This window comes from Paraburkholderia bannensis NBRC 103871 (assembly GCF_000685015.1).
Lineage (GTDB): Bacteria > Pseudomonadota > Gammaproteobacteria > Burkholderiales > Burkholderiaceae > Paraburkholderia > Paraburkholderia bannensis.
The window spans coordinates 1-55,565 of the sequence record NZ_BAYA01000035.1; the positions used below are offsets into that span (position 1 = coordinate 1).

Genomic DNA, 55,565 nt, shown 5'->3' on the forward strand with positions numbered 1-55,565 from the left:
AAGCCATTCACGCGCGCTTTCAAAATAGCGCGCGTGATACCATCGGTTTGTCTCCCGCCGCGAGATTCGCCCCGGATCTTGCGGCTTTTTTATGAGCGAACCGATCATGATGCTTCACGGCGACAACAAACTCGACCGCATCGACTTGCGCATTCTTTCGCAATTGCAAAAGAAAGGCCGCATGACGAATGTCGAGTTGGCAGAAGCCGTGGGACTGTCTCCCAGTCCGTGCCTCACGCGCGTCAAGCGACTGGAAAAAGCCGGCTATATCGCGGGTTATGGTGCGCAAATCCAGATCGAGAAACTCGGCGACGTGCAGATCGTCTTTACCGAAGTCACGCTAGCCGATCATCGGCGCGAGGATTTTGCGAAATTCGAAGCCGCGATCCGTCCCGTCGACGAAATCGTCGAATGTCATCTTGCGAGCGGCGGCTACGATTATCTGCTCAAGTTCGTCACGCGCAGCGTGCATCACTATCAGAGCGTGATAGAAGGCCTGCTGGAACGCGATATCGGCATCGAACGCTATTTCAGCTACGTCATCATGCGCACGCCATTCGTGAAGAATGGCTGGCCGCTCGAAGCGCTGTTCAATTCGAAACCGGATTCAGGCGTTTGAGCCAGCCGGTGCGCCTGCATTGAGCCATTCGACCGGCGTACGCCCAAGCACACGCTTGAAATGACGGCACAAATGGCTTTGATCGAAGAAACCCACTTCGGCGGCCACGAGCGAAGGCGAGACGCCGCGACGCAGCAGGCGCTGTGCATGGCGCACGCGCACGATACGCACATATTGCTGCGGCGATACGCCGACCTCGCCGCTAAAGCGCGCCGCGAAGCGCGAAATGCTCAGGCCTGCCGCGTCGGCGAGATCGGCCAGCGTAATGGGCTCGGCGAAACAGGCATCGATGAAATCGAGCGCGCGTTGCACCGCGTGCGTCGTCCCCGAGGACGACGCTTCATCCGTGCGCCGCGCGGCCGAAGGCATTGGAACATTGAGCGTAGCGTGCATACGAATCAAGCGGCCGGCACCGATTGCGGCGCAGCTTGAGGGCCGCCTTCGGGCGATTGATATGCCGCGAACCGGCGAATATCGAACATGTCGATTGGCGTGGAAGACGCGCCCGTGTCGATCAATTCGGCCATCGTGTCGCCCACGCCTGGCCCGAGCTGAAAGCCGTGACCGCAGAAACCGAACGCATAGAAAAGGCCGCTCGTGGTGCCGCTCGCACCCATGATGGGCCGGTCGTCGGGCATATAGCCTTCTACGCCGCTCCAGACGCGAATGATATTGAGGCGCTTGAGCGCGGGCGCCACGCGCTGCGCCTGGCGAAACTGCAGCAGCGTGCTTTGCGGCAGCACTTTCGCGCGACGCGCGTCAAGAAACGCGGGCCCGCGCGCGCAGCCGCCAATCACGATATTGCCGCGCGCCACCTGCCGGAAATACACCACCTCTGCAATCTGCGGCGACGACACGCCAACCGCGGGCGCGATGCTGTAAGGCACCGGCTCGGTCACGGCCATTTGCGGGCCATGCACGGCAATGGGCACCGGTTCGCCGAATTGCTCGCTCAACGTGCTGCCCCACGCGCCCGCCGTAATCAGCAGAACAGGCGCGTGAAACGTGCGGCCGTCGGCACTGGTCGCGCGAAATTCATTGCCCTCTTTTTCGACGGAGACAATATCGGTGTTCTCGACGATTTGTGCGCCGAGTTTCGCAGCGGCACGCCCGAATGCGGGCGCGGCCAGACGCGGATTCGCATGACCGTCGATCGGCGCATACGACCCGGCCAGCACTTCAGGGCCGATAAACGGGAAGCGCTTGCGCAAGGCCTCGCCGTGCAGCATTTCCAGATCGAGACCGTATTGCTTCGCGTCGCGCGCATAGGTCTCGAACATATCGGCCTGCTCGGAGCGATAACACACGCGCAAATGCCCCGACATCAGAAATTCGGCGTCGTGGCCAATCAGTTCAGGCATGCGCAGCCAGATTTCACGCGAGCGATTGGCCAGCGGCAGCTGCCCCAATAGCCGCCCTTGGCGGCGCACGTTGCCGAAATTCGTGCCGCTCGCCTGCTGGCCGATCAACTGGCGTTCGAGCAGGATCACCGATTTGCCGCGGCGACGCAGGAAAAACGCAGCGGCGGAGCCCATGAAGCCGCCACCCACGATCAATACATCGGCTTGCGCGCGTTTCACTCCGTCTCCTCCACAGTCGCAATAGCCAGCGGCTTCACCGGCGCTTGCCCGCGCAGACGGCCCACTTGCTCAAGCGGCACGCACGCGGCAGCCGCAATGATTTCCGCACCGGCGTGGCCGCAATAGCGCCCCTGGCAGCGGCCCATGCCGAGACGGCTCAGCGCCTTCGCACGGTTCGCTTCCTGCGCGCCCTCGTCGCGGATCACGCGGCGCAGCTCGCCCGCTGTGATGCCTTCGCAGCGACACACGATCGTTTCGTCCGGCAACTTTGCCGCCTGATTGGCGGGCCACACAAAGGCCTGTGCGAGCCCTTCGCGAAAGCGCTCCATGCGGCGCTGCTCCTTCTTGAGCGCATCGAGCACATCGGCCCGAGGTTCGCGGCCCAGATCGATCAGCGCCGCATACGCGGCGAGACGCCCGGCGTTTTCCGCCCCATCCGCGCCCAGCACGCGCACGCCGTCGCCCGCCAGATAGACGCCGGGTTCGCTGCTGCGTCCCAGTTCGTCGATTTTCGGCAGCCATTGACGCGTCTGCGCATCGAAGCGGAACGCACAGCGCGCGAGATCCGCCAATTGCGTTTCCGGGCGCAAGTGATAGCCCATGCCGATCGCGTCACAGTCGATTTGCTCGATCGCGCCGCTGGCATGGCGAAAACGCACGGCTTTCACGCCGTCATCGGCCGTGCCCATGATCTCTACGGGTTCGATGCCGTTGTACATCTTCACGCCCGCTTTCTTGAGCGATGCAACGAGCGCACTGCCCTTGCGCAGCACATCGAATCGCGCCAGCAATTTAGGCAACGCACGAATGCGCGCGCTCGCGACAGAGGTATCAAGCACAGCGGCAACCTGCGCGCCGGCCTGCACGTATTGGCTAGCCACGAGATACAGCAACGGCCCGGTGCCCATGAACACCACTCGCCGGCCAATCGAACACGCCTGCGATTTCAGGGCGATTTGCGCCGCGCCGAGGCTATACGTGCCTGCGAATTGCCAGCCCTTCACGGGCATCAGGCGATCTATTGCACCGGGACACAGAATCAGCGCATCGTACTCAAGTGCGCTGGCGTGGCCGTCCCGCACGATATGCAGCTTGCGATCCCACACATTCCACGCCAACGTCTGCGGCCGATAATCGATCTGCGCGCGTACACGCGCAAAGGTTTCGTGCAGATCCTGCGCGCGCGCGGCCTCGGTGCCGTAAAGCTTCGCATAGGGACGCGTAAAACCTTCCGGCTGGCGTCGATAGATCTGTCCACCGTCGCGGCGGCCTTCGTCGATCAGCGTGGGGCGGACACCTGCGGCCAGCAGCGTCTGCGCACAGCGCACACCTGCGGGCCCGGCGCCGACGATCACAACGCGAGGTTCGCCCATTGCGCCTCCGGTTGAGTGGTGAGAATGCGCATGCCGGGCTCGACGACGGTCGTGCACGCGCGCAACCGTTCGCCCTCATCGCTCCAGACCCAGCAGTCCTGGCACGCGCCCATGAGGCAATAGCCGGCGCGCTTTTCCTCGCCGAATTCCGACTGGCGCACGTGGCGCACGCTGCACAGCATCGCCGTGAGCAGCGTGTCGCCTTCGAGCGCCTCCACCGCGTGACCGTCGATCACAATCGCCACCCTGGCGCGCCCGGTTTCGCCGAGCCGCACGAATCGTCCGTTCATGCCGCCGCTCCCGCTGCGCCTTGCGGTGCGATCTGTGCTTCGCCGCGATTGCCCAGCACATGGCGCAGGAATTCACGCGTGCGCGCCTCGCGCGGCGAGCACAACACCTGCTGCGCGCTGCCTTGTTCGATGATGTGGCCGCCGTGCAGGAAGCACACGCGGTCGGCAACTTCGCGTGCAAAGCCCATTTCATGCGTGACGACCAGCATCGTCATGCCTTCCTTCGCCAGCGTGCGCATCACATTGAGCACCTCGCCGACGAGCTCCGGATCGAGCGCCGAAGTCGGCTCATCAAAGAGCATGGCCTTGGGTTTCATCGCAAGCGAACGCGCAATCGCCACGCGCTGCTGCTGCCCACCCGACAGCTGATGCGGATAATAATGAAGCTTGTGACCGAGCCCGACCTTGTTGAGCAGTTCCTCCGCGTCGCGCTTAGCCACGTGCAGCGGTTCCTTCTTGACGTGCACCGGCCCTTCCATGACGTTTTCGAGCGCGGTGCGATGCGGGAACAGATTGAAGCGCTGGAACACCATGCCCACCTGCGTGCGCAGATGATTGATCTGGCGCGAGCGCTGTTCGACGCGCTGGTCGAGCAGCTTGATTTCGCCCGCATCGTAGGATTCGAGCGCGTTGATACAACGCAGCAGCGTCGACTTGCCGGATCCGGAGGCGCCGATCAGGCACACCACCTCGCCCTGCTCGATCTTGAGCGAGATGCCGTTGAGCACGGGCGTCGCGCCGAAGGCCTTGTGAACATCGGTAATTTCGATCATCGCAACCTCACTTCTTCGCCTTGTGCTTGCCGAAACGGCGCTCTAGATGCCGCGTCATGCTCATCAGCGGCAGGCTCATCAGCAGATAGCCGATCGCCACGAGCGTGTAGACGGTGATGTTCTGGAACGTGGATGCTGCAATCAACTGCCCTTGCCGCGTCATTTCCGCAACCGTGATGGTCGAGGCGAGCGACGAGTCCTTGAGCATCATCACCAGCGTATTGCTGTACGGCGGCAGCGCAACCTTGACGGCCTGCGGCAGGATCACGCGCACCATCGTTTTCACGCGGCCCATGCCGATCGATTGCGCCGCTTCATACTGGCCGGGATCGACGGCCTCGATGCCCGAGCGGATGATTTCCGCCACGTACGTCGAATAACCGAAGCTCAAGCCGATGATGCTCGCCTGCAAGGCCGAAACCTCGATGTGGAAATCCGGCAAGACGAAATAGATATAGAACAGCAGGACGATCATCGGCAGGCCACGCACGACGTTGATCATCGCGCTGACCACCGTCACCACCGCCGGGTAGCGCGACATCTTGAGCAGCGCCCACACGAGCCCCAGGGCCGTGCTCAGCAGCAGGCAGCCAATCGTGATGATGATGCTCATCACGGCGCCTTGCAGCAGGATCGGTACAAAATCGACTATGTCGTGCCAACGCATGGTGTGCCTTATGCTTTCGTTCGCGAACGCAAGAGCGCCCGCTGGTCATGTGCCGCGCCGCAAAGGCGGGCCGGCCCGGAGCGCGGAGGCAGTGGGGAGGTGCCTGCCGTGCCGCGTCCGGTCGTTCAGTCGCGCATCAGCCCGCGAGGTGCCACTTCTTCAGGATCTTGTCGAGCGTGCCGTCGGACTTCATCTTCGTGAGCGCGTCGTTCACCTTGGCGAGCAGCGCCGTGTTGCCCTTCTTCACGCCCACGGCGATATCGAACTTCTGCATCGGCACGTAGTCGTCGTCCACGCGCGTGCCGGCCATCGCGCCCGCCGCTTCCTGGGCCTTGAGAATCGGATAGTCGTTGAATCCCGCGACGATGCGGCCGATCGCGACATCGCGCGTCATGTCTGCAGGACTGTCGTACATCTTCACTTCCTTGAAGATGCCGAGCTTGACGAGCTGGTCGCCGTAGTCGGTGCCCGTGGGCGCGCCCACCGACATGCCCTTCATGTCCTGCACCGACTTGTAGTTGGTCTTGTTCGACTCCTTCACGATGATGCCTTCGCCGAAGGCCGTGACCGGCTGCGAGAAGTCCACCACTTCGGCGCGCTTGGGCGTGGGCGTCATGCCCGCGACGATAATGTCGATCTTGCCCGAGACCACGGCCGGGATCAGCGCCGAAAACGGCACGGCCTGATACGAGACGTCGAAGCCCTCGCGCTTGCCGATTTCGCGCACGACGTCGGGCATGATGCCTTCGATCTTTTGCGTCTTGACGTCGAGGAAGGTGGTCGGCGCGCTCGACGGCGGCGAGCCTGCGGTCACGGTGGCGGTATCGGCATGGGCCGCGCCGCACAGCAGCGAAAATGCAGCAGCGGCAACGGCGGCGGAAGCGAAGGCAAGTTTGTTACGCGACATGGTCTGGTTTCCTTGGGGACTGTCTGGACTATCTGGACTGTCTTTGCGTGTGCGCCGCGACTGCTGCGGCGCATGGCATCGGCTCAATGAAGCACATCCTGCAACCGGTAATACGCGCCGACGAGCGGCAGAAACCAAGCGCGCCCGAAATGTCCGGGAATCGCAGGCCATTCGAGCGTTCGCCACGGGTTGCGCGAGGCGGCGCCGAACATCACTTCGGCCATCACGCGGCCCATGTGCACCGACATCTGCACACCGTGGCCGCTGTAGCCCATCGAATAGAACAAACCTTCGTGCTCGCCCGCGCGCGGCAGGCGGTCGGCCGTCATGTCGACGAGGCCGCCCCAGCAGTAATCGAGGCGCACGTCGGCGAGCTGCGGGAAATACTGGAGCATGCCGTCGCGCAGGATGCGGCCGCTCTTTGCGTCGGAACGCGGATTCGACATCGCAAAGCGCGCGCGGCCGCCGAACAGCAGGCGATCGTCATGCGTCGGCCGGAAGTAGTTGCCGATCTGGCGCGTCGTCACATACGAGCGGCGCGTGGGCAGCAGTGCGTCGAGCCGGTCTTTGCCAAGCGGCTGAGTCACGACGATGAAGCTGCCGACCGGCGCGATGCGGCGGCGGAACCATTGCAGCGGCCCGGTCTGTGAAGCGCCCGTCGCCAGCAGCACGCGGTCGGCGCGCAGCGTGCCACGCGCGCACTGCACTTCGTAGGCGTGGCCGCCCAGCGGCTTCAGGCCCGTCACGGCGGTTTCCTCGAAGATCTGCGCACCGTGACGCGCAGCCGCTTCGGCCAGCCCGACGCCGAACTTGCCCATGTGCAACTGCATGCCGTTGCGCTGCACGAGGCCGCCATAAAAGCCGTCGGAAGCGATCTCGTCGCGAATGCGCTCGCGCGAAATCAGTTCGACATCCTCATCGACATCGCGCTTGAGCGCTTCGAACGTCTTCGCGAGCGATGCGTAATGATGCGGCTTGGCAGCGAGCTTGATCTTGCCGCTCTTGCGCAGGTCGCAGGCGATCTGCTCTTCCTCGACGATCTGCGCCACCGACTTCACGGCTTCGGCATAGGCGCGATAGAACAGCGAGGCGCGTTCCTTGCCGAGCTTCGCGGACAGCGCCGCATAGTCCTGCGCGACGCCCGTGTTGCAATGGCCGCCGTTACGACCCGACGCCTGGCCCGCGATGCGCCCCGCCTCCAGCACGGTCACCGACATGCCGCGCTTCGCGAGCGCCAGCGCTGCCGAGAGCCCGGTAAAACCGCCGCCCACCACGGCCACGTCCACGCGGCCGGCAAGCGGCCCCTGGGCGGGCTTCGTAAAGCGCGGCGCGGTATCGAGCCAGTACGAATCGAGCTTCATCGTGTTGCGTTCCTGATCACCGACAGTGGATGCGAGGCGGCTGTGCTTACAGGCCGAGCTGTTCCGCGAGATGCGGCAGGCTCTTCACTTCGTTGACCTGGTAGTACGGCGTAAGCGGCTCGTGAGCGCGGTTCACGAAGGCCTTGTGCTTGATGCCCATGTCATAGGCCGTCATGAGGTCGTAGCGGAAGCTCGACGACACATGCAGCACGTCTTCCGGATTGCAGTCGAGCTGATCGAACATGTATTCGAAAGCTTTGCGCAACGGCTTGTACGCTTGCGCCTGCTGCGCCGTGTAGACCTTGTGGAACGGCGCACCGAGCTTCGCCACGTTGCTGTCGATCTGTTCGTCGGCGGCATTCGAGAGAATCACCAGCTTGTACTTGCTGGCAAGACGCGCAAGACCTTCGGGCACGTCGGCATGCGGGCCCCACGTGGGCACCGCGTCGTAGATCTTCAGCGCGGTGGCTTCCTCGAACGGCACGCCCGTGCGCTCGCACGTGCGGCGGATCGAATTCACCACCACGTCGCGATACGGCTTCCATGCGCCAAGAATTTCGTCGAGACGATAGCCGCGGAAGAACTCCACGAACTCATTCATCTTCGCGCGATCGAGCTTGTCGCCATAAAGCTGGCGCGCGGTCTCGCCCATCTGGAAATTCGTCAGCGTGCCGTAGCAGTCGAAGGTGATGTACTTCGGCTCGAAATCGATCATGGTCTGCATCCTGTCGTCGTGGCGAACCTGTATCCAGGCTCTATTCAAGTGAGAACGGCGAGCTGCGCATGAGCGCCAACTATTCAGTCATGCTGACGAAATCGGCGCGGCCCGTGGTTTCGGTCAAGTGTCCTGCGATGTTTGCCTTGAAGCGCTGCGCGCAATCCGTGTTCATCCAGATGAACCCTGCGCGGATCGTGCGCTAATACGGCGAAGTGAAACGAAGCTCAGGCGGTGTCGAAATCGATCAGCACGCTCTTGTGGCGCATGCTGGCCTCAAGCGCCTGGCGCCCGAGATCCTTGCCGATGCCCGATTGCTTGAAGCCGCCGGTCGGGATGATCATGTCGCCGCTGCGGCCATAGCGATTGATCCAGACCGTGCCCGCCGCGATGCGGCGCATCGCGCGCATCGCCTGGCCGATATCGCTGGTATGCACGCCCGCCGCAAGACCGTAAGTGGGGTGCGCGGCAAGTGCGATGCCCTCCTCTTCGTCTTCGAAGGTCTGCACCGTAAGCACCGGCCCAAACAGTTCCTCGCGCACCGCGGCCGTGTCCTCGGTCACGTTGGCGAGCAGCGTCGGACGGTGGAACCAGCCGCCTTCCGTTCCTTCGAAAAAGCCCCCGCCGCACAGCACTTCAGCGCCCTGCGCGCGGCTTTCATCAATCAGCGTTTCAATGCGCCTGGCCTGCGCGCCGCTGATGATCGGCGAATAGCGCGTTTCGCTCGACCACATCGCGCCGGGCGCGATCCCTGTCAATTCGCGTTGCACCGCTTCGATCAGCGGCGCGGCGATCTGCTTGTGGACGATCAGGCGCGTGCCCGCCACGCATGCCTGGCCGCCGTTTGCGGTAAAGCCGCGCGCCACGCAGCGCGCCGTATGCGCGAGATCGGGCACCTGCGCGAACACGAGTTGCGGGCTCTTGCCGCCCAGTTCCAGCGTAACCGGCTTGGTGCCGTGAAACGCTGCTTCGCTCATGATCGCGGCACCCGTGCGGGTCGATCCAGTGAAACTCACCTTCGAAATATCGGGGTGACGCGTGATGGCCGAACCCGTGGTCGCACCACGTCCGTTCACGACATTGAAAATGCCGGGCGGCATGCCCGCCTCGATCGCGAGTTCAGCAAGGCGCAGCGTGGAAAAAGGCGTCATCTCCGAGGCCTTCAATACGACGGCATTGCCGGCCGCAAGCGCAGGGCCGCATTTCCATGAACACATCGAAAGCGGGAAATTCCACGGCGTAATCGCACCGATCACGCCATACGGCTCAGAAGCGACGAAGCCGAGACTGCCTTGACGCGTCGCCGCGATATCGCCGCCGAGCTTGTCGGCGAGTTCGGCGAAAAAGCGGATCGCTTCGGCAGTGAACGGCACATCCGAGGCATAAGCCTCAGCGACGGGGCGCGTGGAGCTGAGCGCTTCGAGCTGCGCCAGCGCGACGACGTTCTCGTCGATCAGTTGCGCCCAGCGCGTGAGCACACGGGCGCGTTCACGCGGCGATCGCGTACCCCAGCCGCTCGTTTTCCACGCCTGCAAAGCGTTGGACACGGCGTAATCGACTGTCTGCGCCGACCCATCGGGCACGTAACCCAGCAGCCGGCCATCTGACGGACAATGCACGGCGATCGGCGCTTCATCGGTCTGATAGTACGCACCGCCAATGAAATGGCCTTGCGGCAGCGTGATGGCGGACGGATCGAAATCCAGAGACGGAGTAGTCATGCTCGGCCTGTTCGAAAACCCGGTTACGTCGGCGCAGCGGCGCTTGTAATACAGGTTGGCGCTGCGTTGCCGCTTCAGCATGTGGTGGTTCGCTGCCCCGGAGGCAAAATGAACAACCACGCGATGAAGTTCATTATAGTGAACAGAAGACGCCTGACTAGTGGTCAAAAATAAAATCTGCGAAAAGCTTTTCATGCGTAGTGCTTACGCGAGAATCGAGCCAGGGCGAACCCGCATGACGCAGAAGAATGGAGAGGCAGGCGGCGCGCGTTCATTCGCCCAGCGACGACGTGCTTAGGGCGTGAACGCTTCGCAGCGCAAGGGAACGGCAAGGAAACGGAGAGGAACAGCGAAGAAACAACCGGAAAACAGCGAGGAAACTGGGGGAGTGAAAGCTGACGCGGCGCCGATGAATGTTCAATCCAGGCGCCGCCTGATGGCTTAAAGATGAATGACAGGCGGACGCGTATTCATGATCCACAGCAGCCGCGCCGTCTTGCCGCTTTCATTCTTGACGCTATGCGGCACCGTGCTCTTGAACTGGAAGCTGTCGCCCGCCCGCAATTCCGCACGCTGATCGCCCACATTCAGGATCACCGTGCCTTCCATGACGAGGCCGCACTTTTCGCCCACGCCGACCAGCACTTCTTCCGACCCCGAACCCGCCGGCAGCATGATCACCATCATCTGCAGATCGTGCTCGCCGTGCGGCGACAGCAGTTCCTTCTGCATGCCGTTCTTGCCCACTTCGAACAGCGGGCGCTCAGCCGCCCGGCGCACGAAATCGCCGGTCAGCGGGTCGGACGGCGCGTCGTCCTCTTCCAGCAGCGCACTTAAAGGCACGTCGAGCGCCTGACGCAGGCGTTCGAGAATGCGCACGGACGGATTGGCCTTGTTGCGCTCGACCTGACTCACGGTGCCGACCGATACGCCTGCGCGCAACGCGAGTTCATTGACGGACAGGCCGCGCGCGTTGCGCAGCGCGCGCAGTCGAGCGCCGACATCGGCATGGCTCGGCAGCGCGGCAACTTTCTTGCTGGACTGGGTTCGCATGAGATTCCTGTTGTATTCGGTGCCGGACGCGCGAAACCGGTTCGTGCCCTATCGCCAGTGCACGATTCCGGTGCATGACGACAGTGCGGCGCGTCGCGTGCGCAGCAGCGGGTGCGCGCACAATGGCAATCATTATATTGAAACTTGTCGAAATGCGATGAACAATAAAAAAGCCGCGTGCTTGCCGTTTGCGCGGGCGCAAGACAGGAAGATCGTCCTATGAAGCCCGTGCTGCTCATGCGACAGTCGAATCTGAACATGCCGTCCATATGCCGTTTTATAGGAGTCCGCTGTGTCCGAATCCGCCCTCAAGTCCGACCTTCACTATCGTCGTTTCACCGCCGACGACATCGACGCCGCACATGGCCTCTCCGTCGCGGTTCGCTGGCCGCATCGCCCGGAAGACTGGCGCTTCGCCGTCGAGGCGGGCGCCGGCTTCGTGGCCGAGGAAAATAACACGGTGATTGGCACGGCGCTGTGCTGGAAGTTCGGCGCGAACCGCGCGACGCTCGGCATGGTGATTGTGTCGCCCGATCAGCAGGGGCGCGGCATCGGCCGCAAGCTGATGGAACTCGTGCTCGATGAGCTTGGCGATCGCGTCACCTTCCTGCACGCGACGCCCGCTGGGCAGCCGCTCTACGAAAAGCTCGGCTTCGCTGCGTGCGGCGCGCTCACGCAGCATCAGGGCCATGTCGAAGCCGCGCCCGCCGTCGTGCTGCCGCAAGGCGAAGCACTGCGCGCCGTGACCCCCGCCGATCTGCCCGCGCTGATCGATCTCGCGTCGCGCGGTTGCGGTCTCGATCGCAGCGCGACGCTGCCCGCCCTGCTTCAGGTCGCGCAAGGCGGCGTGGTGCTGGAGCGCGACGGCGAGATCACGGGTTTCGCACTGGCGCGCCGGTTTGGCCGCGGGTATGCGATCGGCCCAGTGGTTGCCGCGCCTTGCGACGAGCACATGCGAGCGAAAGCGCTCGTTTCGCACTGGCTCGCGCAACATGTGGGCGACTTCGTGCGCATCGACGTGCCGGGCGGCGCGGGCATTGAACCGTGGTTGCCGGGCGTCGGCCTCGTCCCCGTGGACTCGGTCGTCAAGATGGTGCGCAACGCCGGCGCCGCCGAGCACAGCGGCGAGCCCGACGCGGCCTGGCGCGCCTACGGCATCATCAATCAGGCAATGGCCTGACGCACCATGACCGTGCTCTACAAGGCCGATCCGGTGCGTGGCGCGCAATGGGCCGCGCTGTTCGCGCAGCGCGCGCCGGACGTGCCGTTTCGCGTATGGCCGGACATCGGCGACCCGGATGCGATCCGCTATCTGGTCGCATGGAATCCCGGCGATCTCGTGCGCACGTTGCCCAACCTTGAAGCCGTATTCTCGGTGGGCGCGGGCGTCGATCAGCTCGATCTCGCGAGCGTGCCGGCGCGCCTGCCTGTCGTGCGCATGATCGAACCGGGCATCGTCGATGGCATGGTCGAGTACGTGAGCGAAGCCGTGCTCGCGATTCACCGCGACCTGTTCGATTACGCACTCGCGCAGCAGGCCCGCGCGTGGAAGCCGCTGCCGCTCATGCCTGCGAGCGCCCGGCGGGTGGGCGTGCTGGGATTGGGCATGCTTGGCGTAGCCGTGCTGGAACGCCTGAAGAATTTCGGCTTCGATTGCGCAGGCTGGAGCCGCTCCGGGCACACGCTGGACGGCGTTCGGTGCTACGCGGGCACCGCAGAATTCGATGCGTTTCTTGCCCGTACTGACGTGCTCGTCTGCCTGCTGCCGCTCACCGACGCCACGCGCGGCCTGCTCTCGCGCCGCGTGTTCGACGCCCTGCCCGCTGGCGCGTCAATCGTGCATGTGGGACGCGGCCCGCAACTCGTCGCCGACGACCTGCTTGACGCACTCACGCGCGGCCAGCTTCACAGCGCCGTGCTGGACGTGACGGATCCCGAGCCCTTGCCGCCCGCCCATCCGTTGTGGGCGCAACCACGTGTGCGCATCACGCCGCACATCGCCAGTGCAACCCGTCCCGACACCGCCGTCGACAGCCTGATCGACAACCTGCGCCGCCATCGCGCGGGCGAGCCGATGATCGGCCTGATCAATCGCCAGCTAGGTTACTAATCATCCTGAGCCTCATCTTTAACCCGCTTTACACGACCGATCCCCCGAACATTCACACGGAAGCACGCCGCATGAGTTTCGACCTTGAAGGCTCTGCCCGCGCGTTGATTCGCACGGACAATTTCATCGGCGGCCAATGGGTCGCCGCGCAAAACGGCGCACGCTTCGCCGTCACCGATCCCGCCACGGGCCGCCTCGTTGCCGAAGTCGCGCAAAGCGGCGCAGCCGATGCGTACGCGGCCGCCGACGCCGCCTCGGCTGCGTTGCCTGCCTGGCGCGCGACGCTGCCGAAGGAGCGCGCCGCGATGCTGCGACGCTGGCACGCCGCCATCGTCGCGAACGAAGCCGCACTGGGCGCGCTCATTTCGCTGGAACAGGGCAAGCCGCTGGCCGAAGCGCGCGGCGAGGTCGCCTATGGCGCGTCCTACGTTGCATGGTTCGCCGACGAAGCCACCCGCATCTATGGCGACGTGATCCCCACCCAGCAGCGCGGCAAGCGCATGAGCGCGGTGAAAGAGCCCGTGGGCGTAGTCGCCGCGATCACGCCGTGGAATTTCCCGCTGGCGATGATCGCGCGCAAGATCGCGCCCGCCCTCGCCGCCGGATGCACGGTCGTCGGCAAGCCCGCCGAGGACACGCCGCTCACCGCCCTTGCGCTCGTGCAACTCGCACACGACGCGGGCGTGCCGCCCGGCGTGCTCAATCTCGTGACGGCCTCGCGCGAAGCGACGCCAGCAACCGTCGATGCATGGCTGGCCGATGCGCGCGTGCGCAAGATCACCTTCACGGGATCGACGCCGGTGGGCAAGCATCTCGCGCGTGAATCGGCGGGCACGCTCAAGAAGCTCTCGCTCGAACTCGGCGGCAATGCGCCTTTCATTGTGTTCGACGACGCCGATCTCGACGCGGCCGTCGAAGGCCTGATCGCCGCGAAATTCCGCAACGGCGGACAGACCTGCGTGTGCCCGAATCGCGTCTACGTGCAGCGTGGCATCTACGAAGCCTTCGCCACGCGCTTGCGCGCACGCGTGGCCGAACTGCGCGTCGGGCCAGCCAGCGATCCTGCATCGCAGATCGGGCCGATGATCAATGCACGCGCCGTCGACAAGATCGCGCGCCACGTGGACGACGCCGTCCAGCATGGCGCGACCGTGCTGGTGGGCGGCCAACGTCTCACGGCACTCGGGCCGCACTACTACGCACCGACCGTGCTCGGCCACGCATCGCACGAAATGGCGCTGTGCGGCGAAGAAACCTTCGGCCCGGTTGCGCCGCTGTTCGCATTCGATCAGGAAGACGAAGCGATTGCCGCTGCCAACAATACGCCCTTCGGCCTGGCCGCCTATTTCTACAGCCAGGACCTGCGCCGTATCGAGCGTGTGAGCAATGCGCTCGAAGCGGGCATCGTCGGCATCAACGAAGGCGCGCTCGCGTCAGAAGCCGCACCGTTTGGTGGCGTCAAGGAATCGGGCTACGGCCGCGAAGGCTCGAAATACGGCCTCGACGACTATCTGTCGATCAAATATCTCTGCCAGGGAGGTCTTGCATGAGCATGGACGCCTATCCGATTGAAGTCGCCTTCCCCGATATTTCCGCGCATGCCCAAGGCAATAGCGGCGTGGCCTATGTGCACACGTTCGACTCGGGCGTGGCGGGCCCGCATGTGATGGTGAATGCGCTTACGCATGGCAATGAAGTATGCGGCGCAATTGTCGTCGACGAATTGTTGCGCGCGCAACTGCGTCCGCGACGCGGCCGGCTTACGCTGGCTTTCGCGAACGTGGATGCCTACGCGCGTTTCGACGCCGCGCAGCCCGACAAGGCGCGTTTCGTCGACCAGGATTTCAACCGTGTCTGGACTGCCGCAACGCTCGACGATACGTCGAAGCGCTCCGCAGAACTCGATCGGGCCCGGGCGATGCGCCCGGTGATCGATAGCGTCGACCTGCTGCTCGACCTGCATTCGATGCATGAAAAGAGCGCGCCGTTGATTGTCGCCGGGCCGCTCGACAAAGGCATTGCGCTATCCGCGCAGCTCGGCGTGCCCGCCACGGTGATCTGCGACGAAGGCCATCCCGAAGGCCGGCGCATGCGTGATTACGAAGGCTTCGGCGATCCGCTCAGCGCAAAGAACGCGCTGCTGATCGAATGCGGCCAGCACTGGGAAGAGCGCGCCGTGGACGTTGCGCGCGACAGCACCGCGCGCTTTCTGCTGCATGCGGGTGTAGTCGACGCGAGCGACTTGCCCGCCGGTTGGCTCGCGCCCTTGCCCGCGCAGATGACAGTGGTGCGCGTGACAGAGCCGGTCGTCGCGAACAGCATGGATTTTCGTTTCGCGGGCCCTTATACGGGCCTCGAAACCTTCGACACGGCAGGCACGGTGATCGGCTGGTCGAATGGCGAGCCGGTGCGCACGCCCTACGACGACTGCATGCTCGTCATGCCGTCGCTTCGCCAGTTGCGGCCAGGCGTGACCGTGGTGCGGCTGGGCCGCATCGAACAACGCCTCGATCACACCTCACGTCAACAGGAATACATGCAATGAAAGTGCAGCAGATCCAGCAATCCGTGCAACTCGCAGGACTCGAAGATTGGGGCACGGCAGGCTTGCCAGGCACGGAACCTGCCCGCGTCACCGGGCGCCAGATCGTCATTCCTGGCGCCGAAGCCGTCGATACCGGTGTGTTCGAATGCTCGCCGGGCACCTATCGCCGTTCGGTGAAGGAGGCGGAGGTCATGCATTTTCTGGCGGGCTCGGGCAGCTTTACGCCCGATGGCGAAGAGACGATCCGCTTCAAGGGCGGCGACACGATGTTCTTCGAAGCGAACACCGAAGGCCTCTGGCAGATCGATGAAACGCTGCGCAAGATCTATGTGATTTTCTGATCCGGCGAATTCAGTCTCAGGCAGTCGCCCGATCCATCAGGCGACTGCCGTCGGCGCTACACCGTTAAACGTACACGGTTAGAAGCGGTGCATGATGCCGACGCGATACACCATCTGGTTCACCCCCGACGATGCCCCCGCCGACGCATCCACAATCTGCGCTTCGTCGAAATCCGTGCCCGTGTGTGCGCTGACGACGTGCTGCCAGGCGCCCTGCATGTACAGCGAAGTCCGCTTGCTCAGATCGTAGTCGAGCATGAGGCTGATCTGGTGCCACTTGGGTACGTAGCTGCCCGCCGTCGACGAGAGATGCGCCATCGTGAACGTGTAGGTCGAACCGAGCCAGAGCGCTGGCGTGAAGAAGTACTGCGCGTTCACTTCGAAGTTGTCGAATTTCCACGAATTCCAGCTTGCGCCGTTCGCCAGGCTGGTGTTTTCGAGCCACACGTTGCTGGTCGGGTCATAGACGTCGACGTGCGACCACGCGGCGGCGACCGCCACCTTCGGAAAACGATAGCTTGCCGACAGGCCGATCGTCTGCTGTGACGCCCCATCGAACAGGTCGCCGGACGTAATGGCGCCGCTCGTCGTCAGGCCCGGATTGTTCATCTTCAGATACGACGCCGCAGCCGTGAAATTGCCGTTCTGATAGTTCAGCGTCGCGCCCCACAGACGGTTGTTCGCGAATCCACCCGCCTCGTTGCTGAAGCCGTACATGGCTTCGCCGGTGAGGCCGCGCCATGTCGGCGTGACGTATTTGACGGCGTTGTTGACGCGGAAATCCCAGTCGGCGTTGTCGCTGTCGAACGGATGCGTCGCGATGTCGCCGGCCCAGTTGCCCGCGGCGGTGAGGCTGGCAAAGCCGTAGTCGTCGACGCTCGTGTCGTACTGGCGACCGAGCGTCAGCGTGCCGTAGCGATCCGACGACAAGCCCACATACGCCTGGCGCCCGAACATGCTGGAGTCCTGCCCCAGCTTGCCCGTGTTGATATTGAAGCCGTTTTCGACCTTGAAGATCGCCTTGTAGCCGCCGCCCAGATCTTCGCTGCCCTTCAGTCCCCAGCGGCTACCGGCGGTGTCGCCGCTTGCCATCGCCCATGCCGAATGTCCTCCGGCGTTACTGGTGAAATTGAGGCCCTCATCGATGAGACCGTAAAGCGTAATGCTACTTTGAGCGTGCGCGGCGCTGGCGAGGAGGAGAAACGGCGTCATGGCCGCCACCGACATTGCGGTCTTCTTGATCTTCATCGATACCCTTCGAAACGTGCTGGATTAATTGGAACGATCGTCGTTGTGCCGTCTTTGCGGCCTTGCACGACCCTGCCGTCAGTTCAACCAGCGGCAGAGAGGGCAGTCTAGGTTTAATCAAAAGGCGCTAGAAATCAGGGTTTGAAATTCTCAATTCAACAAATCGAAATCGACGTTCAATCGGCTGAAGAGCCTTTGCGCACGGGCATTTCACGGCACCCGCCGATTTTTGAACAGCACGGCGATTGTTGGAATTTCGCCAATCCCGCGCATTTTTTTAAAAAATTTTGGTCGGTTATCATTCGCCGGGCCGCTGAATCACCGGCGCTGCGTCGCTATCCGTCGCGAGCGCCACTACAGCGGGCAACGGTGCGCCCTGTTGGCTGGCGCGGGAGATCCCCGCAACAGACGCAGACCGGGCGCTCTCTTAACGCCGGCAATCTTGCCGGACGCCGCCATGCAGCCACAAGCTGCGTGACGGCCACGTCGGAGATCATCGAACATGATTGCCGTGTACGACCGCGTCCGTGAGCGGATGCTGGCAAGCGATCCGGAATTCGCGCGATTTCATCATGCGACACGCTCGACACTCGCCTGCCTGGTGACCGCGGCGCTGTGCATCGGGTGGCTGATCGGGCACCACAGGCCCATCACGTTCGCCGCGCCGGCGACGTTGTTCGCCATGATCGCGCCGCTGTTCCTGAGAGACCGGCACCTGTCAGGCTGGGTCGTCTCGTTAGGTTTGCTCTACTTCTGCACGTGCGCGAGCTTCGCGCTCTCGGCACTCGCTGCCCCGCATCCTGTTCTACGCGGCGCGCTGCTCCTGGCAATTGTGTACGCGGGCATGCTGTGCCACGCGTTAGCACCTCGCGCTGCGGGCTGCGCCTTGCTCGCGCTAGTCGCGTTCTATCTGGGGCTGTATCTGCATCCTTCGCGTGACGTGCTTCACGCCATGCTGGCGCTTTCCGCCGTCGCGCCGCTGGTGGTCGGCGGCGTGGGACGTGTGCTGCTTCCCCCAAAGGGCATCGATCCATCGCCGCGCGCGCCAGTTCGCGTCCGGGATTTCCACTCGCGCCTGTCGCATACCGTCAATGCGTGCAGGACGCGTATGCGCGACCAGCTGGACGCACTCGTGCGGCATCGCCATCATCTTGCGTGGCGGCCCGCTGCCCTTGCCGCCGTGGCCGCGCTGCTCGCCCTGCTGGCCGGCGATGAAATGTCGACCGAGCGCTCGATGTGGGCGGTCATCAGCACATTCGTCGTGTTTCTCGGCACGCATTCGCGCGAAGGCACGCTGGCTCGCGTCGGCAAGCGCCTGGTGGGCACCTTCGCGGGCGCCGCCGCGAGCGTGGTGCTCGTCGCCCTCTTCAGAAGCGAACCCTATGTCCTAGTGGCCTTGATGGCCGTATCGGTATTCGGCTGGGCTTATTTCATCCTGCACGCTTATACACGGGGCGTGTTTTTCATTACGCTGCTAGTCGGACTGGTGTACGGCCAGCTTGGATTTGCCATCGTTGCACTCGCCGTACTTCGCGTGGAAGAAGTCGTGCTGGGGTGCCTGATTGCGTTTGCGCTGTCCATGCTCTTAATGCCATCCGGTGCTCGTGCAACCATTCGTGTGCAACCGCAGTGACGTGCCGCGCCACGCTCACGCTGATTTTTGGCGGCTTAATCTCGCGCTGAAGTCGTTACTCCCACTAACCGGATTGACGAATAGCGAAGGCATGCCGTGACCGTCATTGCACAGATTTCGGATATTCATGTCCGCCCCAAAGGCCGGCTTTATCAGGAACGCGTCGACTCGAACGCGATGTTCGCCCGTGCGATCGTTGCGCTCGACGGTCTGGATCCTGCGCCCGATTTCGTACTGATTACCGGCGATCTCACCGACGAGGGGTCGCCTGCGGAATACGCCATGGTGCGGGATCTGCTGGCGCCGTTGCGATACCCGTATGCGCTCATGCCCGGCAATCACGACGATCGCGTACAACTGCGCGAAGCATTCGGCGACCATCCGTGGCTGCCACGCGAAGGCGAACTCAACTTCGGCGTCAACGTCGGTTCGATGCGCGTACTTGCATTGGACACGACGGTGCCGGGCTTTCACCACGGCGAATTGAGCGCCGCGTCGCTGGCGTGGCTGGAACGCGAGCTGGCTGCCAGCAAGGACAGGCGAATCATGATCGCCATGCATCATCCGCCGTTTTCCACGGGCATTCCGTATCTCGATCTGTACGGGTTGGCGAACGTCGACGCTTTGGCGGATATTCTGTCCCGCCACGCCAACGTGGATCGCATCGTTGCCGGACACGTGCACCGCTCGATGCAGGGACGCCTGGGCGCGGTGCCGATATTGACGTGCCCGAGCACCACCACACAGATTGCCGCCCGATTCAAACCCGATGCCGACCCGGCGTCCTACCTGGAGCCGCCCGCTTATATGCTGCATCGCTGGGGCGAGGGAAATGGCACCGGCGTATCGCACCTCTGCTACGTTGACACCTTTGACGGCCCATTGCCGTTTGCTTGAATCGCGACGAATACGCTATCACTAGCGCTCACGAAGAAGCGAATCAGAAACGGGCGAGGAAACCGTGCTTGATGTCCGTTCGTTCGATCCTGGTCGCGGCGTCGATATACACGTCCACACGGCTATATGGCGGCTTGATGTTGACGCCATCGCGACTCGCTAACGGCAGGCTGAAATTGACAAACGCGTCGGGCGAAGGAAACATCGGCATATAGAATTTTTCCGTCTGACCGGGCGTCAGCTCACCACGCGTGACGTCGTTGTTTTCGTTGAAAAAGTAACCAACCGGCTCGCGCGCGTCGGGGGCGTAATGCAGCACGATCACTGGGCGACTAAAAAACCAGCCGAGAAGTGCGAGCACGCAGGGAAGCATCCACAGTTTCAGCGAACGAAGCATAGTTGTCAGTCAGTTAGCTTAACGCGTGCATTAGTGCCGCTGCTTGGCGTAACCTTTGCCTCGCCTCCATGGCAAGGGCACAGCCACGATTTGTGCAGCAGCAGGACAGTCGTCAGGGCGTCATTATTTCGCCGGACAGGCGACAAAAAACATCTCGACGCCGCGCAGCGAAAGTGGACGCTCGTCCTTCACGAATTGAAGCGACAGATTGGTCAGTCGCTGCGACATCACGCACGCGCCTTGTGGAATGGAGTAAGTCACTTCCTGGACGCATTCGTTTTTTGGCCAACCGTTTAGCGCGGGACAGATTGTCGACGGAAGACTTCGCACCGCGCAGTTGCCCCTTCATATAAGTCAAATCAGGCTTGTCGAATGCGTAGTTCGAAAACAGCTCTTTGTGATCGCGAAGCGTCGTGAAAATCCAGTCCACTTTCTCATCGACCGGTTTGCCGCCCTGTTCGAGGTCACGGCCCGATGCAACATTAGTCAGCAAGCGGAAATCGTTCTTATCCGTGTATTTCTTGAACGCGTTCGCATCAGGAAAGCCCGAGAAAAAATGACTCTGCAAATCGTCGAGTTCTGCTTGCGTGACACAACCATCCTTAGATGCGGCGTGCGCTGCACCGCCTGCGCAAAGCAGCGCGAGAGCGAAAGCCGCGGCAATCGTTCTTGCCGTTTTACTAGCGTGTTCCATTACCTTTGGGATCTTTAGTGTGGTGCAGCTTGTTAAGGTCGGCAGCATTGGTTTCGGGAAGTTGCTTGCCTTTCGCCCATTTTGCCTGAGCAACCGGGGGATGCCACAGCCTCCCCTCATGTAAACTCAGGCAGTCCCTCGCTCCGAACCCTACCCGCTCCTCTCAGGCCGGTCGACATCGTCATGACGACTCAATTCGAAATTAGTGAAACCCTCGCCGGCGCGCTTTCACTGCGGGCCATCAAATCCTTTCTCGCGGCCGCGAAATTCAGCAGCTTTACCAAGGCCGCCAGTGCCCTGAGCGTGACGCCGGCAGCCGTCAGCAAGCAGGTGCTGGAACTGGAGGACTATCTTGGGACAGCGTTGTTCGTGCGCTCTGGCAGGGCCGTCACGTTGACCGCCGATGGCGAGATGTTCAAGGATGCCGCCCAGCTTTCGCTGATCAATCTTCATCAGGCCGCCGAACGCCTGCGCAAGAGAATCCCCGCCCGCCAGACCTTGACCGTGTGCTGTTCGCCGGCATTTTCCGCTTTGTGGCTTCATCGGCGGCTGCCTGAATTCCTTGAGGATGCGCCCGACATCGAACTGACCGTGCTGACCACGCTGAACTTCATCGCGATGGAAGCGGGCGTGCAGCCGGACGTGTACATCGCGAAGCTGGCCAGTCTGCGCGACGGATACGACAGCGAGCATCTGTTCGACGACGAAGTCTATCCGGTCTGCACACCGCAATACCTGCAGCGCCAAGGGCCGGTCGAAGCACCCGCGCAACTGCTCGATATGTCGCTGCTGGATCTCAGCGCCTACGGTCGCTCGCAGATTTCCGAGCATATCGACTGGAAGGTCTGGCTGGCGCTGCATGACGTGGACACCAGTTGGTGCGCCGACGTCCCACGGCGCCTGTTTACCAGCAACGACTACCCGGCCATCGTGCAACTGGCCCTGGCACACCAGGGCGTGGCGTTGGGCTGGCATCACCTCGTCGGACATCTGGTCGATAGCGGCACCCTCGTGCGCCCGTTGCCGCACAAGACGGTGATGAAGAATCGCGGCCATTACCTCTCCGTGCGCAAAGACAAGACGGACACCAGCGCGTGCAAGCGATTCTGCACGTGGCTCAGGCAGCAACTGGCCCTGCAAGCTTCAACAAAAAGTTGAAGGAATGCCGGAAAAAACGTCGTTTAAATTCGCCGCGAAATCGACATAAATTTCTCTTCAAGCCGCGTGGAAGCGGCAAAACGGAAGAGGAATTCAGCAGATGGGTTTCAAGAGAAGCATCCATGCCGTGGAGACGCATTCGGGCATTCCCATGCGTGTGGTCACCGGCGGCATCCCGCATATCCCGGGCGATACGGTCTACGCCAAGATGAAATGGCTGGAGGCCAATGACGACGGACTGCGCAAGCTGCTGCTGCGCGAGCCGCGCGGCTACCCGGCCCACTGCTGCAACATCATCGTCCCGCCCTGTCACCCGGACGCCGATGCGGGCTACATCATCCTCGAACAGGTCGAGTACCCCATGATGTCGGGCGGCAACACCATCTCCGTGGTCACCGTGCTGCTGGAAATGGGCATGCTTGCGATGCAGGAGCCGGTGACCGAACTGACGCTCGAAGCGCCGGCCGGGCTGATCCGCATTCGCGCCGAGTGCAAGGACGGCAAGGTCAAGAGCGTAAAGTTCAGGAACGTACCGGCATTTGCCGCGCATCTAGACGCCATGATCGATGTGCCGCATCTGGGCAAGGTGCGCGTGGATGTCGGCTGGGGCGGCATGTTCTACGCCATTGCCGACGTGCGCCAGTTTCCGGGCCTGGAACTCAAGCCCGAACATGGCAAGGAGATCGCGCGGGTCTCGGCGATGATCCGCCAGGCGGCCATTGAACAGTTGCCGGTTGCGCATCCCGACTATCCGGGCGTTGGCATCACCATTTCCCAGCTTTCGGGGCCCAGCGACGACCCACGGGTCGACTGGAAGAATGTGGTCACCATGCCTACGGGACCGCTTTCGTGGGACGATCCGGCCACCTGGACAGGTGCGATCGACCGTTGCCCGTGCGGTACCGGCACCTGCGCCAAAATGGCCGTGCTGCATGCCAAGGGGGAATTGCCGCTGAACCAGGACTTCCGGCATCAGGGCATTCTCGGGACGTACTTCACCGGTCGCCTGGAGGAGACGACCCGGATCGGCGAACACGCCGCCGTGGTGCCGACGCTGGCCGGCACCAGCTGGATCCATGGCATCCAGACCATCGTGCTGGATCATGACGACCCCTTTCCCGAGGGCTACACCCTTGGGGACATCTGGCCGAAACAGCAGGAGCTGTGAGCATGCAGATCATTTCGGCGCAGCAGATCCAGTCGGTGCTGGAATGGGACGGCGTCATCGAAGCCCTGCATCGCGGGCATACCGGGTCGCGGCCCATTGGCGACGGCTATTTCATCGGCGATGCGGATTTTGGTCTTTTCTGTCGAGGCGTGATCCTGCCGGGCAAGGGGGCTGGCGCCAAGATCGCCTCGATACATCCGGCCAATGGCGCAGCCGACCCGCCCTTGCCATCGGAGCACGCCGCGTTTCTGCTGCTCGACGAGCGCACCAAGGGGCTGGTCGCCATGCTTGACGGCCCCGAGATCACGCGATGGAAAACCGCGGCCGATTCTGCCCTGGCGGCACGCAGGCTGAGCAGGGAGAACAGCCAGGTACTGCTGGTGCTGGGCGCAGGGCCGATCGCACGGGCGCTGACGGACGCTTATCTGCACGTGCGCCCATCCATCCGTGAAGTGTTGTTGTGGAACCGCTCTCCGTCGCGGCTGGAGGCTGCACGCTCGGCGCTCGAAGCGAGAAGTATTCGCGTGCGGATTGTCGAGGACATCGATGACGCGGTCGCGTGCGCCGATATCATTACGGCCGCCACCGGCGCATCGACACCCATGATCCGGGGCAAGTACGTTCGTCCCGGTACGCATGTGGATCTGGTCGGAGGATACCGGCACGACATGCGGGAGGCCGATTGCGATGTGTTCCGGGGTGCCCGCGTCTTCGTGGACGACCGCCAGAATGCAGCGCTCTCTGGCGATATACAGGTTCCGATGGAGGCTGGGGTGATCGCGGAAAGCGATATCGAGGGCGACCTCTTCGATCTGTGCCAGATGCCGACGCTCCGCCGTTCGGCTGCAGACCGGACGGTTTACAAGAATGCGGGCGGTGCGCACCTGGACTTGATCGTCAGCGAGTATGTCGTCGAGCGCTTGAAATCCGGCAGGCAAATGTCACCGGCGGCCATCGGCCTGGATTGAAACAGGAACATTGGGGCCCGGAACCTATCGATTTTCAAAAACCCCAACTACTTAGTAATACGTAGATATTTTCTCCGGCAACGGCGAGGTGAATTGCGTTATTAGCCTGAATCTTCGGCAAACTGAACATTGATGGAACGGGTGCCTACCATGCGAAAAGTCCTTTTATCCCTACTCTTCACCACGGCCCTTGCAGGGGTGGCTGGCGAAGCTGTTGCGCAACAGGTTGTCAAGATTGGCCTCTCTGCGCCGCTCACCGGCATAGGGGCGGCGAACGGCAAGGACATGGAGAACGGCGCACGCCTTGCGATCGAAGAGGCGAATGCGCAGCATCTTCATATTGGTGGCCAGGAGATCAAGTTCGAGCTCGATTCGGTTGACGACCAGGGCGATCCGCGAATTGGTGTTCAGGTGGCGCAAAAGCTGGTGGACGACGGAGTCGTGGCGACCATCGGTTACTACAACTCTGGCGTCGCCCTGCCGTCCGCCCCCATCTTTGCGAAGGCCGGCATTCCATTGCTTGACCCGGCTGCGACCAATCCTCAGATCACGCGCCTTGGATTGACCAATGTTTTCCGGATCATCGCGACGGACGTTCAAAACTCGGGCAATGCCGGCAACTATGCGGTGACCGTCATGAAGGCGAAGCGCATTGCGACGATGGACGATCGCACGGCCTTTGGTCAGGGCGCCGTCGAAGAATTCAAGAAAGCCGTGCAGGCCGCTGGCGGATCGATCGTCACATCGGAGTATACGAATGACAAGGCCGTTGAATTTAACGCGTTGTTGACGAACATAAAGGGCGCAAATGCCGATCTCCTGTTTTTCTCCGGGAGCAACGCCCAGGCCGGGCTGATCGTCAAGCGCATGAAGCAGCTTGGGATGCACACTCAGTTCGTCGGTAGCGGAGGCATCGCGGATACCGTCTTTGTCCAGTCGGCCGGGAATGCTGCAGATGGCGCGCTGGCGTGGGAGTACGGACGCCCGATTGACGCGCTACCGGAAGGCCGGGCGTTCGGCCTGAAATACAAGAAGCGGTTTGGCATGGATATCCTCACGTTTTCACCGTTCTCATACGACTGCACGTGGATCGCCATTGACGCAATGAAAAGGGCTGGCTCGATAAAACCAGCGGTCTTTATGTCCGCGCTTCGTTCGACTCAATATGATGGCATCACCGGCCACATTGCATTCAATACGATTGGGGATTTGAGCAATCCCACCTCGACGCTGTATCAGGTCAAGAACGGCAAATGGGTTCCCGTGACGACGATTGGCGCAAGGTAAGCCGGGCGCCAGCGCGCCTTTAACAGATAACCAGGATCACAAAAAAAGGCCCGCTTGCAAAGCAAGCGGGCCGCAGAATGACAAAGATGAAATAATGCCCATGGAAGGCGTGCGAATGGTAGCGCAAATCTTTTGCGCGCCGGTCAATCCAATGTTAACCAAATCTATCGAACAACGACGCAGGCTATTCGACCGAGCAAGTGTGTCGCTTCAAATTGCGTCCTGCTCATCAGGGCGAACACCTCCCCGCGATCAAGAAACGGTAATGTGTTTCTTTTTCGCTTTTCAGCTTGCGCTCATCTCCATTGGCCCCTGCCCCACCTTTACTCAAGCTCGCTTTGCCAGGACTTCAGCAAACACCGCGTTTGCGCGCTGACCGTTGCTTTCACAAACTCCGCATTGTTTCCATCGATTTCAGACCAGCCCAGCATCGACAATGTCGACTCACGCGCGACGTGAAACGCAAAAAACTGCCCCCAGAGGCTGATCATTCGCACGATGGTCAGCGGATCATTTTCTTCACGTCCGGTAATACGGGCGACCAGCGCAGCATTGACCTTGTTCATCGGCGTACGCAGGCGCTCGCGCAACACCTGTGATCCAATTTCAGGCTCTCCACCGCCTTGCTCACGTGCAAAGAAGAGCCGTCGGTCAGTCTCGCGCCCCTTTCTGAACATCAAATCCGCAATGGCGCATTGAAGGTTGACGAAGGCGTCGATCAACTCACTCTCGGGCTTATTGCTTTTGAGCGTCTCTTGCGCCTGCACCAGAGCAGGCTCCAGAACCTGCAGGGCGTCCTCCACCATCGCCTCGGCGCAGGCCCGATAAACCCCCTCCTTGTTCTGGAAGTAGTACTGCAACGCCGGCGCGTTGACACCCGCGCGCGCCGCGATGTCCCGCGTCGACGCGCCTGCGAATCCATGCTGGCCAAACAGGGAAATGGCCGCGTCGATGATCTTCTTACGGGTTTCTTCGCCACGTGCGTAGCCACCTTCGGCCGGGTGGCGGGGGCGCCGGGATTCAGACATAGGAGAAAGCGTCAGTGAAAACTTCCAAAATATAACACTTGACAGATATTTTCCGAATGGAATAATTCGTCCAATTGGAATAAATTGGGGTTTCCACACCATGTCGACGACAGCAGACGCGCCGCAGCGCGATCGCCAGGACACAACACAAACCGCGCAAGCACGCGGTTCCAAACGCGGCATGCTTATTGGGGCCGCACTCGTGGCGGCGGTCGGCGCGGCCGGCTGGGCGGGCCACTGGTGGCTGGTTGGGCGTTTTATCGAGAGCACCGACGACGCCTACCTTCAGGCCGATAGCGTGACGGTCGCCCCCAAGGTGAGCGGCTACATCACCGATGTTTTCGTGGCGGACAACCAGGCCGTTAAAGCCGGCGACCCGCTGGTTCGCCTCGACACGCGCCAGTATCAAGCTGCGCTTGCGCAGGCCAACGCCACCATCGATGCACGCAACGCCGACGTCGAACATGCCGACGCACAGCTCACGCAACAACGCGCGAACATCGCTCAAGCGGTGGCCCAGGAGGAAGTCGCGCGCGTCAGCCTGCGCCACGCCCAGGACGAAGTCGCGCGCTACACGCCGCTCGCGGCGTCGGGCGCTGAAACCACCGAAAAGCTCTCGGAGCTCAAGAGCTCGCGCGACCAGGCGCAGGCCACGCTGGCCGCCGACCACGCGGCGGTCGAATCGGCCCGGTCGCAGATGGGCGCGCTGACGGCCCAGCTCGGCCAGGCCCGCGCGCAACTCGAAGCGGCAAAAGCGAGCGCCGCGCAGTCGCAGCTCGACCTCGACCATACGGTCGTCAAGAGCGCCATTGCGGGTCGCGTCGGCGACCGTACGGTGCGCGTGGGGCAGTACGTGCAGCCGGGCACGCGGATGCTGTCGGTCGTGCCCGTGCAGGACACCTATCTGACCGCCAACTTCAAGGAAACGCAGATCGGCCGCATGCGCATCGGCCAGCCGGTGGAGATTTCCGTCGATGCGCTGTCCGGGCACAAGCTGCACGGCGTCGTCGACAGCTTCTCGCCGGGCACTGGGGCGCAGTTCGCCTTGCTGCCTGCCGAGAACGCGACCGGCAACTTCACGAAGATCGTTCAGCGCGTACCGGTGCGCATCCGCGTGGAAACCGGCCCGCAAACGCGCAAGGTGCTGCTGCCCGGCATGTCCGTGACCGCCGAGGTCGATACGCGATCCTCGCGCGACGACGATCACCGCATCGATGTCGAGAACCATCGTGAGTAATGTAAGCAGTGCCACCGGGAGCGCGATGGGTCGCGCCGCGAACGCCCAGCCATCCCAGGGCGAGCGCGCCAGTGCCTCGGACTGGATTGCGGTCGCCGCGGGCGCGCTTGGCGCGCTCATCGCCACGCTCGACATTTCGATCACGAACTCCGCGCTGCCGCAGATCCAGGGCGAAATCGGCGCGACCGGCACCGAGGGCACGTGGATTTCCACGGGCTACCTGATGTCCGAAATCGTGATGATTCCGCTCGCCGCGTGGCTCACGCGCGTGTTCGGCCTGCGCAATTTTCTGCTCGCGAACGCTACGCTGTTCATCGGCTTTTCGATGATGTGCGGATGGTCGGGTTCGCTCGCCATCATGATCGTCGGACGCATCGGCCAGGGCTTCACGGGCGGTGCGATGATCCCGACTGCGCAGACCATCATCCGCACGCGGCTGCCTCCATCGCAGTTGCCCATCGGCATGACGATGTTCGGACTGACCGCGCTGCTCGGGCCATTGCTTGGCCCGGTCGTGGGCGGCTGGCTGGCCGAGAACATCAGCTGGAGCTGGTGCTTCTTCGTCAACCTGCCCGTGTGTCTCGCACTGATTACGCTCCTGATTTACGGGCTGGGCCCCGATCGGCCTCACTGGGAGGAATTCCTGAAGGCCGACTGGATCGGCATTATCGGGCTGGCGATTGGCCTCAGTTCGCTCACCGTGGTGCTGGAGGAAGGGCAGCGCGAGCGCTGGTTCGAGTCGCAGATGATCGTGAGCCTGACGCTCGTGTCGCTCTTCGGGATGGTGCTGATCGGCATTTCGCAGTTTGTCGCCCGAAAGCCGATCCTGCGTCTTTCGCTGATGCGCAACATGCGCTTCGCAAGCGTCAACGTGATCGTCTTCATCGTCGGCGCGGGTCTGTATGGCATTTCGTACCTGCTGCCGCAGTTCCTGAGCCAGGTGGCCGGCTATAACGCCGAGCAATCGGGCATGGTCATGCTGCTCTCCGGCATCCCCGCGATGTTGACCATGCCGATCCTGCCGCGCCTGCTCGGCAAGGTCGATATCCGTGCGCTCGTCGTCACGGGCCTGCTGTTCTTTGCATGGAGCTGCATGCTCGACACGACGCTGACGGCGCTGAGCGTCGGCCATGATTTCACGTGGTCGCAGTTGTTGCGCGGCGTGGGCCAGATCCTGTCGATGATGCCGCTGAACCAGGCCGCCATGGCCACGGTCTCCCGCGAAGAGTCCGGCGACGCGGCGGGCATCTATAACATGGCGCGCAATCTCGGCGGCTCGGTGGGGCTGGCGATTATCGGCACGTTGATCGACCGGCGCGAGACCTTCCACACGGCCGTGCTTCGCGAGGCGGTCACGAACAATTCGCTCGTCGGGCAGGAGCACATTACAGCTAGCGCGGCGAGTTTCTTCGCGCAGACGGGCGACATGGCCTACGCGAAGATGCAGGCGCTTGGGCAACTGGCTTCCCAGATCCAGGTGCAGTCGACGGTCATCACCTATTCGGAAACGTTCTGGGTGCTCGGTGTCGCCTTGCTCGCCTGCATCCCGCTCGCCTTCCTGCTCAAGAATCCGCGCCCCGGCTCCGCCCCGGTAGAAGCTCATTGAAGTCTATTGAATCGAACATGATGGCAACCTTTTCTCGACGCCCTCCCGTAAGTGCCGTCAGCGCAATCGCCGTAGCCTGCGCTGCCGCCCTGCTGGCCGCCTGTACGGTCGGGCCTGATTATCATGGTGCGCCGCCGGTGGCGTCCGAAGCGGCAAGCGCGACGACCTTCGTGCGCACTCCCGCGAAGGGCATCGTCGCCACCTCGCCTGCGCCGAATCAATGGTGGCTGGCGCTAGGCGATCCGCAACTGGATTCGTTGATCGCGGCCGCTTTCGCGCACAACCCGGATCTGCGGGCGGCCCAGGCGCGGCTGCGTGCCTCGCGCGCGCAATTGCAGCAGCAGCGTGCGGCCGAAATGCCCAAGCTAAGCGCCGACGCCGCTACGGTTCGCATGCGCGAGCCTGACCTCAGCGCGCTGTCCTCGTCCGGGTCTAGTGCGGGTTCATCGGGACGCGGCCCGCTGTCGCTGTACACCGCCGGGTTCGACGCCTCGTGGGAGATCGATCTGTTTGGCGGAACGCGCCGTGCGATCGAAGCGGCGAATGCGCAGTCCGAGGCCGTCAACGCCGATCTCGCCGACACCCAAGTGTCGCTGGCCGCCGAAGTCGCCCAGGCCTATGTGGGTTTGCGCGACCAGCAGCAGCGACTGCTTATCGCGCAGCGCACGGCTGAGCTGCAGCAGCAGAGTCTCACGCTGACGGAGCAGCGACGCGCGGGCGGCACGGCGGCCGACGTCGATGTCGAGCGCCTCACGACGCAGGTCGAAAATACCCGGTCGACCCTCACGCCACTGGCCGCCCAGGTGGAAATCTCGCTCGACCAGCTTGCCGTGCTCACCGGCAAGGCGCCGGGGGCGCTTGACGCGGAGCTCGCACAGGCACGTCCATTGCCTGACCTGCCGGCCAATGTTGCCGTCGGTGACCCGGCGAAAATGCTCGCGCAGCGCCCGGACATTCGCGCAGCGGAGCGCCGTCTCGCATCGAGCAACGCGCAGATTGGCGAGCACATTGCCGACTTCTTCCCGAAGGTCACGCTCTACGGCGACCTGAGTTATTCAGCCGCCGATCCAGGCCACCTTTTCCGCAAGGCCAATGCGACGTGGCTCGGCGCGCCCTATCTCTCGTGGAACCTGTTTGATTTCGGCCGCACGCTGGGCGCTGTGCACGGCGCGCAAGCCTCGCGCGACGAAGCCATCGCGAACTACGAAAAGACGGTATTGGGCGCGCTTCAGGACGCAAACGACGGGCTATCGCGCTTCGGCTACCAGCGCGAACATCTGGCGACGCTGATGAAAGTCCAGAAGTCTGCGGTGCGCTCGGCAGACCTGACGCGGCAGCGCTATCGCGCAGGCACCGTCAGCCTTGTCGATCTGCTGGACACCCAACGTGCTGAATTTTCGGCCCAGCAGGACGTCGTCGCCGGACAGGCGGAACTGCTCAAGGACTATGTTTCGCTGCAGAAAAGCCTCGGGCTGGGGTGGCAACCGCCACAGACGTAAACGCTTTCTTTCTCTCCAATGCCCTACCCCACACTTGTCGCGTGCCGCCACTGTGACGCGCTGTTTCGCAAGCCTCGCCTCCTGCCCGGAGGCCAGGCCGCGTGTTGCTCGCGGTGCGGCTCCACGCTCTACCGGGAAAGCTTCGCGCAGCTCGATCGCCTGTGCGCGGTCACCGTCGCCGCATTCATCACCTTCATCATCGCGCAGTCGTTCCCCATCATCGCGCTCGACGCTAACGGCATTACGTCGGAGTCGAGCCTGATCGGTGCACTCGTGGTCTTGTGGAACGAGGGCATGCATGCCGTCTCGTCGATGGTGTTCTGTGCAACGGTGCTGTTTCCCCTCGTCGAGATGGTGGCGCTGCTTTATTTGCTGCTGCCTATCCGGCGAGGCGTCGTTCCACCGGGATTCCGTTATGTGATGCACGCCATCGAGTTCGTGCGGCCGTGGGGCATGCTCGAAGTCTTCATGGTGGGCATACTTGTGGCCATCGTAAAACTGGTCAGCATCTCGCGGGTGATGCCAGAGACCGCGCTGTTCGCTTTCGCTGCGCTGACCTTGATGCTGACTGTCGTCGCGATGTTCGATTTTCGCAGGCTCTGGGATATGGCGGATTCGTTGCGCGCTCCACCAATCGGCAGTGATATCGACCGTCTGGATGACACGCCGGACAGTCGCTCCGGCGACGTTTGCCACGACTATCCGCACCGCGCAGGTTTCCAGACGCGCGACGTTACCGCCAGGGCGGCCGGCCTGGCTAGCTGCCATGTCTGCGGCCAACTGGAGTCGCAGCAGATCCTGGCGCGCAAACAGCGCTGTGGCCGCTGTAATACGCCCGTGCACCTGCGCCGCCCCGACTCTTTGCGTCGCACGTGGGCGCTCCTGAGCGCCGCGGCGATTCTCTACGTTCCCGCGAACGTCCTGCCGATCATGAATACGGCAACGCTCGCACATGATCGCGGCGACACCATCCTGAGCGGCATCGTCCACTTCTGGATGACCGGCGAATGGTTGATCGCGGCTGTCGTTTTTATCGCCAGCATCATGGTGCCGATGCTCAAGCTCTCCGCGCTCGCGCTCCTCGCCTTGACCTCGCAGCGTCGCTCCCGATGGCGCACAGCAGAACGCACGACGCTCTACCGGGTCGTCGAATTCATAGGCCGCTGGTCGATGCTCGACATCTTCGTGATCGCGCTCACCGTTTCGCTGGTGCGCTTCGGCTCGTTCGGCACCGTCACAGCCGGGCCTGGCGCCATCGCCTTTGGTTCGGTAGTCATCCTGACGATGATCGCCGCGATGCAGTTCGACCCGCGACTCATCTGGGATCCCGTCGCCAGCACGGCAAAGATCGCGCCGGTCGCCGAGGAACCCTCGAATTACACAATGGAACATCCGCATGACTAGTCCGAAAGGAACCCGCACGCCTCCCGGCGACGACCATTTTCCGGGCGTCGGCGAGCCGCAGATCGTCCAGCCCAGACGCTGGCTGCCCTCGCTCGTCTGGATCGTGCCGCTCATCGCGGCGCTGATCGGCGTGGCGCTTGTCGTGAAGTCCGTCGCCATGCGCGGCCCGACGCTCACGATCACTTTCCTGTCCGCCGAAGGGCTCGAACCCGGCAAGACGAAGGTCAAGTACAAGGACGTCGAAATCGGCTCGGTGCGCGCCATCAAGCTCTCGCCGAACCTCTCGCACGTGCTCGTGACGGTCGAGCTGACCAAGGACGCAGAAACCTTCGCCAGCAAGGACAGCCGCTTCTGGGTGGTGCGTCCGCGAGTGGGTGCAGGCGGCGTGTCGGGCCTGGGCACACTGCTGTCCGGCGCCTATATCGGCGCGGATGCGGGCCGCTCGCACGAAACCGCGAGCGACTTTACCGGACTGGAAACCCCGCCTGCCGTGACCATCGACGAGAAGGGCCATCACTATTCGCTGCACAGCAAGGATCTGGGCTCGCTCGATATCGGCACGCCGATCTTCTATCGCCGCATCCAGGTCGGCCAGGTCACGGGCTATTCGCTCGACAAGGACGGCACGGGCGTCACCGTGCAGGTGTTCGTGAGCGCGCCGTACGACCAGTACGTGGGCACGAATACGCGCTGGTGGCATGCGAGCGGCGTGGACGTGAAGCTCGACGCCAGTGGTTTCAAGGTCAATACGCAATCGCTCGCGACCGTTGTAGCGGGTGGCCTCGCGTTCCAGCAGCCGGGCGGCAGCCCGATGGGGCCGCAGGCGCCCGACAACGCCATCTTCGCGCTCGCCGACGATGAAGGCGATGCAATGAAGGAGCCAGACGGCGCGCCGTCGCGCGTCGTGATGTATTTCAACCAGTCGCTGCGCGGGCTTGCCGTGGGTGCAACCGTGGACTTCCGCGGCATCGCGCTCGGCCAGGTGACCGACATCGGTATTGAATACGATCCGAAGCAGCGTAACTTCGCCATGCCGGTGACGATGGATCTGTACCCGCTTCGTCTTGCGCGCAAGAACCGCGGTGGAGCCGCGCCGCCGCCAGGATCCCCGCAGGATCGCGAGTTTATTCAGCGCCTCGTCGAGCGCGGCCTGCGCGGGCAATTGCGTAACGGCAACCTGCTGACGGGCCAGCTTTATATCGCGCTCGATGTATTCCCGAATGCGCCGCCGGCGAAGTACAACCTCGACAGCAATCCCATGGAACTGCCGACGGTGCCGAACTCGCTCGAAGAACTCCAGCAGCAGGTCGCCGATATCACCAAGAAGCTCAATCAGGTTCCCTTCGACAAGATCGGCAACAACCTGAACGAGTCGCTCAAGAGCGCAAACGAGCTGTTCGGTAAGGTGAACGACGAGATCCTGCCGCAACTGCATGGCACGCTCGAAGAGACGCAGAAGACCTTCCATGCCGCGCAGGCCACCTTGCAGCAGGATTCGCCGCTGCAATCGGACGTGCATCAGGCCATGCAGGAACTCACGCGAACCCTGCAGTCGCTCAACTCGCTCACGGATTATCTGGAGCGCCATCCCGAATCGCTGCTGCGCGGCAAATCAGGAGACAAGCCATGACGTTTCTCCGGCCTAACCTGCCGCTTCGTTCCGCGCTGCCGGCGCTTGCCCCGGCGCTCATTCTTGCCGCGGCGCTTGCGGGCTGCGCCTCGCCCGCAAGCCGCTTCTATACGCTGAGCCCGAGCGGCGACGGTGCACGTACTGCATCGGCTGCGACGGCGCCCGTCGGCGCGGGCAACCCGGCGTGGCTCATCGAGCTTGCACCGGTCGACGTGCCGCCGCAGGTCGCAAAGGCGCAGCTCGTCGTGCAGACCGACGCCACCCAGGTGAAGGTGCTGGAACAGGAACGCTGGGCGTCGATGCCCGGCGACGAGATCCGCCGCGCGCTTTCCGGCGACCTCACCCAGCAGTTGAACACCCTCGACGTGTATGGCTCGCCGCATCCGGATAACGTGCCGGTCTATCGCGTGAGCGTGAACGTGCAACGCTTCGAATCATGGCCCGGTTCGCACGCGCTGATCGATGCGGTCTGGAGCGTGCGCGCACTCGATTCGCAGACGGTCATGACCTGCCGCAGCGTGATCGACGAGCCCGTGGGCCAAGGTTACGACGCGCTGGTAGCGGGACATCGCGACGCGGTCGATGCCCTGGCGCATTCAATTGCGCGCGGACTTCGTGAACTGGGCGATGGTCGGACAAAGGGCGCGCCCTTGCATTGTCCGGTCGAGACGCCTCCACGTGGCTAGCACTGCGCCTTCTTGAGCAGTGACAGCAGCGAATCACGACTGAGCGCGTCGTCAGAACAGACGGCGCGCTCTCGTGCAAGCACCGAACGACTGAAATGCAGCAGTGGCTGGTGAATCCAGAAATATCGAATATTCTGGGATTCAGGTTGACGAATCATCGTGCGAATCCAGGAACACGTACAGGACGGCGATTTTCGAATCGCGGACGACAATGATGTCCTCGCCGGTGTAACGGGGAGGCTCGCCGACTGGCCCGGAACCCCAGATCAAGCGCCCGCCGTTCTGTACGGCTTCGGGTTTCCGGTGAGGCGTGTAGACATAGCTCGGGTGCGAAGCGCGCAGCTTGCCCGCAATCGACGCCAGTTCATCGTGGCCGACGTAGCGGCCGATCGGTAGATACACGACGCAGTCGTCCGTGTAGAGATCCTCGATAGCCTTGCGAAGGCGTACAGGATCGCCTTCACCAAAAACTTCGCGGATATTACGCATCAGCAAATGCTCAATTAGCGTGGGATCTGGCTTCTCGATTTGTGACATGAAAACCCTCAGAAATAGCATGTCGCGACGGTGTCTAGCGACTCGCGATTGTGAGCGGGCGCGGCATTTCGTTTCGTGCCACACCCGCTGATCGAGACTGATCGGGGACTCAGACCTGTGCCTGGCCGCCGTCCGCGGTGAATTCCGCGCCGTTGACGAAGCTCGAATCGTCCGAGGCGAGGAAGGTCACGACCTTGGCGATCTCCGACGGGTCAGCCAGGCGTCCAATCGGCACCAGCGAGGCCAGGTAGCTCGCCAGCCCGTCCTGCGCTTCCTTCGTGTCGCCGGCCAGTTCCACCAGTCCGGTGGTCAGCGTCGTACCCGGGCTCACCACATTCACGCGGATACCGCGCTCCTTCAGATCCAGCACCCAGCTACGGGCCAGCGCACGGACTGCGGCCTTCGAGGCACTGTAGATGCTGAACGCAGGCGTGCCCGTCGAACCCGCGATCGAGCCGTTCAGGATCAGCGAGCCGCCTTTTTGCATCAGCGGCAAGGCCTTCTGCACCGTGAAGACCACGGCGCGGACATTGCGATTGAACGTGTCGTCGAAATGCTGGCCGGTGATCTCGCCGAGCGGGAGCATCGAGCCGCCACCCGCATTGGTGAAGACGATATCCAGGCGACCCTGTTCGGTGCGGATCTTCTCGAACAGCGCGTCGAGATCTTCGTCACGCGTGACATCACCTCGCACGCCGCGCGCGCCGTGACCGATCGTTTCGACGGCGGCATCCAGTTCGGCCTGACGGCGTCCGGTGATGTACACCTTCGCGCCTTCTGCGGCGAGATCCTTTGCTGCGGCCAGGCCAATGCCGCTCGTGGCGCCGGTTACCAGTGCTACCTTGCCTTCGAGTTTCCTGCTCATGATTTGCTCCGGGTTGTTGGGTGTTGATGGATGCAACGATAAACGTCTGCACGACGTAGAAAAACACGGTGACTGCGAATTGATTTTCCATGTGCATGGATAATCACTACACTGACAACTCATCTGCTACAGGGAGGATCAATGGATCAACTACAAGCGTTGCGTGTATTCGTGCGAATTGCCGAGTCAGGTGGCTTCAGCAAAGCGGCCGACACCTTGAACGTACCGCGCGCGACCGTCTCGAAGCTCATTCAGGAACTTGAAACGCATCTGCGCGTGAAGCTGTTTCAGCGTTCCACCCGACGGGTAGTCGTCACGGAGGAAGGTCAGGCCTACTATCAAAATGCCGTGAAGCTGCTCGCGGATCTCGAAGAGATGGATGGCCTGTTTGCGGATTCGCGCGGCAACCCGCGCGGCCGGATCCGCGTCGACATCGGCTCATCGCTCGCCAATCTGATCCTGCTGCCCCACCTTCCCGCTTTCCGCAAGCGCTACCCCGAAATCCAGCTTGACGTGGGCGTGAGCGACCGCCAGGTCGACCTCATCAGCGAAGGCGTGGACTGCGTCATCCGCGGCGGCGAACTGGAGGACACCTCCCTTGTTGCGCGCCGCCTGGCAGGGCTGGAATGGGGCACGTATGCCGGTTCCGGCTACCTCGCCGAACGCGGAACCCCGTCGCATCCCGATGACCTGCTCGCACGCCACGAACTCGCGGGCTATTTTTCATCCTTGACCGGCCGTGTCGTTCCTCTGCTTTTCCAGCAGGGTGAAGAAACCATCACCATCGATCCGAAAGGCGGCAGAGGTGTCTTTGTGAACGAAAGCACGGCTCATCTGACCTCTCTGGTAAGCGGCCTGGGTGTCGGCCAGACGTTTTCGTTCATGGCGCAGCCGTGGCTGAAAAACGGCGATCTTGTCCAGGTTCTGCCTCAATGGAAGCGCCCGCTCCACCCGATGCACATTGTTTTCGCCCAGTCGAAATACAACAGTGCCCGGCTGAAGGTTTTCGTCGACTGGGTCATCGAAATCTTCAAACCGTACGACAGCACGCCCGCTTCGCGTCGTGCTGCCTGACGCGCAGTAGCTCAAGCGTGGTGTCATGACGCGAGAATGCGGGCGGGCGTACGTTTGGCAGGTTTCACGCTACGCCGTCCTCATCTTGCGAAAAGCGAGTCGCATCTCCTGTGCAAATAGCGCGGGCTGCTCCATGGCTGCGAAATGCCCGCCTTTGTCCACTTCCGACCAGTAGAACAGGTTCGGCCATGCGGCTTGAGCCCAATCCTTCGGAGCACGATAGATTTCGTGGGGAAAGATTGTCGCGGCCATCGGCAGTTCGATGGTGCCGCCGCTGAAGCCTGACATGCCGGCCTGCGTCGCCTCCCAGTAAAAGCGGGCAGACGACGCCGACGTGTTGGTGACCCAGTACAGCGTGATGTTGTCGAGGATCTTGTCGAATGCAATATGGCCATCGGCTTGATTGGCGTTGTCCGCCCAGCCAATGAATTTTTCGTACATCCAGCTAGCCTGGCCGGATGGCGAATCCGCGAGTGCATAACCGATCGTCTGCGGCCTGGTCGCATGCTCCTTGAAGTAACCACCGCCATCGCCGGTGAACCTGGCGGCGCCATCCACCGCGGCTTGCTGCTCTGGCGTAAGATGCGCAGGCAAGGTTTGCGGAAAAACCAGCGGCCAGTTCACGTGCGCGGCAATTAGCCCGTCGGGACGGAGATGACCCAGGACATGGGTCACGCCCGTTCCCCAGTCGCCGCCCTGCGCCACCCAGCGTGTGTATCCGAGGCGGGTCATCAGCGTCGCCCACGCCTTTGCGGTGCGGACAACATCCCATCCTTTCTCTTTCGGCTGATCCGAAAATCCAAAACCGGGCATCGAAGGGACGACGACATCGAACGCATCCTCCGCACGGCCGCCATAGGCAGTGGGATCGGTGAGCGGCCCGATGATGTCGAAAAACTCGACGACGGAACCGGGCCATCCGTGGCTCAGGATGATCGGCAACGCATCAGGGTGCTTCGATTTCACATGGATGAAGTGAATTCCCAGGCCATCGATCGAGGTTCGATACTGCGGGAAACGGTTGATCTGCCGTTCGAAGCGACGCCAGTCATATTGGGTCTGCCAGTATTGGATGAGTTCTTTGGCCGAATCGAGCGGCACGCCCTGCACCCAGCCCGATGCAGTTTCCTGATTAGGCCATCGCACGTTGGCGAGCCGATGCTCAAGGTCATTGAGCACACTCTGCGGAATCGAGACGCGAAATGGCGTCACTGCTTCAGTGGCTGCGGGCATCGTAAAGATTGCCGGCGGTACATTCGCGCCTTTCACAGCGGCTTCTGCAGTGTTCAGGAATGGCAGTGCGGCAAGTGCGGAAGCCAGTTGCATCACGCTACGACGGCGCATGTCGGGTTGTGGCGCTTCGGAAGCAATATTCGTGGGTGCCATTGAGGTGTTTCTCCCGTGGATTTGGATATTGAAAATGCGTTCTGTTGTTCAGGTTCGATCAATGTCGATGGCGAGACTTTAGACGCACGCAGATTTCGGAAAAATACGCTCTTTGCCAATTCATTTTCCACAGCTGTGGATGATCCAAAGTCCTCCCGGGAGATCCGACTGACCACGGCAGCGGCGTATACAACCGTTGCAACCACAACGGAAGTATTCGAAAAATCCCGCCCTATTGCATTGAACGATCCTTAAAATTTATGAAAACACGCCGTGGCGGTTTTTTGGCGTTGCAAATTTGTTATGCACAGACATAATAGGTACTGTCCGATCCGACTCCAGCCAGCGGCGATCTATCGTTTTTCACTCAGGCTGCGTGTGCATCAGTGGCAGGCATTGCTCCGCACACGCATCCTGCTGTGTCACGCGCAATGGGGTGCGAATTATTACCAACACCTTTCGGAATTCGCGCGCCTGGGTCTGACTCGTCAGTGACTGCGATGCGCTGATCCCACTATTTAGATTGCCCTGATGAGATTCGGTGAACTAGAAATAGAGCGCGATACGCGGCAAGTCCTTCGAGGCGGAGTCGCTGTCCGCCTGAGTAGTCGTGCGTTCGACCTGCTTGCGCTGCTGCTCGACGCAGACGGAGCACTCGTTTCAACCGATGAGATCCTGGCGAGGGTCTGGCCGACCACGATCGTCGAGGAAAACAACATCCAGGTGCATATCGCCGCGCTCAGGCGCTTGCTGGGTGAAAATCGCCACCTTATCCAGACGGTTTCGGGACGCGGCTACCGAATGTCAAGGCCGCCATCCGCGGTCACGGAACCTGCCCGCACGCCGCACGACCCACGCCCTGAAGTTCCCCCTGCACTCGACCTGGGCATTCCGCATCCGGGCGGGTTCCTGTTTGGTCGACAAACATGCATCGACCGCCTGATCTGTGCGATTCGCGAGGGATCGGATTCAGTCATTACGCTGACTGGCCCGGCGGGCGTTGGAAAATCCAGGCTGGCGCAAGAAGCCGCTCGATATCTCGACGAACAGAACAAAGTCACCGTTTCCTATCTTTCGCTCGCGTCGCAGTCCAGTGCGGACGACGCGTACGCAATGATTGAGCGTGCGCTGGATCGAATCAGCGATCATCAATCAGTTGGTGGTACGGAAGGGTTCGACGGGCCCGCAGCGCTTCTCGTTCTCGACAATTGCGACCGCCTCGGCGATGCCGTGATCCGGGCCCTGTCCGACAGTGCGGCCTTCAGGCAGGCATCACGAACAGTCGTATTGCTGACGACACGTACGCCCCTCAGGATTACGGCAGAAAAGGTACTCAAGACTCGATCTCTTCTTGCAATTGACCCGTGCGAAACGATGAACGCTGCGGTCGAAATGTTCGTTGCCCGAGTGCGGTGTTTCGATCCAGAAATAGACATCACCGGCGAATTCATGGGACGTGCCCGCCATCTCGTCGAACAGATGGATGGCCTGCCACTCGCGATCGAATTCGCGGCCTACCATACGTCCATGCTCGGAATCGAATCGGTAGCGCTTCTGCTCAAGCAGAATATCGACCTGTGTAACGGCGATGTACGTCGTATGTGCGAGAGCCGGCACGCGTCGTTAAATGCCGCGCTGATGTGGACATGGCCCGATCTCGGCGTGAGACCTCATGCGATTCTGGCAGGACTGCTGGACGCGGGAGCCGAAGCCGATCTCTCTGAGCTTCGAAGCATCGCGGAGCGGTCGGGATTCAATGCGGAAAATGCGCTTGAGGCCATCAGTGAACTCGCCGAAAGTTCATGGCTCATACGCGCCTATACGGGGTTGTCGGTCACGTACAGAATTCCTTATACGGTTCAACGATTCCTTTGGCAGCAACGCGCAGAACTGGCGCTATCCGCTTCTCAGCCGGTAGATCGGCCTGTCCCGGATTCCCATTCGCTTGAACGACCGACCGCCAGAGTCAGCAACGGCGTGCCGTCCAGCAGACCTTCGGGTCGAAGTAACTCGCGCAACGGTAACGCAACCCGGGCGCGGCCAGTCAATTGCGTCGAATTGCGCAGAAAAGGAAGCTAGGGACTTGCAAGAGTGGAGATTCAAATTTTTGGGAAGCGTTGGGAATGCACGCTTTTTCATAAATTTGTCCTGTTACGATAGACATTATTATTAGTTCCATATCGTTCTATCGTGCTGGTCAATTTATGTGCAACTTGCATCTACCGCTGCCTCTGACGCCTTTCCTCGCAAAGCACGGATTCCCTCTCTCATGGCAAGCAGAGCGGCCGAATGATTGAGGTCGGCCCCCTGCGCGTCTCGATCAAGGATGGATCCGTCTTTCGGGCCGGCCAGCGTTGCCAGATCAGCAGTCGCGCGTTCGCGGTTCTCGAAGCGCTCATTTCCTCCCGCGGCTCGCTCGTCACCAAGGAGGCTTTGCTCAATCATGCGTGGCCGTCGACAATCGTCGAAGAAAACAATCTGCAGGTACAGATCGTCACGCTGCGGCGCGCACTCGGGGACGCCCGCGATCTTCTGCAAACCGTACCGGGCCGTGGCTACCTCCTGCTGCCGCAGCCCCAGGCCGCGCCGCGCCAAAGCAAGGTGTACTCGTTGGGCCTGCCGTTCGTCGATACCCTTTTTGGGCGCAGTGACGCTGTCGACGATCTTCTGCATCTCTTCAAGTCCAATCAGGTTGTCACGCTCACCGGTGCCGGGGGGATCGGAAAAACGAGCCTGGCAATCGAGGCCTGCCGCGACACAGGGGACTTGTTCATCTGTATCCGCTATATCTCGCTTGCGGCCATCCAGAACGATCACCAGCTGAAAGAAGCCGTCCTTTCCATTTTTGCCGATGTCGTAACGGGCACCGCAACTAGCGTCGAGGAAATGTCCAGAAGCTTGCGTAAATCGCAATGCCTCGTCATCCTCGACAATTGCGAGCACCTGATTGAAAGTGCCGCCTATATCGCGCAGACGATTACGGCAGGCAATCCCGGCGTCCGCGTGCTGGCGACGAGCCGCGAGGCGCTGCGCATTGGCGCCGAAACGGTCTATCCCGTCCAGAACCTTGCCTGTCCACCGCTGAGCGCAAAGAAGGATGAAACGCTCGAATCCGACGCGGTCAAACTCTTCCTGCATCGACTAAACCGGCTATCGGCGGAATTCGATCTCGACGAAACAACCGTTGCCTTGATCGCGGAGATCTGCCGGCGTCTGGACGGTATTCCCCTCGCTATTGAACTGGCGGCTGCGCGAGCGGCTACGCTCGGACTCGACACGGTACGCGCGCACCTCGACGATCGCTTCGCGATTCTCACAGGCGGTTCCCGCGATGCGCTGCCGCGCCACCAGACGTTGAGAGCGGTATTCGACTGGAGCTACAGGCTGCTCGCGAAAGACGAACAGCAACTATTCCGGCAAGCAGGCGTGTTTGCGGACGGATTCACGCTCGAAGCAATCGCAGCAATCATGAAGCGGCATGGGCAATCAACTGCCGGAACGGCCAGGACTGTCGCCGGGCTTGTCGCCAAATCGCTGCTCTACGTCGACCGGCAGAATGCGCGACGCTTTCGCCAGTTGGAGAGTTCGCGCGCGTTTTCTCGTAGTCTCCTCGACCAGCATGGTGAAACCGATGAGGCCGCGCACGCGCACGCCATTTACTTCCGCGACTTCTTCGAAAGGGGGCCTTACAAGGACGAGCCAATCCCGATCGAGAGCGCTCATGACGTGATCAGCGCCGAGATCGGGAACATGCGGGCGGCCATGGCATGGGCATTCGGGCCAGGCGGCAGCCCTGATCTCGGCATCGATCTCGCTGGGACTGCGGTGCCGATGTTGTATGAGCTTCCACGCCTTGAGGAGTGTGAGTATTGGGCCGCCATCGCCATCGATGCACTTCATACCTCGACGGAGAATCGTCGACAGGCCCAGACGCGACTCAGAATACTGACGGCCTATGCAGCCGCACTGGTGTACACCGAAGGCCCTAACCCTGCCGTTGAGACGGCATGGCAGGAGGTTCTGGCGCTGGCCGAAGCCGCTAACGACCACGGACTGCAACTGCGTGCGATCTGGGGATTGTGGAATCTGGAGCTTTACGCTGGCAGGCCCATGAGCGCGCTCGTTCAAGCGCAGCGGTTCCAGCGTGCGGCACAGACGCTCGGGTCGCCGCTCCAGGTCGCACTGAGTCGCAGGGTCATCGGCATGACGCTGCACTATGCTGGCAGGCACGCTGAGGCGCGCGAAGAACTAATTGCGGCATTGGCGGCCCCCGCAATTCAGGAAGTCAGATGGTCGACAGCCGGCGTTCGCACAGACATGGTGACGGCCACTCACGCGCTGCTAGCCCGCATTCAGTGGTTTCTCGGCGACCCGAGTAGAAGCCTGCAACAGATCGAAGCCGCGGAAGACACGGCGAGAGCCACGGGACACGAGGTCACTTTGGCATACGTGCTCATGGAGGCGACGATCCCCCTGGCGATCCTTCACCGAAACGCGAATAGCCTCATGCTTGCCGTGGAGAGCCTTGAAAACGAATGTCGAAAAGCCGGACTGCGTGCCTGGCTGGCATGCTGCGATGCATTTGAGTGGATCGCCCGCGCGATGGAAAGCCGCCTGACTCACGACGCGCTGACCGAGATGGAAAGATCCATTGAACGGCTGATCTCGACAGGCTACCTGACGCCGTTGCCCATGGTTCTTGGCGAGTTTGCGTCCGCGCTCCTTGCGAGTGGCCAGCGTGATCGCGCTATTGAAACCGTCGAGACCGCGCTTGAGCACTGCGCACAACACGGGAGCTGGTGGTATCACCCTGCGCTGCAGGATTTACGCGCATCGATCGCCGATCAATTGCCGGTTGTGCCTGCCACGGAAAGCCTGTAAGCGGGTAGCTCCTGCTATTTCCGCATACAGGCCGTCCTCAACCCGCGATTCAAAGAACCTGTATTTGCACCACGGGCCCAGGTTTTCCGTCCACCTGCGGGGCAATGACCAGGTAGCGCCGGGTCGCCTTTGCCTGCGGATCGTTCACCGATACGACCTGTCTGATCTGCCCAATTGCATTGACGATCGCTGAGCCTGCCGGATTGGTCATGAAATTCGCCAGGCTCTCGATCTCACCGCTGCCATCTGGATTGCCCGCCAGCCCCAGCACATACGGCTGCTTCGGCTTGAGGCCGGTCACCGAGGCCTGCAATACCTGCAACAGCCCCTGATCGAACAATGCGACGCTGGTCGGCGCACCGCCCGGCAAATTCGCGTCGCCTGACGCCGATTTCATCTGGATATGCGTGGCATTTCCGGCGACGCCAAGAGCCTGCAGATTTTGCGCTCCATCGCCACTGGGAACCGCATCAGGCACATAAGCGACGGCCTGCGGCGCCTGACCAATGGGAATCTGTGCGATGACCTTGTTCGATAGCGTATCGATTGCAGCAAGCGCATCGCCATTTTCGAGGCCGACGTACACGCGCGTGCCGTCGCCAGACGGCCAGATCCCATGCGGCAGGCTGCCAACCGGAATGGTTGCGACCTGAGCGAAGGTGTCAGTCCGGAATACCTTCACCAGGTTTTGCCCCCCTACCGTGACATACGCGAACGTGCCATTGGCGTTCTTCACGATATTGACGTGATTGGTAATCGGGCCGGTATCGATCGATTTGAGCAATGCGAACGGTGGCGTGGCTTCAAATACCTGGGTGCGCCCCACGTCCTTCAACGTAAACCAGACCTGCTTGCCATCTGGCGTCGCTGCAATATTCGGGCAAAACGGACTGTCCTGCCTGACCTTGCCAACAATTCGATGATTAGCGACTGATACGACATCGGTCTCGGGATTAAATGACGAACATACATAGCCGTATTTGCCGTCCGGCGAAAAAATCTGCATTCCTGGGCCAGCCGGCGTCGTGATGCGAGTTTTTTCCTCGAAGGTCTGCGCATCGAGCACCGATACGTAGTTCTCTCCGCGCACCGTTACCCATACTTCCTTGCCATCCGGCGTGAAAAAGGCCTCATGCGGCGAACGTCCCACGTACGTCACATGTTTGACTGCGTTAGTCGCAGTATCAATGAACGTGACGGAATTCGAGCCGATCGATACCACAGCCAGTGTTCGATGATCCGGCGAGAAACCCATGCCATGAACAAGCACTTGCCCCCGATATAACGGGCTGAAATTACCGGGCGAAGGGTCACCCAGACGGATGACACCGACCAGCCGGTTGTCGGCGGGATCGGTTACAGAAACGGTATTCGAAAATTGTTCAGCGGCATAGACACGATCGCGATGACTGATCGGCACGTCCGGCGCTGCGTCGGCGCCTGGCGCCTGGCCAGCGAAAGCACATGCCGACAAAGCGAACACAAATGCTCCCGACATCGCGCGAGCATGGAAACTCCACTTCATCATGTTCCACTCCTAACCAATAGGATTTCTGTTGCGAACTATATTCACGGCCCCATGGGATATAGGGATCGATATTTTTTGTTGCGTTTACTTATCCCCTCCCGGCGTCATTTCCCTGCCCGCTTCCATCGACATCCGCATGTGTCCGCCTTCAGCCTGTCCAGATGACGCAGGTGGACTCGCTTCGATCGATGCGTCCGTCTTCCGCTCCTGCGAGATTGAACCTGATGGCGCCTGTCCGATCGCTACGTGCATCGCCACGATTTCCTGCTGCTGTTCAACGACAATTTCCTGCGCAATGCGACGAAGCTGTTCATTCTTTCCGTAGCGCAACTCCGCCTCAGCCATATCAATCGCCCCCTGGTGATGGGGAACCATCATTGCAACAAAATCAAGATCCACGTCACCCGACGGACGCGGGGACATCCCGTTCATCATCCGCGTCATTGCCGCATCGTTTTCCTTCAGGTACATGGCTTCAGCATCGGTTATCGGGCCAGCAGCCTTTGCCACGGAGGCACAGCACGCAAGCATCACAAGCATCGCCGTCCCAAACGGAAACGGTCTACGCCAGGCGACCAGGTTAAGCATTCAGGATCTCCTTAAATGACTTTTCACTCTACGAACAGTTACAGTCTGGTTTTATTCCAGCCAACGAATAAATTGTTGGGCAGGCAGACCATCGGAACCCACTGCCTCATTCAAGCGCGACCTGGAATCAGGTATCACCTGAATTCCTTTCCCAACGGGATCCGAGAACGCGCCCGCAGAAGTTCCCTCGATAGAATGTGGGACTGTAGCGCTCAAGAACGTCTGCGCTGAGCGCCCCGAAAGTCGTCTCGGGACGATGTGCAATTCCTCTGCCCAACGCTTCCAGATAGCTGTTCGCAAAGTCTTCACCGCGTGGAAACTCTGCAAGAATGGCCTCCTTCTGGGTCACAGAAAAACGGTCGATACCATCACCGAAGAGATCGGCACGCACACCGTAGGCGAGAAATCGCGTGAGTCCACCCATCCGCTCCGGCAGGCCCGGGGTGGTGTGAAGGCTGATCGCATCCCACACGGCGGAACTATGGGTGTGTCTCACGCCTTCCCTATCGAGAAACTCCTTCGCGGCGTCTGCGCCGTCCAGCTCGTAACGTTGTAGCGAGTTCGCATAGCTCGAACTGAGTCCCATGTGGGAAAAATGGGCTGCAACAAAAAGCAGGTCGGTCGCCACGCGTATGTCCTGCCTGATGGCCTCAAGCGAGGCAAAAGCAAACACTCTGCAGGCATGCCGCACGAGGACTGAGGGCAAAGACACTCGCGCAATATCGGAAGCATAGTGCGAGTATCGCCTGCGAGGCATATTCACTCCTGCTAGCTGAGTCGGGAATCCGAAAGTGGTTCGCATTTTCCTGGCCCCCCCCTAAGTGTCTCCTCCGCTGATCGACTGAAATGGATAGTCAATCCGCGAATCTTTTGGCGAACACAATCTATCGGTTTCGTCCGGATAACGCATGGGCCGTCCGCTGATTTTTCATGAAAAAAGATTAAATGCGCCCTTGCTTTTCGGGTAGGGATGCTCTGCACCCCGGCGCCCGTGGATTGTCCACGCACATGGAAGATCAATTCGCAGTCGCCATGTTTTTCTACGTCGTGCAGACGTTTATCGTTGCATCCATCAACACCCAACAACCCGGAGCAAATCATGAGCAGGAAACTCGAAGGCAAGGTAGCACTGGTAACCGGCGCGACGAGCGGCATTGGCCTGGCCGCAGCAAAGGATCTCGCCGCAGAAGGCGCGAAGGTGTACATCACCGGACGCCGTCAGGCCGAACTGGATGCCGCCGTCGAAACGATCGGTCACGGCGCGCGCGGCGTGCAGGGCGATGTCACGCGTGACGAAGATCTCGACGCGCTGTTCGAGAAGATCCGCACCGAACAGGGTCGCCTGGATATCGTCTTCACGAACGCGGGTGGCGGCTCGATGCTCCCGCTCGGCGAGATTACCGGTCAGCATTTCGACGACACGTTCAATCGCAATGTCCGCGCCGTGGTCTTCACGGTGCAGAAGGCCTTGCCGCTGATGCAAAAAGGCGGCTCGCTGATCCTGAACGGCTCGATCGCGGGCTCGACGGGTACGCCTGCGTTCAGCATCTACAGTGCCTCGAAGGCCGCAGTACGTGCGCTGGCCCGTAGCTGGGTGCTGGATCTGAAGGAGCGTGGTATCCGCGTGAACGTGGTGAGCCCCGGCGCGACGCTGACCACCGGACTGGTGGAACTGGCCGGCGACACGAAGGAAGCGCAGGACGGGCTGGCGAGCTACCTGGCCTCGCTGGTGCCGATTGGACGCCTGGCTGACCCGTCGGAGATCGCCAAGGTCGTGACCTTCCTCGCCTCGGACGATTCGAGCTTCGTCAACGGCGCGGAATTCACCGCGGACGGTGGCCAGGCACAGGTCTGAGCTTCCGATACGCCTCATCCCGCCGGGGTTAGCAAGACCGGCAAAGACGGCCACCTCGCCGGGATGAATTGCGAAATTCAGATGAAAATTGCTATGAAAATCGGATTCATCGGCGCGGCTAACCTGGCGCAAACATACTCAAAACACTTGCTTCGCAGCGGGCATTCGGTTGTTTTTAGCAACAGGCTGGGGCCAGACACGCTGGCTTCACTCGTTGAGTCCTTCGGCCCGCGCGCTTCTGCAGCATCGGTCGAAAACGCAGCAAAAGCCGAAGTGGTTGTCCTGGCGTTGCCGTGGACACAACTCCAGTCGCTTCAGCACAGAGACATCGATTGGCACGGTCGAATTGTTGTTGACGCAACGAACGCACTGCTCACCTATGCGCCCGATTATCGGCGGGCAGACCTGGGGGGCAGGACGTCAAGCGAAATAGTCGCGGATATGCTGCCGGGCGCTCGGGTAGTAAAAGCACTCAACACGCTCTATTTCAAGGTGCTTGAACGAGAACCGGCTGAAGCAGGCGGCCGGCGAGTCATGTTTGTCTGCGGCGACGACAGCGAAGCAAAGAAGACGGTCTCGTCAATGCTGGCGTCAACGGGCTTTTGCCCAATCGACCTTGGCGACCTCGTGCAGGGCGGCCGGATCCAACAGTTCGGCGCACCGCTCGCTGGCCCGAATCTGTTGGCGTTGTAAGCAATAAAGGCCCGTCTGCATGCATCCCGGATACGCTTGATTGCCCTATACCCCGTGTGGCGCACAACCCTGCCATATAAGCCGAGTCGCAAATGAAAAGGCAAGTCTTCGTTGAGAACGAAGTCGATTCTCACGTTTACTACTGGGATCCAGGCCGCCGGGACTATGGCTGGCCAACACCCGCTTTGGAGCAGCTTTACCGTGTATTTGGCCTGATCCACGAAGCCTGTAATCAGGGGGGCGATAGATTCAAAAAGGCCTGAAATCAACCGCCCTTGCCCTGGTTTGCCAATAGTTCCGAACGCCCAATCACCTCTTTCCCATTTCCGGATCTGTCCGCATCGGAGAAGCCTGCCGCCTCGATGACCGGCGTCAGTTCCCGCAACGCCACTCGCGGTTTTGCGCTACGTAGCGACGCCATTCCGTCGTTCCAGGCGTGCAGCATTTGCTTCGCAACCCATCGCCACCGTGTCTCGTTTTTCGCCGCTTCAACGATATCTTTTCCAGTCGACACGGCAGAATCGCACAGCGCCTCCACCATTTCCCGATATCGCCTGGGCGGGATGCCAAGTCGCGTATTGAAAAAGCGCTCCAGCGTCTTGCCGGCCGTCCAGGTTTTGCGACCATCGACGCTCAGCCCGGGTGGATTGTTCGCGAATCGCGGGTACGCTTCCGTGGTCACGATGTCGTACGCGGGCGTAAAGATGACGTCGTCGATACCCGAATAAAGCAGTGCAATATTTTTGGCGTGGCAGTCTGCGTTGCGTACGACGTAATTGGTAATGAGCAACCAGCCGAGTTGCTCGGCCTCCTGCCGCCAGTTTGCTGCGCTGATGTAGGGCTTCGTTGCGTTGATGACCTGCTCGGTTGACGGGCGGTATTTCTCATGCGGAGGCAGGCCTAACAGGCTGCAGGCGTCTTCCACGCCGTACGCGGGCGTCCCCTGTTCGTCGACGTCGAAGCGGTCTACGACGAGTACGCGACCGTCATCCGACATGGTGGTATTGGCAACCCGCGCAACACCGAGTCTCGCCAGCACCTGCATGGAGTAGTGTTCGTTGAAGCCAAGATACGGGGTCTGCTCGTCGGAGCCCTTGATGATGTGCCGGCTGGTGCGCAGTGTCTGCTTGCCAACCGGTGCCTGATTCGAAGGCCTATCGGGTGCAAGGAACTTGGGCACCGCACCTGAAATGGCTGCGCGCGCGTAATACCGCACAAGCTCGGCAAAATGCGCCGTCGTCATGTCATCGTGCAGCAGACTTTTTAAATCGAGCGGTTCAAGCTCGCCGCCTGGAGCGGCCCCTTCAGACGTAACGGTTACGCGGCCAATGCCCGACCCGCCAATGACGGCCAGCAGTGAAAGATCCGTGCCGTCGAGATAAGGCCCGAACTCCTCGCGAATCACCTGCAGAAGAAAGCCCTCTGGCAGGTTCTGCCGAAAGAAGGGATGCAGGTCGCGAGGCCACACCCACGCATCCCCGCGTACGGGCATGGTCAGGCTGACAAAATCATCGGCAAGGGCGTCTGCGGCGTAGCGCATCGCGTAGTCGTCTGCCTCACGATAGAGATGGGCGACCAGTTTGCCTTTGACGTGTACATGAAGACGCATGCATTAGTCTCCCGCTGCGCGCTGCTCGGCAAGCACGTCGTCCAGCGTGCGGCCATGGCCGCGTTTGACGACTCGCAGATCAAATCCCGCTGCCTCAAGCAGGCGAACGAGTGCGGACACGCTCATGTCGCCACGTGCGAGCGTCTCCATGCGTGTCAGCGTCGTGCGCGCGAGACCGGCGCGCTCCGCGAGATCCTTTTGTGAGAGTCCTGCCTCGCGACGGGCCTCTCGCAGCATGTTTGCAACATCCGCCAGCGTTGTCATTTGTAGCCCCAAGGCATCAGAAGTACCAATGTTAGCCTGAATTGTAGCCCACAGGCTACAAAGGCAGCATTGAAAATGTGTCCCTTGGGATACAAAAATGCGGAACCAGGCAGAAAATGTGCCCCGTGGGCTACCATCGAATAGGGGCTGGCTAGCTGACCGGCGACACAGAAGATATGACCCGTGATGTTGCCCGGATTAGCGGCGGACAGAATGGAGTACTTGTGTGCGCCCTCTGCCCGCGATTCCAAAGGGCGTCTTCGAGCGTATCGGCAATGTGGATAGCGGGCGGATCTGATGCCAGGCCTGCCTCGTACAGGAGCCGCCCCCCAGCCCGGTTCGCCATGACGCCCCCCATTCCGCCCGGCGAACCGCCTACATGCGCCCGAAATCTTCAGTGCAAGAAATGGACGCTGCTAATGACCTCCTCATCGCCCTCTCCAGACGAGGCCTGATCAAGAATCGCACACCGGAAGTCGAACTTGACGCGAAGGATCGCGGATTCAATGCGTGCATCACCGCGATGCCCCATCAGGCGCGTGTTGATCGCCTCGTCGACGGCTAGCATCGCCTGCTCGATGCTAGCCGGATCGTCGCTTTCGAATCCAACCTCGATCTCAACGCTCTCCAGCAAGTCCAGCGCTGTTGCAATGTCCTCGGAAGCGACAAATAGTGTCGTGGCATCTTCTACCATTTCCCCTCTCCATTCGGTTATCCAGAACCTGCAGACAGTTGCGAGTTGCACGACTATCGTTGCACAACCAGAACAAAGCTGCCGGGCGAAGAAACGGATTTTGGGTTCGAAACAACGGACGGGTTGCTGTACGCAAAGAAGCGAATAGAATCGAAGGTTCCAGCTGATCGTTGCGGTCGCCACCTCGGCGCGTGGCATCGCCATCGGGCAACGGCCGCCAGGGATCTCCCAGACCAAGCCTCCATGCCTACCCCTCTCTCCGATGTCGCGGATCTGAAGCTGCGCCTGCGTGCGCTGTTTGACGAACCTGCGATCGAATTCGCGGACTACGCCAATTACGGCGTCACGTTCGTTTGGCCGGGCAAGGTAAAGGATCTCAAGGCCACGCTGCTGGCACGCACGGATGCATCGCACTGGAGCGGCGAAGCAGGACACTGGTTCTACGAGTGCCAGCAAGAAAACTGGACGCTGTATTTGCGCGCCGTACCTCAGGCGGTGCTTTGCATCGCATCGGTGTTGTCGCTGCACGCAAGCCACATGGAGCAATACAAGCTCACGCCCGAGCAGCAGACTGCAACCGCCGCAGATGCCGCCCGCGCTATCCAGGCGGATCGCGACTGGGAACAGGAGCATCTCACGTCCCTCACGTCCGCTACCCTCACCCCACTCGGCGGGCCGTTCTATAGTGACGGCAAGCGGATCTGGGTTCCCTATGGCGAAGACCCGTGCTATCGCGCACTCAACTATCTCGATCTGGCCAGCTTCCGGCACGTGGTCGATCATTTCGCTGTCGATGCGGCCGGATTGCGCTATTACGCCCATGGGGCGTATGACGCGTTGTCCGATGGGGCGATCATCAAAGGCGCGGATCCAGCAACACTGATCCGGCTAGGCGGCCACTGGTACCGCGATGCGCGGCAGGCCTACTACTTCGAATGGGACACGTGGCAGTTCCACGCGCCGATGGTCGTAAAGGCTGATGTCGACAGCCTTGAGTATCTGGGGGGCGCTTATGCGCGCGACGCCAGGAGCCTTTACTGCGCTGGCACACGCAAGCGCGCCATCATGGACGTCTCGCGCGTCGTGAGCCTTGGATACCGATACGCACGGATCGATGCCGACCTGCTCTATGACGGCAAGATCGTCAGCCGCCCGGGCCCGATCGATGTCGATACCGCGCAAGCCGTCCGGGAGAATCTGCTGATCGACGCGCGCGGGCACATGCTGCTCGGCAATCGCTATCGCAAGCCGCTGCCGGGCATCGACGCACGCAGCCTGCGCTTCCTGACGCCGTATTTCGCAGTGGATGACCATCGCGTCTACTTCCTGACCAACGCGAACCTGGCCGTGTGCGAACTGGCCGATCGCGCCACCGTGGAGGTCGCATCGCGCTGGCGCATCCGTGACCAGCATGGGCTGATCGACCTCCAGGATACTGGCGTCGTGAGGGTCTCGGACGATGCCGTGTAGCGTTCTCTCGTCCTTGAGGATCGAAGCGCAGTGTAGACGCGAGCGGCAAGAGCGCGCTACGAAAGGCCGCCCATAAAGAACACAACCAAACCCGGCACGCAGAGGGCGATATGCAATGCGACGGCGGCCCAGGCCGGAACACGATTGGTGGGTGGCGCCGCATTCGCGATTGAGTTCGCGGCCCATATGCCACCAATCACAGACACAGGCAGCAAGGCAAATGCAGACAGCGCAATGACTGCGCCCAAAGCGCCACCGGACGTGACACCGCCGCCGGACGCCCACATTACAACAAAAAATATCGCAATCATTTCAACGACTGCGAGGCTCAGGGGCCCAACGCCGGTGTATTCCAGATCGTCGCTCGGTGAAACACTCATTTTCTAGTTCTCAAGACATAAAATTTCAGCGTGCAGCGCTCGCCGACTTTTGGCGTTCGGCAAGACCTTTGCGACAGGCGGCGTAGCCCTGATCCGGCTGGTCTGCGCCATGCTCGCGCAGCCACGTCACCGCTTGCGTCGCGTCGAAGCAGCGCGCGATGGCCAGCGAGCTGAAGCCGTTCGGATCGGTGACCTTGAGGTCGAGCGCGACCGGCGTCGACGCAGCCCCCCTCAGCGCATGGCGTAGAGCCGAAGGTTGGCGCCGCGAGCGCTTGCCCGTATAAGTTGTGCAGTCTGCAGAATCGATGCGCGTCGAATAGCTGTCGTGCTCCACGGCGGAGAATCTCCTGATTCAATTTGAGTATCGCTTCCAGATTCCACTTTTATCTGGCTGGCAATATGAATGGCGGAACAATTCTAGCGACTCCAACGTAAATAATTCGTCTCTTCTTCTCCATTTAAGAAGAAAAACAGATATTTACCCGAAAGGCATTATTTGAGCGGCAATGCAGAACGCGGTAAATATATCGATGACCTGCGCCGACATAAACCATTCATCGGCGCGACCCAAAGCAGACCTCCACATCATCCAATGCGCTGTCCACTTTTAAAGTGCCACGCGATGTTCTTTATTCTCTGCGGTTGTGGCAGGTGCCAGCATTAGCGGCTTGCCGTATCCGAAGCAGTGCTCCCGCTGCGGAAAGACCCCTTCGCGTACTTCGTTGGCGTATTGCTCAATCGCACTTTGCATTGCGATGTTGACCTCTGCGTAGCGTTTGACGAATCGCGGTGTGTAGGCATCGAAACTCCCCACCATGTCTTCGGTCACTAGCACCTGCCCGTCGCAGGCGGCCGAGGCGCCTATGCCAATGGTCGGAATTTCCAGCGTTTCGGCCAGGTGTTTCGCGAGCGCCTCGGCAGTGCCTTCGATAACCACCGAGAATGCGCCTGCATCCTGTACAGCCAGCGCCGCTTCCAGGATACCCTGCGCCGAGTGCGCATCCAGTCCCTGTGCCCTGAACCCACCAAATGCATTGAATTGTTGTGGCATGAGGCCGATATGGGCCATGACGGGAATGCCCCGCCCAGTTAGAAAGCGAATCGTCTCAGCCATCTCCTGGCCGCCTTCAAGCTTGACCGCCTGCGCGCCTGTCTCGACGAGCAGTCGCGCGGCGCTGCGGAACGCCTGCTCTGGAGATTCCTGGTAGCTGCCAAACGGCATGTCGATCACCACGCAGGCTCTTGTCGATCCCCGCACCACGGCCGCGCCATGCGCGACCATCATGTCGAGCGTCACGCCCAGTGTGCTGGGCATGCCGTAAAGCACCATGCCGAGCGAGTCTCCGACAATGATGATGTCGGCTTGCGCATCGACGAGTCGCGCCATGGGCGTTGTGTAGGCGGTCAGCGAAACCAGGTTTCCGGCGCCCTTGCGTGCGCGTACCGCAGCCACGCTGAGGCGGCGGGAAGATGAATGTGTGCTCATGGAATAGTTGGAGAAATGTGGAGACAACACGCTATCATGCGTGCCGCACGGGCAATTGCGCCTGGAGGACACCTTATGTTGCTAGCAGGACAAGGCCACAACAGTTACGTCGTCCCGCCGATGACCGTGCTGCCGCGTCCGCTGTTCGTGCGGGCATTCGAGATACCGGGCAACGGTTTCGTCGAAACGCATAGCCACCCCTGGGCGCAATTCACTTACGCAACGGCCGGCGTGCTGGAAATACGCACGCCGCTGGGCCGCCGGCTGCTGCCGCCTCATCACGCCATGTGGATTCCCCCGGGCATGCAGCACGCCGTGTCGACCCGTGAATGCGTGAGCTTCCACAGCCTTTACCTCGATTCACAGGCGTTCGGCGAACATGAGTTGCAAGCGGGGGCCGTGCTGTACGTCACGTCGCTTTTGCGCGAACTGGTGGCGGCCACCGCGGAACTGTCGCCCCACTACGATACCGACGAAGCCAATAACGCCCTCGTCTGCCTGATCATGGATCGCATCAGGAAGTTACGCGCGGCGCCCCTGTCGGTACCGATGCCAAAGGATGCGCGCCTGCTCAAGATCGCGCGCGCCCTGCGCGCCGATCCTGGCGATGCACGTACGCTGGATGACTGGGCGCAGCACGTGGGCGCGACCCGTCGAACGCTCTCGCGCCTTTTCCGCGATGACACCGGGCTCTCGTTTGTCGAATGGAGACAATCGTTGCGCCTGCTTGCATCGTTGCCTCTGCTGGAGGCAGGGATGGCTGTAGGCGCCGTTGCTGCGCGGCTGGGCTATGCATCGGTGTCGGCGTTCATCGTCGCGTTTCAGGCGCAGTTTCAGGCCACTCCCGGCGCTTTCGCCCGTTCGCGCCATCTCGTCGACATGGGCGTCTTCGAGAAGAACAACGCTGGAAAGCAATGTGACTCACTCAAAGTGATTTCATAAATGCCGAATTGAGTTCTTATCGATATTCATGAAGTCAGTTCTATTCAACACACATTGCGAGTGAAACGTTGCCCCAGCTCGCGCAGCCACATCAGAAAGGCATTGATGGCGGGATCGCCAAGGCGTGCATTGTTGACGTAGCTGCAGTAGCGCCACGCTGGCAGGGTCGGCCCGTCGAACGGAAACACGAGGCGTCCCTCCTGGACATCGAGCGCGACCAACGCGGTTGGCCCCATCGCGATACCCAGGCCATCAATGGCGGCCTGCAGGGTCAAATAAAAGTGATCCAGCTGCAGCGAATTGCTCCCGGCAAGCCGGGGATTGCCGCACGCTGCAAGCCATTCGGCCCAAAGGCCCGGATAGGTCGCCGTGTGCAGCAGGGTGTGGTGCGCGAGGTCGGAGAGCTGGCGAATGGGGTGCGATTCCAGCACCTTGGGCGAGCACACCGGCAGCCGGACTTCCGCCAGAAACTCATTGACCACGTACCCGGCCGCTTTCTGCTCGCTGCCGCGAATCGCGACGTCGAATTCATCGTGGAGCCGCTCGATCGGTTCGTCCGAAGTCGTCAGCCGGACTTCCACCGCCGGATGGCTCAGCTGGAAGTTGGACAGTTGCGGCAATAGCCATCGCAATGCGAAAGTCGTCGGCGCATTGACCCTGATGATCTGCTGTCGCGTCACCCGGAGCTGCTCGTCGGTGGCCAGCGCAATGCGGTCGA

Annotated in this window: 57 protein-coding genes (1 of these 57 running past the window's edge); 29 read left to right on the forward strand and 28 right to left on the reverse strand. The window is 61.4% G+C overall.

Features of this window, described 5'->3' with window-relative positions; genetic code table 11:
• The first annotated feature begins 106 nt into the window (after positions 1 to 106).
• Positions 107 to 619 (forward strand): Lrp/AsnC family transcriptional regulator, encoded by a 513-nt coding sequence (locus BBA01S_RS33320; RefSeq protein ID WP_027820221.1) that lies wholly within the window; start codon positions 107 to 109, stop codon positions 617 to 619.
• Here BBA01S_RS33320 and BBA01S_RS33325 read toward each other — a convergent pair.
• From BBA01S_RS33325 to BBA01S_RS33365, 9 genes are all read right to left on the reverse strand, one after another.
• Entirely contained in the window at positions 608 to 988 is a 381-nt protein-coding gene (locus BBA01S_RS33325; protein WP_042298329.1) for a helix-turn-helix domain-containing protein, read from the reverse strand. The genes BBA01S_RS33320 and BBA01S_RS33325 overlap by 12 nt on opposite strands.
• A gap of 29 nt (positions 989 to 1,017) precedes the next feature.
• Entirely contained in the window at positions 1,018 to 2,199 is a 1,182-nt protein-coding gene (locus BBA01S_RS43915) for an NAD(P)/FAD-dependent oxidoreductase (RefSeq protein ID WP_042298330.1), read from the reverse strand.
• Entirely contained in the window at positions 2,196 to 3,572 is a 1,377-nt protein-coding gene (locus BBA01S_RS33335) for an FAD/NAD(P)-dependent oxidoreductase (protein ID WP_027820223.1), read from the reverse strand. The genes BBA01S_RS43915 and BBA01S_RS33335 overlap by 4 nt, the downstream gene beginning before the upstream one ends.
• Positions 3,551 to 3,862 (reverse strand): (2Fe-2S)-binding protein, encoded by a 312-nt coding sequence (locus tag BBA01S_RS33340; RefSeq protein WP_027820224.1) that lies wholly within the window; start codon positions 3,860 to 3,862, stop codon positions 3,551 to 3,553. The genes BBA01S_RS33335 and BBA01S_RS33340 overlap by 22 nt, the downstream gene beginning before the upstream one ends.
• Positions 3,859 to 4,635 carry an amino acid ABC transporter ATP-binding protein gene (locus tag BBA01S_RS33345; RefSeq protein ID WP_027820225.1) on the reverse strand — a complete coding sequence of 259 codons (777 nt, stop codon included), beginning with the start codon at positions 4,633 to 4,635 and terminating at the stop codon, positions 3,859 to 3,861. Before BBA01S_RS33345 ends, BBA01S_RS33340 begins: the two co-directional genes overlap by 4 nt.
• 7 nt (positions 4,636 to 4,642) lie before the next feature.
• Positions 4,643 to 5,302: an amino acid ABC transporter permease gene (locus BBA01S_RS33350; RefSeq protein WP_027820226.1), complete on the reverse strand. Its 660-nt coding sequence runs from the start codon at positions 5,300 to 5,302 to the stop codon at positions 4,643 to 4,645.
• Positions 5,303 to 5,438: 136 nt separating this feature from the next.
• Positions 5,439 to 6,209 (reverse strand): ABC transporter substrate-binding protein, encoded by a 771-nt coding sequence (locus BBA01S_RS33355; protein WP_027820227.1) that lies wholly within the window; start codon positions 6,207 to 6,209, stop codon positions 5,439 to 5,441.
• A gap of 83 nt (positions 6,210 to 6,292) precedes the next feature.
• Positions 6,293 to 7,570, reverse strand: coding sequence for an NAD(P)/FAD-dependent oxidoreductase (locus BBA01S_RS33360; RefSeq protein ID WP_027820228.1), 1,278 nt, complete (start codon positions 7,568 to 7,570; stop codon positions 6,293 to 6,295).
• A 46-nt stretch (positions 7,571 to 7,616) separates the two neighbouring features.
• Positions 7,617 to 8,285, reverse strand: coding sequence for a haloacid dehalogenase type II (locus BBA01S_RS33365; RefSeq protein ID WP_027820229.1), 669 nt, complete (start codon positions 8,283 to 8,285; stop codon positions 7,617 to 7,619).
• 68 nt (positions 8,286 to 8,353) lie between these two features.
• Here BBA01S_RS33365 and BBA01S_RS47185 point away from each other — a divergent pair, with 68 nt between their 5' ends.
• Positions 8,354 to 8,491, forward strand: coding sequence for a hypothetical protein (locus BBA01S_RS47185; RefSeq protein ID WP_156966166.1), 138 nt, complete (start codon positions 8,354 to 8,356; stop codon positions 8,489 to 8,491).
• A 21-nt stretch (positions 8,492 to 8,512) separates the two neighbouring features.
• Here BBA01S_RS47185 and BBA01S_RS33375 read toward each other — a convergent pair whose 3' ends face one another.
• A complete protein-coding gene (locus BBA01S_RS33375; RefSeq protein ID WP_027820230.1) occupies positions 8,513 to 10,006 on the reverse strand; it encodes an aldehyde dehydrogenase family protein in 1,494 nt (497 codons plus the stop codon).
• A gap of 441 nt (positions 10,007 to 10,447) precedes the next feature.
• On the reverse strand, positions 10,448 to 11,059 hold the full coding sequence (locus BBA01S_RS33380) for a helix-turn-helix domain-containing protein (RefSeq protein ID WP_027820231.1): 612 nt from the start codon (positions 11,057 to 11,059) through the stop codon (positions 10,448 to 10,450).
• Between BBA01S_RS33380 and BBA01S_RS47190 the strand changes: the two genes are divergently transcribed.
• From BBA01S_RS47190 to BBA01S_RS33405, 6 genes are all read left to right on the forward strand, one after another.
• A complete protein-coding gene (locus tag BBA01S_RS47190; protein WP_156966167.1) occupies positions 11,058 to 11,282 on the forward strand; it encodes a hypothetical protein in 225 nt (74 codons plus the stop codon). The two genes, BBA01S_RS33380 and BBA01S_RS47190, sit on opposite strands and share 2 nt — an antisense overlap.
• Positions 11,283 to 11,351: 69 nt before the next feature.
• Positions 11,352 to 12,239, forward strand: a complete 888-nt coding sequence (locus BBA01S_RS33385) for a GNAT family N-acetyltransferase (RefSeq protein WP_027820232.1) — start codon at positions 11,352 to 11,354, stop codon at positions 12,237 to 12,239.
• Between the two features lie 6 nt (positions 12,240 to 12,245).
• Positions 12,246 to 13,169, forward strand: coding sequence for a 2-hydroxyacid dehydrogenase (locus tag BBA01S_RS33390; protein ID WP_027820233.1), 924 nt, complete (start codon positions 12,246 to 12,248; stop codon positions 13,167 to 13,169).
• Between the two features lie 71 nt (positions 13,170 to 13,240).
• Positions 13,241 to 14,719: an NAD-dependent succinate-semialdehyde dehydrogenase gene (locus BBA01S_RS33395; RefSeq protein ID WP_027820234.1), complete on the forward strand. Its 1,479-nt coding sequence runs from the start codon at positions 13,241 to 13,243 to the stop codon at positions 14,717 to 14,719.
• Positions 14,716 to 15,714, forward strand: coding sequence for a M14 family metallopeptidase (locus tag BBA01S_RS33400; protein ID WP_027820235.1), 999 nt, complete (start codon positions 14,716 to 14,718; stop codon positions 15,712 to 15,714). The genes BBA01S_RS33395 and BBA01S_RS33400 overlap by 4 nt, the downstream gene beginning before the upstream one ends.
• Positions 15,711 to 16,055 (forward strand): cupin domain-containing protein, encoded by a 345-nt coding sequence (locus tag BBA01S_RS33405; RefSeq protein ID WP_027820236.1) that lies wholly within the window; start codon positions 15,711 to 15,713, stop codon positions 16,053 to 16,055. The genes BBA01S_RS33400 and BBA01S_RS33405 overlap by 4 nt, the downstream gene beginning before the upstream one ends.
• 78 nt (positions 16,056 to 16,133) lie before the next feature.
• Here the strand turns inward: BBA01S_RS33405 and BBA01S_RS33410 are convergent, their stop codons facing one another.
• On the reverse strand, positions 16,134 to 17,303 hold the full coding sequence (locus tag BBA01S_RS33410; RefSeq protein WP_027820237.1) for a porin: 1,170 nt from the start codon (positions 17,301 to 17,303) through the stop codon (positions 16,134 to 16,136).
• 141 nt (positions 17,304 to 17,444) lie between these two features.
• On the opposite strand from BBA01S_RS33410, the gene BBA01S_RS47195 reads away from it, so the two are divergent.
• From BBA01S_RS47195 to BBA01S_RS33420, 3 genes are all read left to right on the forward strand, one after another.
• On the forward strand, positions 17,445 to 17,834 hold the full coding sequence (locus BBA01S_RS47195; protein WP_156966168.1) for a hypothetical protein: 390 nt from the start codon (positions 17,445 to 17,447) through the stop codon (positions 17,832 to 17,834).
• Positions 17,806 to 18,936 carry an FUSC family protein gene (locus BBA01S_RS43920; RefSeq protein WP_052392010.1) on the forward strand — a complete coding sequence of 377 codons (1,131 nt, stop codon included), beginning with the start codon at positions 17,806 to 17,808 and terminating at the stop codon, positions 18,934 to 18,936. Before BBA01S_RS47195 ends, BBA01S_RS43920 begins: the two co-directional genes overlap by 29 nt.
• 96 nt (positions 18,937 to 19,032) lie before the next feature.
• A complete protein-coding gene (locus tag BBA01S_RS33420) occupies positions 19,033 to 19,833 on the forward strand; it encodes a phosphodiesterase (RefSeq protein ID WP_027820238.1) in 801 nt (266 codons plus the stop codon).
• Positions 19,834 to 19,876: 43 nt separating this feature from the next.
• On the opposite strand, the gene BBA01S_RS33425 is transcribed toward BBA01S_RS33420, so the two are convergent.
• Together BBA01S_RS33425 and BBA01S_RS43925 are read right to left on the reverse strand one after the other, a co-directional pair.
• A complete protein-coding gene (locus tag BBA01S_RS33425) occupies positions 19,877 to 20,194 on the reverse strand; it encodes a hypothetical protein (protein ID WP_245641659.1) in 318 nt (105 codons plus the stop codon).
• 148 nt (positions 20,195 to 20,342) lie between these two features.
• Positions 20,343 to 20,972 carry a hypothetical protein gene (locus BBA01S_RS43925; protein WP_245641660.1) on the reverse strand — a complete coding sequence of 210 codons (630 nt, stop codon included), beginning with the start codon at positions 20,970 to 20,972 and terminating at the stop codon, positions 20,343 to 20,345.
• Positions 20,973 to 21,107: 135 nt separating this feature from the next.
• Between BBA01S_RS43925 and BBA01S_RS33435 the strand changes: the two genes are divergently transcribed.
• From BBA01S_RS33435 to BBA01S_RS33450, 4 genes are all read left to right on the forward strand, one after another.
• Positions 21,108 to 22,082, forward strand: coding sequence for a LysR substrate-binding domain-containing protein (locus BBA01S_RS33435; protein ID WP_027820240.1), 975 nt, complete (start codon positions 21,108 to 21,110; stop codon positions 22,080 to 22,082).
• A gap of 100 nt (positions 22,083 to 22,182) precedes the next feature.
• On the forward strand, positions 22,183 to 23,250 hold the full coding sequence (locus BBA01S_RS33440) for a proline racemase family protein (protein WP_027820241.1): 1,068 nt from the start codon (positions 22,183 to 22,185) through the stop codon (positions 23,248 to 23,250).
• A 2-nt stretch (positions 23,251 to 23,252) separates the two neighbouring features.
• Complete coding sequence (locus BBA01S_RS43930) at positions 23,253 to 24,218, forward strand: ornithine cyclodeaminase family protein (RefSeq protein ID WP_042298331.1); 966 nt, start codon at positions 23,253 to 23,255, stop codon at positions 24,216 to 24,218.
• A 150-nt stretch (positions 24,219 to 24,368) separates the two neighbouring features.
• Positions 24,369 to 25,505, forward strand: coding sequence for a branched-chain amino acid ABC transporter substrate-binding protein (locus tag BBA01S_RS33450; protein ID WP_156966169.1), 1,137 nt, complete (start codon positions 24,369 to 24,371; stop codon positions 25,503 to 25,505).
• Between the two features lie 323 nt (positions 25,506 to 25,828).
• On the opposite strand, the gene BBA01S_RS43935 is transcribed toward BBA01S_RS33450, so the two are convergent.
• Positions 25,829 to 26,635 (reverse strand): CerR family C-terminal domain-containing protein, encoded by an 807-nt coding sequence (locus tag BBA01S_RS43935; RefSeq protein ID WP_245641661.1) that lies wholly within the window; start codon positions 26,633 to 26,635, stop codon positions 25,829 to 25,831.
• Here BBA01S_RS43935 and BBA01S_RS33460 point away from each other — a divergent pair.
• From BBA01S_RS33460 to BBA01S_RS43945, 6 genes are read left to right on the forward strand one after another with little or no spacing between them, the layout of a single operon-like run.
• Complete coding sequence (locus tag BBA01S_RS33460; protein WP_027820243.1) at positions 26,634 to 27,770, forward strand: HlyD family secretion protein; 1,137 nt, start codon at positions 26,634 to 26,636, stop codon at positions 27,768 to 27,770. The genes BBA01S_RS43935 and BBA01S_RS33460 overlap by 2 nt on opposite strands.
• A gap of 25 nt (positions 27,771 to 27,795) precedes the next feature.
• Positions 27,796 to 29,376, forward strand: a complete 1,581-nt coding sequence (locus tag BBA01S_RS33465) for an MDR family MFS transporter (protein WP_027820244.1) — start codon at positions 27,796 to 27,798, stop codon at positions 29,374 to 29,376.
• Positions 29,377 to 29,396: 20 nt separating this feature from the next.
• On the forward strand, positions 29,397 to 30,875 hold the full coding sequence (locus BBA01S_RS33470; protein ID WP_027820245.1) for an efflux transporter outer membrane subunit: 1,479 nt from the start codon (positions 29,397 to 29,399) through the stop codon (positions 30,873 to 30,875).
• Positions 30,876 to 30,893: 18 nt separating this feature from the next.
• The gene (locus BBA01S_RS43940) at positions 30,894 to 32,279 is read left to right on the forward strand and encodes a paraquat-inducible protein A (RefSeq protein ID WP_042298333.1); all 1,386 of its coding nucleotides are present in this window, start codon (positions 30,894 to 30,896) and stop codon (positions 32,277 to 32,279) included.
• Positions 32,272 to 33,909, forward strand: a complete 1,638-nt coding sequence (locus BBA01S_RS33480; RefSeq protein ID WP_027820246.1) for a PqiB family protein — start codon at positions 32,272 to 32,274, stop codon at positions 33,907 to 33,909. The genes BBA01S_RS43940 and BBA01S_RS33480 overlap by 8 nt, the downstream gene beginning before the upstream one ends.
• On the forward strand, positions 33,906 to 34,595 hold the full coding sequence (locus tag BBA01S_RS43945; protein ID WP_042298334.1) for a PqiC family protein: 690 nt from the start codon (positions 33,906 to 33,908) through the stop codon (positions 34,593 to 34,595). Before BBA01S_RS33480 ends, BBA01S_RS43945 begins: the two co-directional genes overlap by 4 nt.
• Before the next feature lie 141 nt (positions 34,596 to 34,736).
• Here BBA01S_RS43945 and BBA01S_RS33490 read toward each other — a convergent pair whose 3' ends face one another.
• The gene (locus BBA01S_RS33490) at positions 34,737 to 35,132 is read right to left on the reverse strand and encodes a nuclear transport factor 2 family protein (RefSeq protein ID WP_042298335.1); all 396 of its coding nucleotides are present in this window, start codon (positions 35,130 to 35,132) and stop codon (positions 34,737 to 34,739) included.
• Between the two features lie 109 nt (positions 35,133 to 35,241).
• Positions 35,242 to 35,997 (reverse strand): SDR family NAD(P)-dependent oxidoreductase, encoded by a 756-nt coding sequence (locus BBA01S_RS33495; protein ID WP_027820248.1) that lies wholly within the window; start codon positions 35,995 to 35,997, stop codon positions 35,242 to 35,244.
• A 141-nt stretch (positions 35,998 to 36,138) separates the two neighbouring features.
• Between BBA01S_RS33495 and BBA01S_RS33500 the strand changes: the two genes are divergently transcribed.
• Positions 36,139 to 37,071, forward strand: a complete 933-nt coding sequence (locus BBA01S_RS33500; protein WP_027820249.1) for a LysR family transcriptional regulator — start codon at positions 36,139 to 36,141, stop codon at positions 37,069 to 37,071.
• Positions 37,072 to 37,140: 69 nt separating this feature from the next.
• Here BBA01S_RS33500 and BBA01S_RS33505 read toward each other — a convergent pair whose 3' ends face one another.
• Positions 37,141 to 38,457, reverse strand: coding sequence for an epoxide hydrolase family protein (locus BBA01S_RS33505; protein WP_042298336.1), 1,317 nt, complete (start codon positions 38,455 to 38,457; stop codon positions 37,141 to 37,143).
• Positions 38,458 to 38,472: 15 nt separating this feature from the next.
• Here BBA01S_RS33505 and BBA01S_RS47200 point away from each other — a divergent pair, with 15 nt between their 5' ends.
• The 3 genes from BBA01S_RS47200 to BBA01S_RS45360 all read left to right on the forward strand — a co-directional run bounded on the left by BBA01S_RS47200 (position 38,473) and on the right by BBA01S_RS45360 (position 43,338).
• Entirely contained in the window at positions 38,473 to 38,712 is a 240-nt protein-coding gene (locus tag BBA01S_RS47200; protein ID WP_156966170.1) for a hypothetical protein, read from the forward strand.
• Between the two features lie 276 nt (positions 38,713 to 38,988).
• Positions 38,989 to 40,536: a winged helix-turn-helix domain-containing protein gene (locus tag BBA01S_RS33510; RefSeq protein WP_027820251.1), complete on the forward strand. Its 1,548-nt coding sequence runs from the start codon at positions 38,989 to 38,991 to the stop codon at positions 40,534 to 40,536.
• Between the two features lie 210 nt (positions 40,537 to 40,746).
• A complete protein-coding gene (locus tag BBA01S_RS45360; protein ID WP_052392011.1) occupies positions 40,747 to 43,338 on the forward strand; it encodes a winged helix-turn-helix domain-containing protein in 2,592 nt (863 codons plus the stop codon).
• A gap of 49 nt (positions 43,339 to 43,387) precedes the next feature.
• Here the strand turns inward: BBA01S_RS45360 and BBA01S_RS33520 are convergent, their stop codons facing one another.
• From BBA01S_RS33520 to BBA01S_RS33530, 3 genes are all read right to left on the reverse strand, one after another.
• Positions 43,388 to 44,836, reverse strand: coding sequence for a YncE family protein (locus tag BBA01S_RS33520; protein ID WP_245641664.1), 1,449 nt, complete (start codon positions 44,834 to 44,836; stop codon positions 43,388 to 43,390).
• 114 nt (positions 44,837 to 44,950) lie between these two features.
• Complete coding sequence (locus BBA01S_RS43955) at positions 44,951 to 45,454, reverse strand: DUF305 domain-containing protein (protein WP_042298337.1); 504 nt, start codon at positions 45,452 to 45,454, stop codon at positions 44,951 to 44,953.
• Between the two features lie 127 nt (positions 45,455 to 45,581).
• Complete coding sequence (locus BBA01S_RS33530; protein ID WP_156966171.1) at positions 45,582 to 46,082, reverse strand: phosphohydrolase; 501 nt, start codon at positions 46,080 to 46,082, stop codon at positions 45,582 to 45,584.
• 471 nt (positions 46,083 to 46,553) lie between these two features.
• Here BBA01S_RS33530 and BBA01S_RS33535 point away from each other — a divergent pair, with 471 nt between their 5' ends.
• A complete protein-coding gene (locus BBA01S_RS33535) occupies positions 46,554 to 47,309 on the forward strand; it encodes an SDR family NAD(P)-dependent oxidoreductase (protein WP_027820254.1) in 756 nt (251 codons plus the stop codon).
• A gap of 81 nt (positions 47,310 to 47,390) precedes the next feature.
• On the forward strand, positions 47,391 to 48,002 hold the full coding sequence (locus tag BBA01S_RS33540; protein ID WP_218004270.1) for an NADPH-dependent F420 reductase: 612 nt from the start codon (positions 47,391 to 47,393) through the stop codon (positions 48,000 to 48,002).
• Between the two features lie 265 nt (positions 48,003 to 48,267).
• On the opposite strand, the gene BBA01S_RS33545 is transcribed toward BBA01S_RS33540, so the two are convergent.
• The 3 genes from BBA01S_RS33545 to BBA01S_RS33555 form a co-directional block, all read right to left on the reverse strand.
• Positions 48,268 to 49,611 (reverse strand): type II toxin-antitoxin system HipA family toxin, encoded by a 1,344-nt coding sequence (locus BBA01S_RS33545; protein WP_027820256.1) that lies wholly within the window; start codon positions 49,609 to 49,611, stop codon positions 48,268 to 48,270.
• 3 nt (positions 49,612 to 49,614) lie between these two features.
• Positions 49,615 to 49,875 (reverse strand): helix-turn-helix transcriptional regulator, encoded by a 261-nt coding sequence (locus tag BBA01S_RS33550; RefSeq protein ID WP_027820257.1) that lies wholly within the window; start codon positions 49,873 to 49,875, stop codon positions 49,615 to 49,617.
• 394 nt (positions 49,876 to 50,269) lie between these two features.
• Positions 50,270 to 50,569 carry a hypothetical protein gene (locus BBA01S_RS33555; RefSeq protein WP_027820258.1) on the reverse strand — a complete coding sequence of 100 codons (300 nt, stop codon included), beginning with the start codon at positions 50,567 to 50,569 and terminating at the stop codon, positions 50,270 to 50,272.
• Between the two features lie 45 nt (positions 50,570 to 50,614).
• Here BBA01S_RS33555 and BBA01S_RS45365 point away from each other — a divergent pair, with 45 nt between their 5' ends.
• Positions 50,615 to 52,039: a hypothetical protein gene (locus BBA01S_RS45365; protein ID WP_156966172.1), complete on the forward strand. Its 1,425-nt coding sequence runs from the start codon at positions 50,615 to 50,617 to the stop codon at positions 52,037 to 52,039.
• A 56-nt stretch (positions 52,040 to 52,095) separates the two neighbouring features.
• Here the strand turns inward: BBA01S_RS45365 and BBA01S_RS33565 are convergent, their stop codons facing one another.
• The 3 genes from BBA01S_RS33565 to panB all read right to left on the reverse strand — a co-directional run bounded on the left by BBA01S_RS33565 (position 52,096) and on the right by panB (position 53,905).
• A complete protein-coding gene (locus tag BBA01S_RS33565; protein WP_027820260.1) occupies positions 52,096 to 52,419 on the reverse strand; it encodes a hypothetical protein in 324 nt (107 codons plus the stop codon).
• Between the two features lie 25 nt (positions 52,420 to 52,444).
• A complete protein-coding gene (locus tag BBA01S_RS33570) occupies positions 52,445 to 52,753 on the reverse strand; it encodes a hypothetical protein (protein WP_027820261.1) in 309 nt (102 codons plus the stop codon).
• Between the two features lie 273 nt (positions 52,754 to 53,026).
• Positions 53,027 to 53,905 (reverse strand): 3-methyl-2-oxobutanoate hydroxymethyltransferase, encoded by an 879-nt coding sequence (gene panB, locus BBA01S_RS33580; protein ID WP_027820262.1) that lies wholly within the window; start codon positions 53,903 to 53,905, stop codon positions 53,027 to 53,029.
• 75 nt (positions 53,906 to 53,980) lie between these two features.
• Here panB and BBA01S_RS43965 point away from each other — a divergent pair, with 75 nt between their 5' ends.
• Positions 53,981 to 54,847 (forward strand): AraC family transcriptional regulator, encoded by an 867-nt coding sequence (locus BBA01S_RS43965; protein WP_063750585.1) that lies wholly within the window; start codon positions 53,981 to 53,983, stop codon positions 54,845 to 54,847.
• 44 nt (positions 54,848 to 54,891) lie between these two features.
• Here the strand turns inward: BBA01S_RS43965 and gcvA are convergent, their stop codons facing one another.
• Positions 54,892 to 55,565, reverse strand: the 3' portion of a protein-coding gene (gene gcvA / locus BBA01S_RS33590) for a transcriptional regulator GcvA (protein ID WP_027820263.1). 229 nt of this gene lie beyond the right edge of the window; 674 of the gene's 903 nt are visible here — the last part of the coding sequence; the start codon falls outside the window, past its right edge; its stop codon occupies positions 54,892 to 54,894.

Excerpts from the sequence above, each read along its gene's own strand:
- BBA01S_RS33505 (WP_042298336.1), bottom strand. The coding sequence starts at position 38,457 with ATGGCACCCACGAATATTGCTTCCGAAGCGCCACAACCCGACATGCGC.
- BBA01S_RS33490 (WP_042298335.1), bottom strand. The coding sequence starts at position 35,132 with ATGTCACAAATCGAGAAGCCAGATCCCACGCTAATTGAGCATTTGCTG.
- BBA01S_RS33380 (WP_027820231.1), bottom strand. The coding sequence starts at position 11,059 with ATGCGAACCCAGTCCAGCAAGAAAGTTGCCGCGCTGCCGAGCCATGCC.
- BBA01S_RS47185 (WP_156966166.1), top strand. The coding sequence starts at position 8,354 with ATGAGCGCCAACTATTCAGTCATGCTGACGAAATCGGCGCGGCCCGTG.
- BBA01S_RS33465 (WP_027820244.1), top strand. The coding sequence starts at position 27,796 with ATGGGTCGCGCCGCGAACGCCCAGCCATCCCAGGGCGAGCGCGCCAGT.
- BBA01S_RS33350 (WP_027820226.1), bottom strand. The coding sequence starts at position 5,302 with ATGCGTTGGCACGACATAGTCGATTTTGTACCGATCCTGCTGCAAGGC.
- BBA01S_RS33435 (WP_027820240.1), top strand. The coding sequence starts at position 21,108 with ATGACGACTCAATTCGAAATTAGTGAAACCCTCGCCGGCGCGCTTTCA.
- BBA01S_RS43940 (WP_042298333.1), top strand. The coding sequence starts at position 30,894 with ATGCCCTACCCCACACTTGTCGCGTGCCGCCACTGTGACGCGCTGTTT.
- BBA01S_RS33335 (WP_027820223.1), bottom strand. The coding sequence starts at position 3,572 with ATGGGCGAACCTCGCGTTGTGATCGTCGGCGCCGGGCCCGCAGGTGTG.
- BBA01S_RS43935 (WP_245641661.1), bottom strand. The coding sequence starts at position 26,635 with ATGGTGTGGAAACCCCAATTTATTCCAATTGGACGAATTATTCCATTC.
- BBA01S_RS33365 (WP_027820229.1), bottom strand. The coding sequence starts at position 8,285 with ATGATCGATTTCGAGCCGAAGTACATCACCTTCGACTGCTACGGCACG.
- BBA01S_RS33535 (WP_027820254.1), top strand. The coding sequence starts at position 46,554 with ATGAGCAGGAAACTCGAAGGCAAGGTAGCACTGGTAACCGGCGCGACG.
- BBA01S_RS33355 (WP_027820227.1), bottom strand. The coding sequence starts at position 6,209 with ATGTCGCGTAACAAACTTGCCTTCGCTTCCGCCGCCGTTGCCGCTGCT.
- BBA01S_RS33470 (WP_027820245.1), top strand. The coding sequence starts at position 29,397 with ATGGCAACCTTTTCTCGACGCCCTCCCGTAAGTGCCGTCAGCGCAATC.
- BBA01S_RS33320 (WP_027820221.1), top strand. The coding sequence starts at position 107 with ATGATGCTTCACGGCGACAACAAACTCGACCGCATCGACTTGCGCATT.
- BBA01S_RS33345 (WP_027820225.1), bottom strand. The coding sequence starts at position 4,635 with ATGATCGAAATTACCGATGTTCACAAGGCCTTCGGCGCGACGCCCGTG.
- BBA01S_RS33565 (WP_027820260.1), bottom strand. The coding sequence starts at position 52,419 with ATGAGTGTTTCACCGAGCGACGATCTGGAATACACCGGCGTTGGGCCC.
- BBA01S_RS33405 (WP_027820236.1), top strand. The coding sequence starts at position 15,711 with ATGAAAGTGCAGCAGATCCAGCAATCCGTGCAACTCGCAGGACTCGAA.
- BBA01S_RS33340 (WP_027820224.1), bottom strand. The coding sequence starts at position 3,862 with ATGAACGGACGATTCGTGCGGCTCGGCGAAACCGGGCGCGCCAGGGTG.
- BBA01S_RS33375 (WP_027820230.1), bottom strand. The coding sequence starts at position 10,006 with ATGACTACTCCGTCTCTGGATTTCGATCCGTCCGCCATCACGCTGCCG.
- BBA01S_RS33325 (WP_042298329.1), bottom strand. The coding sequence starts at position 988 with ATGCCTTCGGCCGCGCGGCGCACGGATGAAGCGTCGTCCTCGGGGACG.
- BBA01S_RS33550 (WP_027820257.1), bottom strand. The coding sequence starts at position 49,875 with ATGACAACGCTGGCGGATGTTGCAAACATGCTGCGAGAGGCCCGTCGC.
- BBA01S_RS33390 (WP_027820233.1), top strand. The coding sequence starts at position 12,246 with ATGACCGTGCTCTACAAGGCCGATCCGGTGCGTGGCGCGCAATGGGCC.
- BBA01S_RS43930 (WP_042298331.1), top strand. The coding sequence starts at position 23,253 with ATGCAGATCATTTCGGCGCAGCAGATCCAGTCGGTGCTGGAATGGGAC.
- BBA01S_RS43955 (WP_042298337.1), bottom strand. The coding sequence starts at position 45,454 with ATGCTTAACCTGGTCGCCTGGCGTAGACCGTTTCCGTTTGGGACGGCG.
- BBA01S_RS43945 (WP_042298334.1), top strand. The coding sequence starts at position 33,906 with ATGACGTTTCTCCGGCCTAACCTGCCGCTTCGTTCCGCGCTGCCGGCG.
- BBA01S_RS33520 (WP_245641664.1), bottom strand. The coding sequence starts at position 44,836 with ATGTCGGGAGCATTTGTGTTCGCTTTGTCGGCATGTGCTTTCGCTGGC.
- BBA01S_RS33395 (WP_027820234.1), top strand. The coding sequence starts at position 13,241 with ATGAGTTTCGACCTTGAAGGCTCTGCCCGCGCGTTGATTCGCACGGAC.
- BBA01S_RS33480 (WP_027820246.1), top strand. The coding sequence starts at position 32,272 with ATGACTAGTCCGAAAGGAACCCGCACGCCTCCCGGCGACGACCATTTT.
- BBA01S_RS43965 (WP_063750585.1), top strand. The coding sequence starts at position 53,981 with ATGTTGCTAGCAGGACAAGGCCACAACAGTTACGTCGTCCCGCCGATG.
- BBA01S_RS33440 (WP_027820241.1), top strand. The coding sequence starts at position 22,183 with ATGGGTTTCAAGAGAAGCATCCATGCCGTGGAGACGCATTCGGGCATT.
- BBA01S_RS33360 (WP_027820228.1), bottom strand. The coding sequence starts at position 7,570 with ATGAAGCTCGATTCGTACTGGCTCGATACCGCGCCGCGCTTTACGAAG.
- BBA01S_RS47190 (WP_156966167.1), top strand. The coding sequence starts at position 11,058 with ATGAGATTCCTGTTGTATTCGGTGCCGGACGCGCGAAACCGGTTCGTG.
- BBA01S_RS33555 (WP_027820258.1), bottom strand. The coding sequence starts at position 50,569 with ATGGTAGAAGATGCCACGACACTATTTGTCGCTTCCGAGGACATTGCA.
- BBA01S_RS33450 (WP_156966169.1), top strand. The coding sequence starts at position 24,369 with ATGCGAAAAGTCCTTTTATCCCTACTCTTCACCACGGCCCTTGCAGGG.
- BBA01S_RS33400 (WP_027820235.1), top strand. The coding sequence starts at position 14,716 with ATGAGCATGGACGCCTATCCGATTGAAGTCGCCTTCCCCGATATTTCC.
- BBA01S_RS33500 (WP_027820249.1), top strand. The coding sequence starts at position 36,139 with ATGGATCAACTACAAGCGTTGCGTGTATTCGTGCGAATTGCCGAGTCA.
- BBA01S_RS33460 (WP_027820243.1), top strand. The coding sequence starts at position 26,634 with ATGTCGACGACAGCAGACGCGCCGCAGCGCGATCGCCAGGACACAACA.
- BBA01S_RS33510 (WP_027820251.1), top strand. The coding sequence starts at position 38,989 with ATGAGATTCGGTGAACTAGAAATAGAGCGCGATACGCGGCAAGTCCTT.
- BBA01S_RS43925 (WP_245641660.1), bottom strand. The coding sequence starts at position 20,972 with ATGCTGCCGACCTTAACAAGCTGCACCACACTAAAGATCCCAAAGGTA.
- BBA01S_RS33545 (WP_027820256.1), bottom strand. The coding sequence starts at position 49,611 with ATGCGTCTTCATGTACACGTCAAAGGCAAACTGGTCGCCCATCTCTAT.
- BBA01S_RS43920 (WP_052392010.1), top strand. The coding sequence starts at position 17,806 with ATGATTGCCGTGTACGACCGCGTCCGTGAGCGGATGCTGGCAAGCGAT.
- BBA01S_RS33410 (WP_027820237.1), bottom strand. The coding sequence starts at position 17,303 with ATGAAGATCAAGAAGACCGCAATGTCGGTGGCGGCCATGACGCCGTTT.
- panB (WP_027820262.1), bottom strand. The coding sequence starts at position 53,905 with ATGAGCACACATTCATCTTCCCGCCGCCTCAGCGTGGCTGCGGTACGC.
- BBA01S_RS33495 (WP_027820248.1), bottom strand. The coding sequence starts at position 35,997 with ATGAGCAGGAAACTCGAAGGCAAGGTAGCACTGGTAACCGGCGCCACG.
- BBA01S_RS45360 (WP_052392011.1), top strand. The coding sequence starts at position 40,747 with ATGATTGAGGTCGGCCCCCTGCGCGTCTCGATCAAGGATGGATCCGTC.
- BBA01S_RS33540 (WP_218004270.1), top strand. The coding sequence starts at position 47,391 with ATGAAAATTGCTATGAAAATCGGATTCATCGGCGCGGCTAACCTGGCG.